Origin of the sequence: Pseudomonas sp. YL2 (genome assembly GCF_023063025.1) — a bacterium.
In the GTDB taxonomy this organism is placed as follows: Bacteria; Pseudomonadota; Gammaproteobacteria; order Pseudomonadales; family Pseudomonadaceae; genus Aquipseudomonas; species Aquipseudomonas putida_A.
On sequence record NZ_JAJSLU010000006.1, the window covers coordinates 46349 to 102722 of the forward strand.

The 56374-nt window shown below is 61.0% G+C and carries 55 protein-coding genes (1 of these 55 only partly in view); 39 read left to right on the top strand and 16 right to left on the bottom strand.

What is annotated here, in order from left to right; all coding sequences use genetic code 11:
• Window positions 1–124 precede the first annotated feature (124 nt).
• The 9 genes from LVD08_RS11220 (at window position 125) to LVD08_RS11260 (ending at window position 10430) form a co-directional block, all read left to right on the top strand.
• Entirely contained in the window at window positions 125–1000 is an 876-nt protein-coding gene (locus LVD08_RS11220; RefSeq protein WP_115989157.1) for an SMP-30/gluconolactonase/LRE family protein, read from the top strand.
• A gap of 270 nt (window positions 1001–1270) precedes the next feature.
• The gene (locus LVD08_RS11225; protein WP_027612368.1) at window positions 1271–2089 is read left to right on the top strand and encodes an SDR family oxidoreductase; all 819 of its coding nucleotides are present in this window, start codon (window positions 1271–1273) and stop codon (window positions 2087–2089) included.
• Window positions 2090–2367: 278 nt separating this feature from the next.
• Window positions 2368–3372 (top strand): substrate-binding domain-containing protein, encoded by a 1005-nt coding sequence (locus tag LVD08_RS11230; protein WP_027612369.1) that lies wholly within the window; start codon window positions 2368–2370, stop codon window positions 3370–3372.
• A 33-nt stretch (window positions 3373–3405) separates the two neighbouring features.
• A complete protein-coding gene (gene araG / locus LVD08_RS11235; protein ID WP_247268149.1) occupies window positions 3406–4950 on the top strand; it encodes an L-arabinose ABC transporter ATP-binding protein AraG in 1545 nt (514 codons plus the stop codon).
• 12 nt (window positions 4951–4962) lie between these two features.
• Window positions 4963–5931, top strand: a complete 969-nt coding sequence (gene araH, locus LVD08_RS11240) for an L-arabinose ABC transporter permease AraH (RefSeq protein ID WP_027612371.1) — start codon at window positions 4963–4965, stop codon at window positions 5929–5931.
• 186 nt (window positions 5932–6117) lie between these two features.
• Window positions 6118–6831: a GntR family transcriptional regulator gene (locus LVD08_RS11245; RefSeq protein WP_247268150.1), complete on the top strand. Its 714-nt coding sequence runs from the start codon at window positions 6118–6120 to the stop codon at window positions 6829–6831.
• Window positions 6828–7826, top strand: coding sequence for an ADP-ribosylglycohydrolase family protein (locus LVD08_RS11250; RefSeq protein WP_247268151.1), 999 nt, complete (start codon window positions 6828–6830; stop codon window positions 7824–7826). The genes LVD08_RS11245 and LVD08_RS11250 overlap by 4 nt, the downstream gene beginning before the upstream one ends.
• 215 nt (window positions 7827–8041) lie before the next feature.
• Entirely contained in the window at window positions 8042–9508 is a 1467-nt protein-coding gene (locus LVD08_RS11255; protein ID WP_247268152.1) for a purine-cytosine permease family protein, read from the top strand.
• Complete coding sequence (locus LVD08_RS11260) at window positions 9501–10430, top strand: PfkB family carbohydrate kinase (protein ID WP_247268153.1); 930 nt, start codon at window positions 9501–9503, stop codon at window positions 10428–10430. The genes LVD08_RS11255 and LVD08_RS11260 overlap by 8 nt, the downstream gene beginning before the upstream one ends.
• Window positions 10431–10546: 116 nt before the next feature.
• On the opposite strand, the gene LVD08_RS11265 is transcribed toward LVD08_RS11260, so the two are convergent.
• From LVD08_RS11265 to LVD08_RS11280, 4 genes are all read right to left on the bottom strand, one after another.
• Window positions 10547–10927, bottom strand: a complete 381-nt coding sequence (locus LVD08_RS11265) for a Rho termination factor N-terminal domain-containing protein (protein ID WP_027612376.1) — start codon at window positions 10925–10927, stop codon at window positions 10547–10549.
• A gap of 63 nt (window positions 10928–10990) precedes the next feature.
• On the bottom strand, window positions 10991–11248 hold the full coding sequence (locus LVD08_RS11270) for a hypothetical protein (protein WP_096794892.1): 258 nt from the start codon (window positions 11246–11248) through the stop codon (window positions 10991–10993).
• Between the two features lie 44 nt (window positions 11249–11292).
• Entirely contained in the window at window positions 11293–11637 is a 345-nt protein-coding gene (locus LVD08_RS11275) for a hypothetical protein (protein WP_247268154.1), read from the bottom strand.
• 97 nt (window positions 11638–11734) lie between these two features.
• On the bottom strand, window positions 11735–12388 hold the full coding sequence (locus LVD08_RS11280) for an HD domain-containing protein (protein ID WP_139054903.1): 654 nt from the start codon (window positions 12386–12388) through the stop codon (window positions 11735–11737).
• A 215-nt stretch (window positions 12389–12603) separates the two neighbouring features.
• Here LVD08_RS11280 and LVD08_RS11285 point away from each other — a divergent pair, with 215 nt between their 5' ends.
• From LVD08_RS11285 to LVD08_RS11295, 3 genes are all read left to right on the top strand, one after another.
• Entirely contained in the window at window positions 12604–13083 is a 480-nt protein-coding gene (locus LVD08_RS11285; RefSeq protein ID WP_007961964.1) for a GNAT family N-acetyltransferase, read from the top strand.
• A 661-nt stretch (window positions 13084–13744) separates the two neighbouring features.
• The gene (locus LVD08_RS11290) at window positions 13745–14035 is read left to right on the top strand and encodes a hypothetical protein (RefSeq protein ID WP_247268155.1); all 291 of its coding nucleotides are present in this window, start codon (window positions 13745–13747) and stop codon (window positions 14033–14035) included.
• A complete protein-coding gene (locus LVD08_RS11295) occupies window positions 14028–14522 on the top strand; it encodes a hypothetical protein (RefSeq protein WP_096794896.1) in 495 nt (164 codons plus the stop codon). The genes LVD08_RS11290 and LVD08_RS11295 overlap by 8 nt, the downstream gene beginning before the upstream one ends.
• Window positions 14523–14565: 43 nt before the next feature.
• On the opposite strand, the gene LVD08_RS11300 is transcribed toward LVD08_RS11295, so the two are convergent.
• Entirely contained in the window at window positions 14566–15012 is a 447-nt protein-coding gene (locus LVD08_RS11300) for a hypothetical protein (protein ID WP_247268156.1), read from the bottom strand.
• Window positions 15013–15202: 190 nt separating this feature from the next.
• On the opposite strand from LVD08_RS11300, the gene LVD08_RS11305 reads away from it, so the two are divergent.
• The 5 genes from LVD08_RS11305 (at window position 15203) to LVD08_RS11325 (ending at window position 20378) form a co-directional block, all read left to right on the top strand.
• Window positions 15203–16192 carry a 2-dehydro-3-deoxygalactonokinase gene (locus tag LVD08_RS11305; RefSeq protein WP_247268157.1) on the top strand — a complete coding sequence of 330 codons (990 nt, stop codon included), beginning with the start codon at window positions 15203–15205 and terminating at the stop codon, window positions 16190–16192.
• 19 nt (window positions 16193–16211) lie between these two features.
• Window positions 16212–16832, top strand: coding sequence for a 2-dehydro-3-deoxy-6-phosphogalactonate aldolase (locus LVD08_RS11310; RefSeq protein ID WP_041069252.1), 621 nt, complete (start codon window positions 16212–16214; stop codon window positions 16830–16832).
• 48 nt (window positions 16833–16880) lie between these two features.
• A complete protein-coding gene (gene dgoD, locus LVD08_RS11315; protein WP_247268158.1) occupies window positions 16881–18029 on the top strand; it encodes a galactonate dehydratase in 1149 nt (382 codons plus the stop codon).
• 180 nt (window positions 18030–18209) lie between these two features.
• Window positions 18210–19514 (top strand): MFS transporter, encoded by a 1305-nt coding sequence (locus LVD08_RS11320; RefSeq protein WP_247268159.1) that lies wholly within the window; start codon window positions 18210–18212, stop codon window positions 19512–19514.
• 60 nt (window positions 19515–19574) lie between these two features.
• On the top strand, window positions 19575–20378 hold the full coding sequence (locus tag LVD08_RS11325) for an IclR family transcriptional regulator (protein ID WP_247268160.1): 804 nt from the start codon (window positions 19575–19577) through the stop codon (window positions 20376–20378).
• On the opposite strand, the gene LVD08_RS11330 is transcribed toward LVD08_RS11325, so the two are convergent.
• Complete coding sequence (locus tag LVD08_RS11330) at window positions 20375–21427, bottom strand: NAD(P)-dependent alcohol dehydrogenase (RefSeq protein WP_027612386.1); 1053 nt, start codon at window positions 21425–21427, stop codon at window positions 20375–20377. The two genes, LVD08_RS11325 and LVD08_RS11330, sit on opposite strands and share 4 nt — an antisense overlap.
• Before the next feature lie 190 nt (window positions 21428–21617).
• Here LVD08_RS11330 and LVD08_RS11335 point away from each other — a divergent pair, with 190 nt between their 5' ends.
• Window positions 21618–22508 (top strand): AraC family transcriptional regulator, encoded by an 891-nt coding sequence (locus LVD08_RS11335; RefSeq protein WP_007961974.1) that lies wholly within the window; start codon window positions 21618–21620, stop codon window positions 22506–22508.
• A 185-nt stretch (window positions 22509–22693) separates the two neighbouring features.
• Here LVD08_RS11335 and LVD08_RS11340 read toward each other — a convergent pair whose 3' ends face one another.
• Complete coding sequence (locus LVD08_RS11340) at window positions 22694–24358, bottom strand: electron transfer flavoprotein-ubiquinone oxidoreductase (protein WP_047598758.1); 1665 nt, start codon at window positions 24356–24358, stop codon at window positions 22694–22696.
• Window positions 24359–24883: 525 nt separating this feature from the next.
• Between LVD08_RS11340 and LVD08_RS11345 the strand changes: the two genes are divergently transcribed.
• The 10 genes from LVD08_RS11345 to LVD08_RS11390 all read left to right on the top strand — a co-directional run bounded on the left by LVD08_RS11345 (window position 24884) and on the right by LVD08_RS11390 (window position 34322).
• Entirely contained in the window at window positions 24884–25633 is a 750-nt protein-coding gene (locus tag LVD08_RS11345) for an electron transfer flavoprotein subunit beta/FixA family protein (RefSeq protein ID WP_247268161.1), read from the top strand.
• Between the two features lie 2 nt (window positions 25634–25635).
• Window positions 25636–26565: an electron transfer flavoprotein subunit alpha/FixB family protein gene (locus LVD08_RS11350; RefSeq protein ID WP_007961977.1), complete on the top strand. Its 930-nt coding sequence runs from the start codon at window positions 25636–25638 to the stop codon at window positions 26563–26565.
• 79 nt (window positions 26566–26644) lie between these two features.
• On the top strand, window positions 26645–27466 hold the full coding sequence (locus tag LVD08_RS11355) for a substrate-binding periplasmic protein (RefSeq protein WP_247268162.1): 822 nt from the start codon (window positions 26645–26647) through the stop codon (window positions 27464–27466).
• 9 nt (window positions 27467–27475) lie between these two features.
• Window positions 27476–27832, top strand: a complete 357-nt coding sequence (locus LVD08_RS11360) for a DUF4398 domain-containing protein (RefSeq protein ID WP_247268163.1) — start codon at window positions 27476–27478, stop codon at window positions 27830–27832.
• Window positions 27829–28641 (top strand): OmpA family protein, encoded by an 813-nt coding sequence (locus LVD08_RS11365; protein WP_247268164.1) that lies wholly within the window; start codon window positions 27829–27831, stop codon window positions 28639–28641. The genes LVD08_RS11360 and LVD08_RS11365 overlap by 4 nt, the downstream gene beginning before the upstream one ends.
• A 201-nt stretch (window positions 28642–28842) precedes the next feature.
• Window positions 28843–30282 carry an aminotransferase-like domain-containing protein gene (locus tag LVD08_RS11370; RefSeq protein WP_003226969.1) on the top strand — a complete coding sequence of 480 codons (1440 nt, stop codon included), beginning with the start codon at window positions 28843–28845 and terminating at the stop codon, window positions 30280–30282.
• 78 nt (window positions 30283–30360) lie between these two features.
• Window positions 30361–30849: a translation initiation factor 2 gene (locus LVD08_RS11375; protein WP_103369250.1), complete on the top strand. Its 489-nt coding sequence runs from the start codon at window positions 30361–30363 to the stop codon at window positions 30847–30849.
• A gap of 165 nt (window positions 30850–31014) precedes the next feature.
• Window positions 31015–31269 (top strand): YkgJ family cysteine cluster protein, encoded by a 255-nt coding sequence (locus LVD08_RS11380; RefSeq protein WP_027612393.1) that lies wholly within the window; start codon window positions 31015–31017, stop codon window positions 31267–31269.
• Between the two features lie 41 nt (window positions 31270–31310).
• The gene (locus LVD08_RS11385) at window positions 31311–31916 is read left to right on the top strand and encodes an START domain-containing protein (RefSeq protein WP_027612394.1); all 606 of its coding nucleotides are present in this window, start codon (window positions 31311–31313) and stop codon (window positions 31914–31916) included.
• Window positions 31917–32228: 312 nt separating this feature from the next.
• On the top strand, window positions 32229–34322 hold the full coding sequence (locus LVD08_RS11390) for an LTA synthase family protein (RefSeq protein ID WP_027612395.1): 2094 nt from the start codon (window positions 32229–32231) through the stop codon (window positions 34320–34322).
• A gap of 55 nt (window positions 34323–34377) precedes the next feature.
• Here the strand turns inward: LVD08_RS11390 and LVD08_RS11395 are convergent, their stop codons facing one another.
• Complete coding sequence (locus LVD08_RS11395) at window positions 34378–34536, bottom strand: DUF3309 family protein (protein WP_169432680.1); 159 nt, start codon at window positions 34534–34536, stop codon at window positions 34378–34380.
• 323 nt (window positions 34537–34859) lie between these two features.
• Here LVD08_RS11395 and LVD08_RS11400 point away from each other — a divergent pair, with 323 nt between their 5' ends.
• The 3 genes from LVD08_RS11400 to csrA all read left to right on the top strand — a co-directional run bounded on the left by LVD08_RS11400 (window position 34860) and on the right by csrA (window position 36403).
• A complete protein-coding gene (locus LVD08_RS11400; RefSeq protein WP_027612396.1) occupies window positions 34860–35675 on the top strand; it encodes an SDR family oxidoreductase in 816 nt (271 codons plus the stop codon).
• A gap of 63 nt (window positions 35676–35738) precedes the next feature.
• Entirely contained in the window at window positions 35739–36071 is a 333-nt protein-coding gene (locus tag LVD08_RS11405) for a YnfA family protein (protein WP_003226957.1), read from the top strand.
• Between the two features lie 146 nt (window positions 36072–36217).
• On the top strand, window positions 36218–36403 hold the full coding sequence (gene csrA / locus LVD08_RS11410) for a carbon storage regulator CsrA (protein WP_027612397.1): 186 nt from the start codon (window positions 36218–36220) through the stop codon (window positions 36401–36403).
• Here csrA and LVD08_RS11415 read toward each other — a convergent pair.
• The 5 genes from LVD08_RS11415 to mnmC all read right to left on the bottom strand — a co-directional run bounded on the left by LVD08_RS11415 (window position 36400) and on the right by mnmC (window position 43806).
• Window positions 36400–36627, bottom strand: coding sequence for a YheU family protein (locus LVD08_RS11415; protein ID WP_003192759.1), 228 nt, complete (start codon window positions 36625–36627; stop codon window positions 36400–36402). The genes csrA and LVD08_RS11415 overlap by 4 nt on opposite strands.
• Window positions 36628–36797: 170 nt before the next feature.
• Window positions 36798–37988, bottom strand: a complete 1191-nt coding sequence (locus tag LVD08_RS11420) for an osmoprotectant NAGGN system M42 family peptidase (protein WP_027612398.1) — start codon at window positions 37986–37988, stop codon at window positions 36798–36800.
• A 164-nt stretch (window positions 37989–38152) separates the two neighbouring features.
• Window positions 38153–39901, bottom strand: a complete 1749-nt coding sequence (gene ngg, locus LVD08_RS11425; protein WP_098964990.1) for an N-acetylglutaminylglutamine synthetase — start codon at window positions 39899–39901, stop codon at window positions 38153–38155.
• A gap of 3 nt (window positions 39902–39904) precedes the next feature.
• Entirely contained in the window at window positions 39905–41677 is a 1773-nt protein-coding gene (locus LVD08_RS11430) for an N-acetylglutaminylglutamine amidotransferase (protein ID WP_247268165.1), read from the bottom strand.
• Window positions 41678–41826: 149 nt separating this feature from the next.
• The gene (gene mnmC, locus LVD08_RS11435) at window positions 41827–43806 is read right to left on the bottom strand and encodes a bifunctional tRNA (5-methylaminomethyl-2-thiouridine)(34)-methyltransferase MnmD/FAD-dependent 5-carboxymethylaminomethyl-2-thiouridine(34) oxidoreductase MnmC (protein WP_247268166.1); all 1980 of its coding nucleotides are present in this window, start codon (window positions 43804–43806) and stop codon (window positions 41827–41829) included.
• A 337-nt stretch (window positions 43807–44143) separates the two neighbouring features.
• Here mnmC and pap point away from each other — a divergent pair, with 337 nt between their 5' ends.
• Together pap and LVD08_RS11445 are read left to right on the top strand one after the other, a co-directional pair.
• Window positions 44144–45658: a polyphosphate:AMP phosphotransferase gene (gene pap / locus LVD08_RS11440; protein ID WP_247268167.1), complete on the top strand. Its 1515-nt coding sequence runs from the start codon at window positions 44144–44146 to the stop codon at window positions 45656–45658.
• A gap of 103 nt (window positions 45659–45761) precedes the next feature.
• Complete coding sequence (locus LVD08_RS11445) at window positions 45762–46946, top strand: thiolase family protein (protein WP_247268168.1); 1185 nt, start codon at window positions 45762–45764, stop codon at window positions 46944–46946.
• A gap of 110 nt (window positions 46947–47056) precedes the next feature.
• On the opposite strand, the gene LVD08_RS11450 is transcribed toward LVD08_RS11445, so the two are convergent.
• Window positions 47057–47251 carry a DUF6316 family protein gene (locus tag LVD08_RS11450; protein ID WP_183785959.1) on the bottom strand — a complete coding sequence of 65 codons (195 nt, stop codon included), beginning with the start codon at window positions 47249–47251 and terminating at the stop codon, window positions 47057–47059.
• A 209-nt stretch (window positions 47252–47460) separates the two neighbouring features.
• On the opposite strand from LVD08_RS11450, the gene LVD08_RS11455 reads away from it, so the two are divergent.
• The gene (locus LVD08_RS11455) at window positions 47461–48420 is read left to right on the top strand and encodes a DMT family transporter (RefSeq protein WP_096794912.1); all 960 of its coding nucleotides are present in this window, start codon (window positions 47461–47463) and stop codon (window positions 48418–48420) included.
• Between the two features lie 113 nt (window positions 48421–48533).
• Here the strand turns inward: LVD08_RS11455 and LVD08_RS11460 are convergent, their stop codons facing one another.
• Entirely contained in the window at window positions 48534–49928 is a 1395-nt protein-coding gene (locus LVD08_RS11460) for a class II fumarate hydratase (protein WP_027612406.1), read from the bottom strand.
• Between the two features lie 193 nt (window positions 49929–50121).
• Between LVD08_RS11460 and LVD08_RS11465 the strand changes: the two genes are divergently transcribed.
• The 5 genes from LVD08_RS11465 (at window position 50122) to LVD08_RS11485 (ending at window position 54635) form a co-directional block, all read left to right on the top strand.
• Window positions 50122–50640 carry a DUF2059 domain-containing protein gene (locus LVD08_RS11465; protein WP_003226938.1) on the top strand — a complete coding sequence of 173 codons (519 nt, stop codon included), beginning with the start codon at window positions 50122–50124 and terminating at the stop codon, window positions 50638–50640.
• 12 nt (window positions 50641–50652) lie between these two features.
• Window positions 50653–50952 carry a BolA family protein gene (locus LVD08_RS11470; protein WP_003226935.1) on the top strand — a complete coding sequence of 100 codons (300 nt, stop codon included), beginning with the start codon at window positions 50653–50655 and terminating at the stop codon, window positions 50950–50952.
• Between the two features lie 293 nt (window positions 50953–51245).
• Window positions 51246–52187, top strand: a complete 942-nt coding sequence (trhO, locus tag LVD08_RS11475) for an oxygen-dependent tRNA uridine(34) hydroxylase TrhO (RefSeq protein ID WP_247268169.1) — start codon at window positions 51246–51248, stop codon at window positions 52185–52187.
• 35 nt (window positions 52188–52222) lie between these two features.
• A complete protein-coding gene (locus LVD08_RS11480; RefSeq protein ID WP_247268254.1) occupies window positions 52223–52825 on the top strand; it encodes a DsbA family protein in 603 nt (200 codons plus the stop codon).
• On the top strand, window positions 52818–54635 hold the full coding sequence (locus tag LVD08_RS11485) for an ABC transporter ATP-binding protein (RefSeq protein ID WP_247268170.1): 1818 nt from the start codon (window positions 52818–52820) through the stop codon (window positions 54633–54635). Before LVD08_RS11480 ends, LVD08_RS11485 begins: the two co-directional genes overlap by 8 nt.
• On the opposite strand, the gene LVD08_RS11490 is transcribed toward LVD08_RS11485, so the two are convergent.
• Window positions 54636–56374 carry the 3' portion of a deaminase domain-containing protein gene (locus tag LVD08_RS11490; protein WP_247268171.1) on the bottom strand. 2878 nt of this gene lie beyond the right edge of the window, so the window shows 1739 of its 4617 coding nt (coding positions 2879–4617); the start codon falls outside the window, past its right edge — the gene reads right to left on this strand; its stop codon occupies window positions 54636–54638.

Sequence of the window (56374 nt, forward strand, 5' to 3'; positions counted from 1 at the left end):
ATCCCCCTGTGGGAGTGGCCCTGCTCGGGAGGGGGGTGGGTCAGCCCCACTCGTCGTCCCTGCCCCCCCGCTCCCGCGACCAGGCTCACTCCTACAGTTAAAACAACAACATGAAGGATTCGATATGCCGTTGACCGCCGTAACCCAACACCGCGCCAGGCTCGGTGAAGGGCCATTCTGGGACGCCCCGACCCAGGCGCTGTACTGGGTCGATATCGCCGGCAAGCAGGCGCTGCGGCTGATCGGCAACAACGTGCAGATCTGGCAGATGCCCGAGCACGTTTCCGCGTTCATACCCTGTGCGAGCGGCGATGCGCTGGTGACCCTGAGCAGCGGCGTGTACCGCCTGGACCTCGATTCCCCGGGCCTCGAACCACGCCTTACGCTGTTCTGCATTGCCGACCCGCAACCGGGCAATCGGCCCAATGAGGCACGCTGCGACGCCCAAGGCCGACTGTGGCTCGGCACCATGCAGAACAACATCGGTGACAACGGCGAAGACCTGCCGATCGAGCGTCGTTCCGGCGGCTTGTTTCGCATTGATCCCGACCAGCGTGTCACGCCATTGCTGCTCGGTCTCGGCATTCCCAACACACTGCTGTGGAGTGATGACGGCACCACGCTGCTGTTCGGCGACAGCCTCGACGGGGCGCTCAATCGCTATTTCATTCACACCGACGGTAATCTCGGCAACGCCGAAATCTGGTACGGCCCCGACCAGAACGGTGGCCCGGATGGTTCGGCAGTCGACGCCGAAGGGTATGTGTGGAACGCGCGTTGGGACGGCAGCTGCCTGTTGCGCCTGACGCCGGACGGCAAGGTCGACCGCAAAATCGATCTGCCTGTCAGCCGTCCAACCAGTTGCGTATTCGGCGGCGAAGACCTGAAAACCCTGTACATCACCAGCGCCCAGAGTCCCCACAACCATCCGCTGGATGGCGCAGTTCTGTCGATGCGGGTCGATGTGCCGGGCAAACTTTGCACGCGCTTTGCTGGCTAAATCCCAAAATATGGGATGCAAAATTATATATTGAGATTATTTGGCAGTCGGGTTTATAGTCGGCTCCAGCAGTAACACGCACTCACACTTAAAAAGAACAAAACAGGTGAAGTGATGCAGCGAACCTCTATCGCACTCCTCAGCGGAGTCAGCGTCTCGCAACGGCCCGGCGTCGCTCGCCGCGCCTGCCTGTTTCGTTTTCACAGTTTTCCAGACCGGACATCGGCAGATGCCCGGTTTTTTTGTGCTGACGAACAGGAGTCCTGATCCATGGCTGAACCTCTTTCCTTGCCGCCGGTGCCCGCGCCGCCGAAGGGTGAGCGTCTGAAAAACAAAGTGGTGCTGCTGACTGGCGCCGCCCAAGGCATCGGCGAAGCCATTGTTGCCACGTTCGCCTCGCAGCAGGCCAGACTGGTGATCAGCGATATTCAGGCAGAGAAGGTCGAGAAGGTTGCCGCCCAGTGGCGCGACAAGGGCTACGACGTGCAGGCGATCAAGGCTGACGTCTCGCGCCAGCAAGACCTGCATGCCATGGCCAGACGGGCGATCGAGCTGCACGGGCGCATCGACGTGCTGGTCAACTGCGCCGGGGTCAACGTGTTCCGCGACCCGCTGCAAATGACCGAAGAAGACTGGCGTCGTTGCTTCGCCATTGATCTGGACGGTGCCTGGTACGGTTGCAAAGCCGTGCTGCCGCAGATGATCGAGCAGGGTGTCGGCAGCATCATCAACATCGCCTCGACCCATTCCAGCCACATCATTCCCGGCTGTTTCCCGTATCCGGTGGCCAAGCACGGCCTGCTTGGGCTGACCCGGGCGCTGGGTATCGAGTACGCGGCGAAGGGCGTTCGGGTCAACGCCATCGCCCCGGGGTACATCGAGACGCAACTCAACGTCGATTACTGGAACGGTTTCGCCGATCCGCACGCCGAGCGTCAGCGAGCATTCGATCTGCACCCGCCGAAGCGCATCGGCCAGCCGCTCGAAGTGGCGATGACCGCGGTGTTTCTGGCCAGTGATGAAGCGCCGTTCATCAACGCCTCGTGCATCACCATCGATGGTGGGCGCTCGGTGATGTACCACGACTGAGTGGATCGGGTTTCAGGCGGTGAACTCCGCGTGAAATCCAATCATCATACGATATGACTATTTTCAACAGGCTTTGCAGCAGTACGTGTCACGCCACCACACCTGTGGCGAGGGAGCTCGCTCCCGCTCGGCTGCGCAGCAGTCGTAAATTCGGGCTGCGCGGTGTGTTTGATTGACCGAGGTAACCGGTTTTAGGGCCGCTTCGCAGCCCAGCGGGAGCAAGCTCCCTCGCCACAAGCTGTTTAATTTGCTCAAAAAAAATAACAAGGAGTCAGCTTATGAAACGTCGTTTCGGGATTCGTACCCTGTGCAGTGCCGCCCTGGCGGTCACCGCGTTCAGTCTGAGCAGTACGCTGCTCGCTGCCGATGCCGTGAAAATCGGTTTCCTGGTCAAACAGGCTGAAGAGCCGTGGTTCCAGACCGAGTGGGCTTTTGCTGAAAAAGCCGCCAAGGACAAGGGCTTCGAACTGATCAAGATCGCCGTGCCAGACGGCGAGAAAACTCTCTCGGCCATCGACAGCCTCGCGGCCAACGGTGCCAAAGGCTTCGTGATCTGCCCGCCGGATGTATCCCTCGGCCCGGCGATCATGGCCAAAGCCAAACTCAACGACCTCAAAGTGATTGCCGTGGACGACCGTTTCGTCGACGCCAACGGCAAGTTCATGGAAGACGTGCCGTACCTCGGCATGGCCGCGTTTGAGGTCGGCCAGAAGCAGGGCAACGCGATGGTTGCCGAAGCGAAGAAACGCAACTGGGACTGGAAAGACACCTACGCGGTGGTCAACACCTACAACGAACTCGACACCGGCAAGAAGCGCACCGACGGTTCGATGAAGGCGCTCGAAGACGCCGGTCTGCCGAAAGACCACATCCTGACCGCCGCACTGAAAACCCTCGACGTGCCGGGCAGCATGGACGCCACCAACTCGGCGCTGGTCAAGCTGCCCAGTGCGGCGAAGAACCTGATCATCGGTGGCATGAACGACAACACCGTACTCGGCGGCGTCCGCGCCACCGAAGCCGCCGGGTTCGCTGCGGCCAATGTGATTGGCATCGGCATCAACGGCACCGACGCCATCGGCGAGCTGAAAAAGCCCAACAGTGGTTTCTTCGGTTCGATGCTGCCAAGCCCGCACATCGAAGGCTACAAGACCGCCGAGATGATGTACGAGTGGGTCACCACCGGCAAAGAACCGCCGAAGTACACGGCGATGGACGACGTCACCCTGATCACCCGCGAGAACTTCAAGCAAGAGCTGGAAAAAATCGGCCTGTGGAATTGATGGCTGCTCGATCGGTGTGAAGAGGTGACTCAGATGCACGCGCAAGTACAGACACACTCAAGCAGCGCCGGCGGCAGCCTGCGCTTCAACGGGATCGGCAAGACCTTCCCCGGGGTCAAGGCGCTGGACGCCATCAGCTTCGTCGCCCATCCAGGGCAGGTGCACGCCTTGATGGGCGAGAACGGCGCCGGCAAATCGACCCTGCTGAAAATCCTCGGTGGCGCCTACATTCCGAGCAGCGGCGAGTTGCAGATCGGCGAGCAGACCATGGCGTTCAAGTCGACCGCCGACAGCATCGGCAGCGGCGTCGCGGTGATTCACCAGGAGCTGCATCTGGTGCCGGAAATGAGCGTGGCCGAGAACCTGTTTCTCGGTCATCTGCCGGCCAGTTTCGGCCTGATCAATCATGGCGTCCTGCGCCAGAATGCCTTGGCCTGCCTCAAGGGCCTGGCCGATGAAATCGATCCGCAGACCAAGGTCGGGCGCCTGTCGCTCGGTCAGCGGCAACTGGTGGAGATCGCCAAGGCGCTGTCCCGTGGCGCGCATGTGATCGCCTTCGATGAGCCGACCAGCAGCCTCTCGGCGCGCGAAATCGACCGTTTGATGGCGATCATCAGTCGCCTGCGGGACGAAGGCAAAGTGGTGCTCTACGTCTCGCATCGCATGGAAGAAGTATTCCGCATTTGCGACGCGGTGACGGTGTTCAAGGACGGCCGTTACGTGCGCACCTTCGATGACATGAGCCAGTTGACCCACGATCAACTGGTGACCTGCATGGTCGGCCGCGACATTCAGGACATCTACGATTACCGCAGCCGTCCACGCGGCGCGGTGGCATTGAAGGTCGACGGTCTGCTTGGCCCGGGGCTGCGTGAGCCGGTGAGTTTCGAGGCGCACAAGGGCGAGATTCTCGGGCTGTTCGGCCTGGTCGGGGCCGGGCGCACCGAGCTGTTCCGCTTGCTCAGCGGGCTTGAACGCAACACCGCCGGACGCCTCGAACTGCGGGGGCATGAATTGAAATTGCGCTCACCGCGCGATGCGATTGCCGCCGGGATCCTGCTGTGCCCCGAGGACCGCAAAAAAGAGGGGATCATCCCGCTGGCCAGCGTTGCCGAGAACATTAACATCAGCGCGCGCGGCGCCAATGCCAGCCTCGGCTGCCTGCTGCGCGGGCTGTGGGAGAAGGGCAACGCCGACAAGCAGATCAAGGCGCTGAAAGTCAAAACCCCGCACGCCGGTCAGCAGATCAAATTCCTGTCCGGCGGCAATCAGCAGAAGGCGATTCTCGGTCGCTGGCTGTCGATGCCGATGAAGGTCCTGCTGCTCGATGAGCCGACTCGCGGCATCGACATCGGCGCCAAGGCCGAGATCTACCAGATCATCCATAACCTGGCCGCCGACGGTATTTCGGTGATCGTGGTGTCCAGCGACCTCATGGAGGTGATGGGCATTTCCGACCGCATTCTGGTGCTCTGCGAAGGCGCGCTGCGCGGCGAAGTCAGCCGCGACCAGGCCAATGAATCCAACCTGCTGCAACTGGCTTTGCCGCGCCATCGCGCTGACGGCGTGGCGAACTGAGAGGTGACTATGATGACCATCCAAAACAAGGCGCTGCCGACTCCCCGCAAACCGCTGGACCTGCGGCGCTTCCTCGACGACTGGGTCATGCTGCTGGCGGCGATCGGTATCTTCGTCGCCTGCACGCTGCTGATCGATAACTTCCTCTCGCCGCTGAACATGCGCGGGCTGGGTCTGGCGATTTCCACTACCGGCATCGCCGCGTGCACCATGCTCTACTGTCTGGCGTCGGGGCACTTCGACTTGTCGGTGGGCTCGGTGATCGCCTGCGCCGGTGTGGTGGCGGCGGTGGTGATGCGCGACACCAACAGCGTGTTCCTCGGCGTCAGCGCGGCGCTGGTGATGGGCCTGATAGTCGGGCTGATCAACGGCATCGTGATCGCCAAGTTGCGGGTCAACGCGTTGATCACCACGCTGGCGACCATGCAGATCGTTCGCGGCCTGGCGTACATTTTTGCCAACGGCAAAGCGGTGGGCGTGTCGCAGGAATCGTTCTTCGTCTTCGGCAACGGTCAGTTGTTCGGCGTGCCGGTGCCGATTCTGATCACCATCGTCTGCTTCCTGTTCTTCGGCTGGCTGCTGAACTACACCACCTACGGGCGCAACACCATGGCCATCGGTGGCAACCAGGAGGCGGCGTTGCTCGCCGGGGTGAACGTTGACCGGACCAAGATCATCATCTTCGCCGTGCACGGCGTGATCGGTGCGCTGGCCGGGGTGATTCTGGCGTCGCGCATGACCTCCGGGCAGCCGATGATTGGCCAGGGTTTCGAGCTGACGGTGATTTCGGCGTGTGTGCTCGGCGGCGTGTCGCTGAGCGGCGGGATCGGCATGATCCGGCATGTGATTGCCGGGGTGCTGATTCTGGCGATCATCGAGAATGCGATGAACCTGAAGAACATTGATACGTTTTATCAGTATGTGATTCGTGGTTCGATTCTGTTGCTGGCCGTCGTCATCGACCGCCTCAAACAACGGTAAACCGCACTCCCATGTAGGAGTGAGCCTGCTCGCGATAGCGTCCTTTCAGTCACATCGTTGCTGGATGTGCCGACGTCATCGCGAGCAGGCTCACTCCTACAGTAGATCGCGCCGTTCTCCCGCCTCTCGTCACCTTCCCCAAATATTCCTTGCCCGTCTGCGCCGGTTTCGGGTATCAATTTGTACATGATTAGACAGGTACGATTTGACAAGAAACAACGGGTGGTCGACGAACTTGTCCGGCGCATTGAAAGCGGCCTCATGGAGGACGGCTTTCTGTTGCCCGGCGAGCATCAGTTGGCTCAGGAATTCAATGTCAGCCGTGGCACGTTGCGCGAAGCGCTGGCCGAACTGAAGCGGCGCAATTACATCGCCACGCAAAGCGGGGTCGGCTCAATCGTCACCTTCGACGGTGTGGCGCTCGATCAGCGTAGCGGCTGGGCGCAGGCCTTGGCCGACAGCGGGGCGCTGATCAACACCGAAGTGCTGCGCCTGGAAGCCGTGACGCGGCCTGATCTGCTTTCGCGCTTCGGCACCGACCAATTCATCACCCTCGACCGCCGTCGCCGCGCCAACGATGGCACGCTGGTCTCCCTCGAACGCTCTTTGATGCCGGCCACCGGCGGCCTGGAAAGCCTGCCGCGCGTCGGTCTGATCGACAACTCCCTGACCATCACCCTCGCTGCCTACGGCTACATCGGCGAGCGCGGCGATCAGTGGATCGGCGCCGAACCACTCAATGCCAAAGACGCCGAACTGCTCGGGCGCCCGGTCGGCACTGTGTTCCTCAAGGCCCTGCGTACCACCTACGACCGGCAGAACCGTTTCATGGAGCAGGTCGAAAGCCTGCTCGACCCGGTGCATTTCCGCCTGCACCTGCAATTTGGAGAATCGAAATGACCGCGCTCAACCGTGCCCTCGGTGCGTTTTATGGCCTGGCCCTCGGTGACGCGCTGGGCATGCCGACGCAGTCGCTGAATCGCGAAACGATCAAGACCCGCTTCGGCCACATCACCGATCTGCAGGACGCCGGTCCTCTGCAACCGATTGCCGCCAACATGCCCAAAGGTTCGATCACCGATGACACCGAACAGGCGATTCTGGTCGGTCAGTTGCTGGTCGAAGGCAAGGGTCAGATCGAGCCGGCAGTCCTCGCCCAACGGCTCATCGAATGGGAAGCCGAGATGCAGGCCAAGGGTTCACAGGACCTGCTCGGCCCATCGACCAAACGCGCCATTGAAATGATCCTCGCCGGCCACTCGCCGGAGGAGGCCGGGCGTTACGGCACCACCAACGGCGCGGCGATGCGCATCACTCCGGTGGGCATTGCGGCAGACGTCGCTGATCCCGAGCGTTTCATCGCAGCCGTGGTGCAGGCCTGTCAGGTCACCCACAACACCACGCTGGGGATTTCCAGCGCGGCGGCGGTGGCGGCGGTGGTCTCGGCCGGGATCAACGGCATGGATCTGGGCGAGGCATTGAACCTTGGCCAGCAGATTGCGCAACAGGCCGAGGCACATGGTTACTGGGTGGCCGGCGGGCGCATCGCTTCGCGCATCAGTTGGGCGAGAACCATCAGCGTCGACAGCGACAAGGCGCTGCTGGCGGATCTGCTGTACGACGTGATCGGCACTTCGGTGGCCTCGCAGGAATCGGTCGTGGTGTCGTTCGCCCTGGCGCAGCAAGTGGCCGTTGGCGAGATGAGCGCATTCGATGCGTTGTGCATGGCCGCCAGTCTTGGCGGCGACACTGACACCATCGCGGCGATTCTTGGCGCCATGCTCGGGGCCTGCCTGGGCCTTGAGAGCTGGCCGGCGCCGATGATTGCCACGGTCAAAGCGGTCAATCATCTGGAGCTTGAACCGTTGGTGCAGGGGCTGTTGACCCTGCGTTGACTGAGCTGACGCCTTCGCGAGCAAGCCCGCTCCCACAGGGGATTTGAGCCGTTCACAAATCTCCTGTGGGAGCGGGCTTGCTCGCGGATGGCGCGCTGCGGGTTACGGATTTTTCCCCCGCAATGGGTCGCACAGACAGGCCGAGGATGGCCGGGATGTCTTGTCGTTTTGCGTCATTGCCACAACCACAATAAAGGCAAACAGGAGCACTGTTCATGAGTTCAACAAACGCCGGGCAAAGCGCCGGGCAACTGGAAACCCGCGGCATTGAGCCGGTGCCGGAAGCCGAGTGCAACGGTCATCCGCTGCAACTGTTCTGGGTCTGGTTCGCCGCCAACATTTCCATTCTCGGCCTGCCATTGGGCGCCACGCTGGTGGCGTTTCGCGGGCTGGCAATCTGGCAGGCGTTCATCGTTGCCATCGTCGGCGCCGCCGGTTCGTTCGCCGTGGTCGGGATCATCTCGATTGCCGGCCGCCGTGGCCGCGCGCCGAGTCTGACCCTGTCGCGGGCGATCTTCGGCGTGCGTGGCAATATCGGCCCGACGCTGGTCTCGCTGATGTCGCGGCTGGGTTGGGAAACGGTCAACACCACCACCGCGGCGTTCGTGCTGCTGTCGCTGTGTTCGATCCTGTTCGGCTCGCCGGTTGAAGCGAAAAGTGCGCCAGTGCTGACGCTGATCTTCATTGCCATTTTCGTCCTGCTGACTCTGTCGGTTTCCGGCCTCGGTCACGCCACCTTGCTGGTGATCCAGAAGTGGGCGACCTACGTGTTCGGCGCGCTGAACATTCTGGTCGGCGGCTTCCTCTGCGCGACCATCGACTGGAGCGCGGTGTTCAACGCCACGCCAGCGCCGCTGAGCGCGATGATCATCGGCATCGGCACCATGGCCGCCGGCACCGGGATCGGCTGGGCTAACGCCGGTGCGGACATGTCGCGCTATCAGCACCGCAGCGTCAAGGCTGTACGGCTGGTCGCTTCGGCGGCGTTCGGTGCGGGGATTCCGCTGGTGCTGCTGATCACCCTTGGCGGCCTGCTGTCGGTGGGCAACAACGATCTGGCATCGGCGACTGACCCGATCGTGGCGATCCGCGACATGCTGCCGACCTGGATGGCCGTGCCGTACCTGATCACCGCGTTCGGTGGCTTGCTGCTGTCGAACAACCTGTCTGTGTACTCCGCCGGTCTGACCACGCTGACCCTCGGTCTGAAGGTCAAACGCGTGTACGCGGTGGTGGTCGACATCGTGGCGATCTTCGCCGGCTCGATCTACTTTATGCTGATCGCCGACAGCTTCTATGGCCCGTTCATTACCTTCATTTCGCTGCTGGCGGTGCCGATCACTGCGTGGGTCGGGATCTTTGTCGTCGACCTGCTTCATCGCCACTACTACAGCCCCAAAGACCTGCTCGATGTCAGCCCGAGCAGCGCCTATTGGTATCGCGGCGGCATCGAGTGGCGCGCGTTCGGCGCGTGGGCGATTGCCATCGTGCTCGGCTTCAGTTTCACCACCATCGGCACCACCGCCGAGAACGTCTGGTTCAAGGGCTTTTTGTCCGACTCGTGGCTGGGCCACAACGGCCTCGGCTGGATCGTGACCTTCGTGGTGGCCGGTGGCATTTACTTCGTCCTTGGCGGGGCGAAAGATCGTCGCGCCGCGCAAGTCGAGAACGCACATGCCTAAGATGTTGCACACCGGCCAGGTCATCATCGACCTGGTCATGGCCGTGGATCAGTTGCCGCAAGTCGGCGGCGATGTGCTGGCGCAGTCTGCCGCTTTCGAGGCTGGCGGCGGCTTCAACGTGATGGCCGCAGCCGTACGCAATGGTTTGCCGGTGGTTTATCTCGGTCGCCATGGCTCCGGACGTTTTGGTGACTTGGCGCGTCAGGCGATGAAGGATGAAGGCATACACATCGGCATCCAGATGCCTGCACAACGCGATACCGGGATATGCGTGGCGCTGACCGATGCGTCGGCCGAGCGCAGTTTCATTTCCTACATCGGCGCTGAAGGTGAGGTGACGCAGGACGACCTGAACAGTGTGGCCGCCGAGGCGGGCGATTATGTGTACGTCAGCGGCTACAGCTTGCTGCATACCGGCAAGGCCCAGGCCCTGCTGGACTGGACGCTGGCGCTGCCGGAAGCGATCAACGTGGTGTTCGATCCGGGGCCGTTGGTCGAGTCGCCGGACTCGGTGTTGATGCAGGCGCTGCTGCCGCGCATCGACGTGTGGACCAGCAACAGCGTCGAGGCGTTGCGCTTTACCGGGGCTGCGGACATTGGCGCGGCACTGGATCGACTCGCCGAACACTTACCGCCAGATGTGCTGTTGGTGGTACGCGACGGGCCGCAGGGTTGCTGGATTCAGCAGGCCGGTGAACGTCGGCATGTGCCGGGGTTCGCCGTGAAAGCGGTCGACAGCAACGGGGCGGGTGATGCCCATGCCGGGGTGTTCGTCGCCGGGTTGGCGCAGGGTGTGCCCGCCCATGAGGCGGCGCGGCGGGCGAATGCGGCGGCGGCTTTGGCAGTGACACGATGGGGGCCGGCGACTTCGCCGGGAGTTGCTGAGGTGGATGCGTTTATCCACGAGTCCTGCGGCGACTGATCAACCGCCTTCGCGAGCAAGCCCGCTCCCACAGGGAGATTTGCGTCGTTCACAGTTCCCTTTGTGGGAGCGGGCTTGCTCGCGAAGGGGCCATACGGCTCAGCACAAAATATGGATCAGCCGGCCTTGCGCAACGCCGCAATCAACTCATCCTTGCGCATCGAAGAGCGCCCGGCGATGTTCTTCGCCCGCGCCTCCTTGCGCAGACTGTCTACGGTCTGAGTATCCCGGGAGGCCTTGCTGTCACGCGCATGTCCCTCGCGACTGGCCACTGCGCGTCGTGACGACTCCTTGCGGTCTTCGGACTTGGCACTCGCCGGTTTCTTGCGTCCGGAACCGCCAGCCTTTTCGCCGCCGCCCGACTGTTTGTTGACCGTCGCCCAGGCACGCGCTTCGGCTGCATCCTTCGACAAGCCTTTTTTCTCATAGCTGTCTTCGATGTGTTCGGCTTTGCGCTTCTGTTCGGCGGTGTATTTGTCTTTGCTTCCACGAGGCATGGGATTTCTCCTCTTGTGTGCAGATTCGACCGCTCGCCGCACCGGCAGCGAGCGGCCTGAGGACTACTGCAGATCCAGCTTGCGCGCCGCTTCGACGCCAGCCGCACTGAGCTTGATCGGCAGATTCAACGAGTGTTCGCCGGCCTCGTTGCAAGTCACATGACCATGGTGGATCAAACCGCGATCCTGCAGGGAGGCGAGGGCGCTGGCCACCACTTTCTCGCCGCGATAATTGTCCAGCACCTCTTTGCCCAGTCCGCTCGGATGGGCATGCAGCAGGCGGGTGAGGACTTCTTTTTCCAGGTTTTTATCGACGTTCATGGTTACCTCTTCATGGATGTGAATAGGACGCTCGCGTCGGCGAACTACTGGCTGCCGCCCTCGGAGCCCGAGCCACCGGTGGTGGTTTTCGAGCCGATGCCGGGGCCGGCGTTATCGGGTGTGGCGGGGGAGTCAGGGGTGTTCATGCCACCCTGGCGACCGGGGTCACTGCCTTGGGTGCGTGGGTCGGTGCCAGTGGCAGGTGGCTGGTTGATCAAGGGTACGCCGGAGCCATCGGTGTTCATGCCTGGGGCACTGTTAATGGCAGGGGCGCGCGGTGATGGAACCGGATCGGTGGGGCCTGTGCCCGCTGCGGTGGTAGAAGCGGCGAAAACCGCAGGGCTCAGCAGGGCGGTGAAAACGAGGGCAGTCAACCTTGACGGGATCATAGGGCTTCTCCAGTGATTGAATTCCTTACCTGTGTTTGGTCTGCCCTTGAATCGGATTGGTGCCTGATGAGCGACGAACGGTCGAGACACAGGATTATCAGTCGAGGCCGATTTCTTCCTTGAACTGCTCCATGAAACCCTTCAGGCGTTGATGGCGGATCTGCGCCAGACGCTGACCGGCGCCAGTCTGGAAACCATCGGCGAGGTGCAGCAGCTTGGTCTGAAAGTGATCGAGGCAGAAGCGGGTGTCGTCGTAGTCGCGCTCCTTGGCTTCAGGGTCGAGCGGGTCATACAGCGCACTGCCCATGCGCCCGGCGACGTAGAAGGTGCGGGCAACGCCGAGCATGCCCAGCGAGTCGAGCCGGTCGGCGTCCTGGACCAGTTTCGCTTCGAGGGTCAGCGGGGTGATGTTGGCGGAAAAACTGTGGGCTTCGATGGCGTGGGTGACGCCACTGATTTTGCTTTCGGGCCAGTCCAGATCGGCCAGCACGCTGGCGGCTTTTTCTGCGGCGAGACGCGAAGCCTGCGAGCGCAGCGGCGAGTTTTTTTCCACGGACACGCAGTCGTGCAGCAGCACGGCAGCGAGCAACACTTCCAGGTCGCCACCTTCCTCGGCCTGCAAGGTGCGCGCGTTGTGCCAGACCCGTTGCAGGTGGGCGAGGTCGTGGGCACCGTCGTCGCCGGGTTCGAGGGCGTGGGGCAGCAGTGCTGCTGCAAGCGACTCCACGGGCATAAAAATCTCAGTGTTCATGAGCATCCTTTCAGACTGGCGAAGTTCCTTTGGGAGCGGGCTTGCTTGCGAAGGCGTCAATCCAGTCACCATCATTGTTGTCTGTCAGACCGCTTTCGCGAGCAAGCCCGCTCCCACATTGCAATATCGGCGCAGGATATTCTCTGCGCTGCCATGTGACGAGCGCCGCATCCGGCCTTAGTATGGCGCTTTCCCTTTTCCGACAAGGCCCGTTCATGACGATCGAAATCCGCCCGGCGACCCCCAGCGATGCGCCGCAAATCCTCGCCTTCATCACCGAACTGGCAGATTTCGAAAAGGCCCGCCATGAAGTCATTGCGAGTGTCACCGACATCGAGCGCAGCCTGTTCAGCGAAGGCGCGACCGCCCACGGCCTGATCTGCCTGCGTGACGGTGTGCCTATCGGTTTTGCAGTGTTCTTCTTCAGCTATTCGACGTGGCTCGGCAGCAACTGCCTGTACCTCGAAGACCTCTACATCACCCCCGAACAACGCGGCGGCGGTGCCGGCAAAACCCTGTTGCGGCATCTGGCGAAAATCGCCTGCGACAACGACTGCGGGCGCTTCGAATGGAGCGTGCTGGACTGGAACACCCCGGCCATCGAATTCTACAAATCCCTCGGCGCGCAACCGCAAGAAGAGTGGGTGCGCTATCGCATGGATGGCAAGGTGTTGCGCGAATTTGCCGAAGGCTGAGGAGATGATGGCAATCCGATGCTGAAGTGATTGCCGCCACCGGGATGGCGGTGTTGTTGTCGATCATTGAGATCAACCAGTTGGTGCAGTAGCTGATTCCGAGGTCGTCTGGTCTGGCCTCTTCGCGAGCAAGCCCGCTCCCACAGGGGACAGAGTTGTTAATGCAATATATGTCACACCGCAAGAACCTGTGGGAGCGGGCTTGCTCGCGAAGGCGCCCGTCAGAACAACAAATAATTCAGACTTTTTTACCAGGACTTCAGCATCACCCGACCCTCAAAAGCACCATCCTCGGGTTCTCCTTTCTGTCATCTGCAACCACCCCGCAACGGCTGCAGCCGTGACATCCGTTCGGTCGCGCCCTCCGCCAACTGCCTATGACGTAACAGCAGGTTTTTGCAGGCCTGCGGCATCTTTGGCAACCAAAGTGTGGCAAGCAATAACCTCGATATCAACAACCCCAGCGTTTGCAACGGCATTGGCCGTCCTCTGAACTAAAAATCTTGAAACTCAATGGCGGGCTCTTTATGGGACCGCCATTTCAAAAAGGATCTCGTAGTGACTGCGCACTGCCCGCCACCAGACACAACGCCACCGTGTGTGCCAACGGCTTGAGCAGCCAAAGCGACGGCTCGACGGTTTCACGCTTGGAGGACAGAACGTGTGTACGACGACGGGATGGGCGAGCGAGCATCAAAAAGAGCCCGCGCCTAAGGCTGAATATTGGGTGAATGTGAGAGCCGATGCCAAGGACTGGAATTTTTCCGACCTGGTGGCTGATTTCGGAGAACAGTGGGATATGAAGAGCGGTCCGAACATGAATGGCAGGGTTGACGTTAACCACGCTGATGCATGGGCCATTTATATTGCCGATCTTGGCGCCGGGCTGTCAGCCAGAGATGTTCTGATGGAATCGGTGGTGTTGCATTTTAAAGGAAGGAAATGTGCGTAAGTTAATTCTGATTTTGATGTTTTCGATGTGTGCTTCATGTGCGATCAGCCACGGAAAACCTACTGCAAAAATCGAGTATTTGGGGGTGGAGCGCTACTTGGATCGAAACATTTACCAAGTCAGTTTTTCGTCCGACGTCGATGTCGACAAACTCTTCAAGTCCAAGATAAGTCAGTCGCTGCTTTGTGCTTTGGGGGAGAGTAGAGATTTTTCGCAGTCGCGCAATCTGAATGAATATGGTGAAGGATGGATTGAGCCTCTGAAGCCTGCAGACGGATCCACTTTCAAAGCGGATCTCATGTTTTATCGTGTGAAAGACTCAACGAGTGAAACGCTGATGAGCAGCAAGGACTTAAGCACTGTATTAGCGGGGCGAAAAACAATCGCATGCAAAGTCAGAATCAACTCCTACTCCTACAAAATCTACTATTCAGAAACGATGAATATTCCTGTTGCTGAGCTGCTAAAGGAAATTGACAAGTACTGAGATCGGGCTTCTTGCCTGATCACAGGAAGCCTTGTTCTGATGCTCATTTCTCTGCGGATTCCCAATGACCGCTGAGCAACCCATCAAGTGTCTTTCGCACGGAAATCTTGAAAGCCCCGGCCTTCTCTTCATCGAAGGCCGCTTTCCAGTAGGTGTAGCCCTGACTGAAATCCGGAATCTGCGCCGTCTCTCCCACGCGACGAGTCAGGCTGCGCTGCAAAGCCTCGGCCTGGAAAGGCAGGTGGGGCATTGCGGTGAACTCGCCTCCGGTGACCGGGTTGATCATCCGAATGCCATCAACGCGGATATGCACGACGCTGCCGTAGTGCGGATAGCTTTCGATTTTGAGGATGGTCAAGGTCGAGGCTTCTTCACCCGGCCGGGTGTTGTAAGCCCAGATATCACCCTCCTTGATAGCGGGCAAGGCGCGGGCAATCGCCGCGAAGCAGAGTGCGCTGCAGAGGAGTAACGCCTTTAAAGCGGTTTTCATTTTTTCTTCCTTGAACCTGTCGAGAGCGGTCGTCGCGTGAATGGGATCGGCATTTTAGAGATTTGGCGAAGAAACGGCTGTTACACTTGTAAATCCCATAATATGGGAATGATATTTATATATTGAGATTTTCCTGCACCAAGGTTTATAGTCCGTCGCACTCACTGCCAAAAACAAAACAGGTGAAGCGATGCAGGCGCAATTGATCGCGCTCGACTGGGGGACGACCTCATTACGTGCTTACAAACTCGCGGCGGGCGGGGTGGTGCTGGAGCAGCGTGCGCTGTCGTCCGGGATCATGCAGTTACCGAAGACGCCGCGAGTCATCCACGGTGGTGAATGCGCCGACGGCTTTGAACTGGCCTTCGAAGAGGCGTGTGGCGACTGGCTCGAGGCGCAGCCGGATCTGCCGGTGATCGCCTGCGGTATGGTCGGCAGCGCGCAAGGCTGGCGCGAAGCGGCTTACTGCGAGACGCCGGCGAATGTCGCCAATCTCGGAAATTCCCTACAAATATTGGTCAGTCTGCGCGGCACCCGGGTGCACATCGTGCCTGGCGTGATCCAGCGTTCACGCCTGCCCAACGTGATGCGCGGCGAAGAAACTCAGGTCCTCGGCGTACTGCAGAACCTGCCGGCCGAGGCGGGCGGCGATCTGTTGATCGGTCTGCCGGGTAGCCACTCCAAGTGGGTGGAGGTGATCGAGGGCCGCATCACTCATTTCGACACCTTCATGACCGGCGAAGTGTTCGCTGTGCTCAGTGAGCACAGCATTCTCGGGCGTACCCAGCAACAGGGTGCGGCGTTCGACGGGTTGGCGTTCGACCGTGGCGTGCAAGTGGCGCTGTCGGCGGACGGCGAACTGGGCGTGCTTTCCACATTATTCAGTGCCCGCACCCTGGGCCTGACCGGCGAACTGGCGCCGACGGCGCAAGCGGATTACCTCTCTGGCCTGATGATTGGCCATGAACTGGTGGCGCTTGCCGCAGCCCAGCGGCGCCGACGCAATAGTGCGCATCTGCCGTCGATCATCCTCATCGGCAATGCGCAACTCTGCGCCCGTTACGGCCGTGCCCTCGATGCCTGCGGTTTCGCGCGCGTCACGCTGGCCGAGCAGGCCACCGAGCGTGGCCTGTGGCAACTGGCGCTGGCCGCCGGGCTGCTCGATTCCTCATCCCGTTAACCCTGACTGGAGGCCTGACATGCTCAAGCAAGCATTGGCACAAAACGGTCTGATCGCAATCCTGCGTGGCCTGCATCCGCAGGAAGCCGCTGCTGTCGGAGAAGTCCTGTATGCCGCCGGATTTCGCGTCATCGAAGTACCGCTCAATTCCCCGTCGCCGTACGAAAGTATCCGCATCCTGCGTCAGACCTTGCCCGCCGATTGCCTGATCGGTGCTGGCACGGTGTTGACGCCGGAGCAGGTCGAGTTGGTGAAAGAGGCCGGCGGCCAAGTGATCGTGATGCCACACAGCGACGCCAAAGTGCTGCGCGCAGCGAAAGCGGCGGGGCTGTACCTGTCGCCGGGAGTAGCGACGCCGACTGAAGCGTTCGCGGCGCTGGAGGAGGGCGCGGACATTCTCAAGCTGTTCCCGGCCGAGCAGATGGGCCCGGCGGTGGTCAAGGCGTGGCTCGCGGTGTTGCCCTCCGGGACGGTGCTGGCGCCGGTCGGCGGGATCACCCCGGACAACATGCAAGCGTTCATCGACGCTGGTGTGAAAGGTTTCGGCCTCGGTTCCGGCCTGTTCAAACCGGGCATGACGGTTGAGCAAGTGGCGGCCAATGCCAAGGCCTACGTGGCTGCCTGGAAGGCCCTTCGCTGAGATTTATCCGGCGCTGCGTGCGCTGCATCTAACAAGAGAGACAAACAGATGAAAATCACCAAACTCACCACCTTCATCGTCCCGCCGCGCTGGTGCTTCCTCAAGGTCGAAACCGATGAGGGTGTGACCGGTTGGGGCGAGCCTGTGGTCGAAGGCCGCGCACACACCGTCGCCGCTGCCGTTGAAGAATTGTCCGACTACCTGATCGGCAAAGACCCACGCAACATCGAGGACATCTGGACTGTGTTGTACCGCGGTGGCTTCTACCGTGGTGGCGCGATCCACATGAGTGCACTGGCCGGTATCGATCAGGCGCTGTGGGACATCAAGGGCAAAGCCCTCGGCGTGTCGGTCAGCGATCTGCTCGGCGGTCAGGTGCGCGACAAGATTCGTGTGTATTCGTGGATCGGTGGCGATCGTCCGGCCGACACCGCACGCGCCGCGAAAGAGGCGGTGAGCCGGGGTTTTACTGCGGTGAAAATGAATGGCACTGAAGAGCTGCAGTTCCTCGACTCCTTTGAGAAAGTCGATCTGGCCCTGGCCAACGTTGCCGCCGTGCGCGATGCCGTCGGGCCGAGCGTCGGTATCGGCGTCGACTTCCACGGTCGGGTGCACAAGCCGATGGCCAAGGTGCTGATGAAGGAGCTCGACCCGTACAAACTGATGTTCATCGAAGAGCCGGTGCTCAGTGAAAACTACGAAGCGCTGAAAGAGCTGGCACCGTTGACCAGCACGCCGATCGCCCTTGGCGAGCGGCTGTTCTCGCGCTGGGATTTCAAGCGGGTGCTGAGCGAAGGCTACGTCGACATCATCCAGCCGGATGCCTCGCATGCCGGCGGTATCACCGAGACCCGCAAGATCGCCAACATGGCCGAAGCCTACGACGTGGCGCTGGCGCTGCATTGTCCGCTGGGGCCGATTGCGCTGGCGGCGTGCCTGCAACTGGACGCGGCTTGTTACAACGCGTTTATCCAGGAGCAGAGTCTGGGGATCCATTACAACGAGAGCAATGATCTGCTCGACTACGTGAAGGATCCGCGAGTGTTCGACTACGACCAGGGCTTCGTGAAGATTCCAAACGGGCCAGGGCTGGGCATCGAGATCAACGAGGAATACGTGATCGAACGTGCGGCGGTCGGCCACCGCTGGCGCAACCCGATCTGGCGCCATGCCGATGGCAGTTTTGCCGAGTGGTGAGTCCCTTCTGACCCACCACAAATCCTTGTGGGAGGGGGCTTGCTCCCGAATGCGGCATGTCAGCTAAAGAGATGTCGACTGACACTCCGCATTCGGGAGCAAGCTCCCTCCCACAATTGATCTCCATGGATGGGAGATGGCGTCAATGACCTCAAATAATCATAAGAAGAGGCACCCCCCATGCCAACGCAAACCCTCACCGGGCAGGCGTCTTTAGTCACGCCCAGCCGCAAGCGGTTTTTCATCATGGTGCTGTTGTTCATCACCGTGGTCATCAACTACCTCGACCGCAGCAACCTTTCGATTGCCGCGCCCGCGCTGACCAGTGAACTGGGCATCGACCCGGTTCACGTCGGGCTGATTTTCTCCGCATTCGGCTGGACCTACGCCGCGATGCAGATTCCCGGCGGCTGGCTGGTGGATCGGGTGCCGCCGCGCATTCTCTACAGCGTCGCGCTGCTGCTGTGGTCGTTGGCCACGGTGTTGCTCGGTTTCGCCGCGAGCTTCATTGCCCTGTTCGTCTTACGCATGGCGGTCGGCGCGCTGGAAGCACCGGCCTATCCGATCAACAGCCGCGTGGTGACCACCTGGTTTCCCGAGCGCGAGCGGGCCACGGCGATTGGTTTCTACACCTCCGGGCAGTTTGTCGGCCTGGCGTTTCTGACGCCGGTGCTGGCCTGGCTGCAACATGAGTTCGGCTGGCACATGGTGTTCGTCGCGACCGGTGCGGCGGGCATTATCTGGGCGGCGATCTGGTACGCGGTGTACCGCGAACCGCGAAACTTCAAGGGCGCCAACGACGCGGAGATCGACCTGATCCGCGAGGGTGGCGGACTCGTAGACATTCAAGCGCAAACGGCCAAGGCCTCGTTCAGTTGGACTGACCTCGGTATCGTCCTGAGCAAACGCAAATTGTGGGGCATCTACCTTGGCCAGTTCTGTCTGAACTCGACGCTGTGGTTCTTCCTGACGTGGTTCCCGACCTACCTGGTGAAATATCGCGGCATGGACTTCATCAAGTCCGGCCTGTTGGCATCGCTGCCGTTTCTCGCGGCGTTTGTGGGCGTGCTGTGCTCGGGGTTCTTTTCCGACCTGTTGATCCGGCGTGGCTGCAGCGTGGGTTTTGCGCGCAAGTTGCCGATCATTGGCGGGCTGCTGATTTCAACCTCGATCATCGGCGCCAATTTCGTTGAATCGACACCGCTGGTGATTGCCTTCCTGGCGTTGGCCTTTTTCGGCAACGGTCTGGCCTCGATCACCTGGTCGCTGGTCTCGACCCTCGCTCCGGCGCGGTTGCTGGGGCTGACCGGCGGGGTGTTCAACTTCATCGGCAACCTGTCGGCGATTGCCACGCCGATTGTCATCGGTTTCCTCGCCAGTGGTGATTCGTTCGCCCCGGCGATCACCTACATCGCGGTGCTGGCGCTGATCGGTGCATTGTCCTACGTGCTGCTGGTGGGCAAGGTCGAACGTATCGAGTTGTAGTCGTCTGCGTCGGGCGACCATAATGCCGCCCGTTCCCTCGCTCAACGGTAAAGGCTGGATATGCAGGAAGACGCCCCGGAAAAAACCAAGGACGCCACACCCACCGGCACCCAGACGCTACTTCGCGGACTGGGTGTGGTGCAGGCGGTGGCCAGTGGCGCCCGCGATCTGAAAGAGATCGCCCGGCTGATCGGCACCACGCGCAGCACCACCCATCGCCTGGCCAGTTGCCTGGTCGATGAGCGCTACCTGCGCGTGGTGCCGCAAATCGGCTATTTGCTGGGGCCTAAGCTGATCGAACTGGGGTTTCAGGCGCGCGAGGAGTTGCCGCTGGTGAGTCTGGCCGGGCCATATCTGGACGAGTTATCGGCGCTGACCGGCGACACCGTGCATCTGGGCATTCGTGAGGGCGACGAAGTCTTGTATCTGCTGAAGAATCCGGGGCGTAACGGCCCGGAAATGCGCTCGCGGGTCGGCCACCGGATGCCATTGGCGCGCACCGGGATCGGCAAGGCGTTGATGCTCGATGATGCGCCGCAGGATTGGCAGCGCCTGTACGACATCAGCCTGCCGGCGGGTGGGAAAAGTCAGTTTTGGCCGCAGCATCCGCAGCAGTCGTGGGAACAGCTTGAGCAGCGCATGACCGAGTACGTAGCCGGTGGCTACGCCTTCGATCTGGAAGACAACGAACCGTCGATCCGCTGCGTGGCGGCGCCGATTCGTGATGCGAGCAAGCGCATTGTGGCGGCGATCAGTATCGCCAGCACCGTGCCGTACATGCCGCTGGAAAAAATGGCCGAGCTGATTCCCCTGATCAAAGGGGTCACAGCCCGGCTCTCGGCAGAACTCGGTCTGAAGGTTTAAAGCTTCAACGTCGCCATGTCGATCACGAAGCGGTACTTCACATCACCGGCGATCATCCGCGCGTAAGCCTCGTTGATCTGGCGGATGTCGAGCATTTCGATGTCGCAGGTGATGTTGTGCTCGGCGCAGAAATCCAGCACTTCCTGGGTCTCGGCGATGCCGCCGATCAGCGAACCGGCCAGCACGCGGCGGCCCAGCACCAGGTTGGCAGCATGCACCGGCGGGTCGATCGGTTCGATCAGGCCGACCAGGATATGCACGCCATCAAAGCGCAGGGTTTGCAGGTACGGGTTGAGATCATGCTGCACCGGAATGGTGTCCAGCAGGAAATCGAAACGGCCTGCGGCGGCGGCCATCTGCTCGGCATCGGTGGAGACGATCACGTGATCGGCGCCCTGACGACGACCTTCTTCGGCCTTGCTCGCCGAACGGGTGAACAGCGTGACTTCCGCGCCCATCGCCTTGGCGAATTTGATGCCCATGTGGCCGAGGCCGCCCATGCCGAGAATCCCGACCTTGTCGCCGGCCTTGACCCCATAGTGCTTGAGCGGCGAGTAGGTGGTGATGCCGGCACAGAGGATCGGCGCGGCGCTGGCCAAGTCGAGTTTCTCCGGGATGCGCACCACGAAGTGCTCGCTGACCACGATGCTGTCGGAGTAGCCGCCCATGGTGTTGCTGCCATCGACCCGGTCCGGGGTGGCGTAAGTCATGGTCGGGCCTTCGAGGCAGTATTGCTCGAGGTTCTGCTGGCAGGCGGCGCAGGTGCGGCAGGAGTCGACCATGCAGCCGACACCGACCAGATCGCCGACTTTATGTTGGGTGACGTTCGCACCAACGGCGGTGACTTTACCGACGATCTCGTGGCCGGGCATCAACGGATAAACCGCGATGCCCCATTCGTTGCGCGCCTGGTGGATGTCGGAGTGGCAGACGCCGCAGTAGAGGATCTCGATCGCCACGTCGTCAGCGCGTGGGCTGCGGCGTTCGAATTTCATCGGGGCGAGGGGAGTGGTGGCCGATTGGGCGGCATAACCGATAGCGGTGTACATGAGGAACCTCGCAGAAGCAGTGACAGGTGAGGTGGCGCATTTTGGGCGCCGTCTGCCGCTGCGGCCATGACGATTCCTCCGGGTCTCATGCCTAATCCTCCGGCATGCAGGTCTGGGCAAGCGCATTGGCAAAAGGATCTGCGATGATGCTTGCATGCCTTTTTCCGTGACTTTTTTGAAGACCCCTCCGATGCAGTTGACCCGTCACCTTGATGCCAATGCCACACTGGTTTCGCTGATCGAGCCGCTGGCGCTCTGCGATGGTTACAGCCAGACCGGGTTGCCCGGCGTGCAGGTGTTGCGCGCCAGTTGCGACGTGGCGCGTGGCCCGCACATTTATGAACCGAGCCTGATGATCATCGCTCAGGGCAGCAAACTGGCGTTCCTCGGCCCGCGCACCATGGAGTACGGCGCCGGGCACTACCTGATTCAGGCGCTGCCGGTGCCGTTCGAGTGCGAAACCTTTGCCTTGCCGGATGCGCCGTTGCTGGGGGTATCGGTAGCGATCGATCGGGTGCTGCTCGGCGAGCTGGTGCTGGCCATGGGGCTGGCGCCGGGGCGGCACATTCCGGCGCAAACGCCGGAGTCGATGACCTCGGTGGTGCTCGACGATGACATGCGCGGCTGCGTCGAACGCTTGTTACGCTGCCTGCACGATCCGCTGGAGCGGCAGATTCTCGGGCCGGCGCGGGTGCGTGAATTGTTGTTCACCGCGCTGCGCGGGCCACAGGCCGATGTGTTGCGCGCGCTGGTGGAACAGCAGGGGCAGTTCGCCCGGGTGGCGGCGTCGATCAGTCACCTGCATGCGCATTACACCGAGCCGCTGAATGTCGAGACTCTGGCCAGTTGCGCGAATATGAGCGTGTCGTCCTTCCACGAGCACTTCAAGCGCAGCACGCTGTTGTCGCCGGTGCAGTATCTGAAACGTTTACGCTTGCTCAAGGCGCAGACCTTACTGGTCGCCGAGGGGCTGGGCGTGGCGCAGGTGGCGCATCGGGTGGGGTATCAGAGTACGTCGCAGTTCAGTCGTGAGTACAAGCGCTACTTCGAGCGTAGTCCTGGCGACGAACGCGTTGCCTGAGTCTGCGCAAATCCTTTGTAGGAGTGAGGCTGGTCGCGAGAGAGGGGTGTGAGTGAACGATGGTGGTGGCTGGGACACCCCTCTCGCGGGCAGGGGCACACCCTCACAGGGTTTGTGGTGCAACAAGGAATCCTGGGCAACAAAAAGGCCCCCGTTTCGGGAGCCTCGTTGTTCAGCGATACGGCTTACATGTTCGGGTAAGTCGGGCCGCCAGCGCCTTCCGGCGTGACCCAGGTGATGTTCTGCGAAGGGTCCTTGATGTCACAGGTCTTGCAGTGCACGCAGTTCTGGGCGTTGATCTGGAAGCGTTTTTCGCCGTCTTCCTTGGTGATCACTTCGTAGACGCCGGCCGGGCAGTAGCGCTGCGCCGGTTCGTCGTACAGTGGCAGGTTCTTGCTGATCGGGATGCTCGGGTCGGTCAGCTTCAAGTGGCACGGTTGCTCTTCTTCGTGGTTGGTACCGGAGATGAACACCGAGCTCAGTTTGTCGAAGCTGAGTTTGCCGTCCGGCTTCGGATAGTCGATCTTCTTGCAGTCGGCCGCCAGTTTCAGGCAAGCGTAGTCCGGCTTGGTGTCGTGCAGGGTGAACGGCAGTTTGCCGCCGAAGATGTTCTGGTCCAGCCAGTTGAAACCACCGCCGACGATCGCGCCGAACTTGTGGATCGCCGGGCCGAAGTTACGGCTGGCGAACAGTTCGTCGTAGAGCCAGCTCTTCTTGAACGCGTCGACGTAGGAGGTCAGCTCTTCAGTGCCATCCTTCTCGGCGAACAGTGCGTCGGCCACCGATTCAGCGGCGAGCATGCCGGACTTCATCGCGGTGTGGCTGCCTTTGATCTTGGCGAAGTTCAGGGTGCCGAGGTCGCAGCCGATCAGCGCGCCGCCCTTGAAGACCATTTTCGGCAGCGAGTTCAGGCCACCTTTGCAGATCGCACGGGCGCCGTAGCTGACGCGCTTGCCGCCTTCCAGGTACTGAGCCAGCACCGGGTGATGCTTGAGGCGCTGGAACTCGTCGAACGGCGACAGGTAAGTGTTGCTGTAAGACAGGTCAACGATCAGACCGACCACTACCTGGTTGTTTTCCAGGTGATAGAGGAACGAGCCGCCGGTGTTTTCGGTGCCCATGATGTCCAGCGGCCAACCGGCGGTATGCACCACCAGGCCTGGCTGGTGTTTGGCCGGGTCGATTTCCCAGATTTCCTTCAGGCCGATGCCGTAGTGCTGGGCGTCGGCATCGCTGTCGAGGTTGTAACGCTTGATCAGTTGCTTGCCGATGTGGCCACGGCAGCCCTCGGCGAACAGCGTGTACTTGCCACGCAGTTCCATGCCCGGGGTATACAGGCCTTCTTTCGGATTGCCTTCGCGGTCGACGCCCAGATCACCGGTGATGATCCCGCGCACGATGCCGTTTTCGTCGATCAGCGCTTCCTGAGCGGCGAAGCCCGGGTAAATTTCCACGCCGAGGTTCTCGGCCTGCTGGGCCAGCCAGCGGCACAGGTTGCCGAGGGAAATAATATAGTTGCCTTCGTTGTGCATGGTCTTGGGCACAAAGAAGTCAGGAATTTTCTGCGCACTGTCGGCGTTTTTCAGCACGAAAATGTCATCGCGGGTGACCGGAGTGTTCAGCGGGGCGCCGAGTTCTTTCCAGTCCGGGAACAGTTCGTTCAGAGCGCGTGGTTCGAACACGGCACCGGAAAGGATGTGCGCGCCGACTTCGGAGCCTTTTTCGACCACGCAGACGCTGATTTCCTTACCGGCTTCGGCGGCCTTCTGCTTCAGACGGCAGGCGGCGGACAGGCCAGCGGGGCCGGCACCGACGATGACCACGTCGAATTCCATGTATTCGCGTTCCACAGGCTATCTCCTACTCAAGGCTCAACAGTTTTTTTTCTAATTTGGAGGTTCGGTGTCGCATCCGTTATTGCCTTTACGTTAACGTCAAGGGTAATAATGGGCAAACCACCTTTCTCTCTAGGCGGCGCATTATATCTACACCACTCCGAGCGTCCAATACAAACGTTTGTTTGAATCGGCTCCAGCCCAGAGAAATCAAAGAAGCGCGGCTTATGAACGGCCATTTTGCCGTATTGACCGGAATAGGCGTTCCGGTCAAGATACGGGCGGTTTTGCGCTCGCCGTAGGCAGACTGGCGGTTTCAAGAGCACCTCTAAAGACAAGGCACAGGCAGTACAGGGTGATGCGCAGCGCAAGTCCGGCGCGCAGTTTACACACCGTGCGATTCAATGACCCGTTGGTCACCACTGACGAACGGTCATCGCCCCCAGCCGGCGTTTTTAGAGGTGCCCTTGTGCCCGATGAGCATCAACCGCCAGGTTCGCCTAGGCGACTTTCTTTTCACCGGAGAGTAACGAGGAATCCATGAAGGTTCTTGTAGCTGTCAAACGCGTTGTGGATTACAACGTCAAGGTCCGCGTCAAGGCGGACAATTCCGGCGTAGACCTCGCCAACGTCAAGATGTCGATGAACCCTTTCTGCGAAATCGCAGTGGAAGAAGCCGTACGCCTGAAAGAGAAAGGTGTTGCGACTGAAATCGTCGTCGTCTCCATCGGCCCGTCCACCGCTCAGGAACAGCTGCGTACCGCACTGGCTCTGGGTGCCGACCGCGCCATCCTCGTCGAATCCGCTGAAGACCTGACTTCGCTGGCCGTGGCCAAGCTGCTCAAGGCTGTGGTCGACAAGGAACAGCCTCAACTGGTGATCCTGGGCAAACAGGCCATCGACAGCGACAACAACCAGACCGGCCAGATGCTCGCTGCACTGAGCGGCTACGGTCAGGGCACTTTCGCCTCGAAAGTCGAAGTCTCCGGCGACAACGTTGCCGTGACCCGTGAAATCGACGGCGGCGCGCAGACCGTTTCCCTGAAACTGCCAGCGATCGTCACCACCGACCTGCGTTTGAACGAGCCGCGCTACGCGTCTCTGCCAAACATCATGAAAGCCAAGAAGAAGCCTCTCGAAGTGCTGACTCCGGACGCTTTGGGCGTTTCCACCGCCTCCACCAACAAGACCCTGAAAGTCGAAGCGCCGGCTGCACGCAGCGCAGGCATCAAGGTCAAGTCGGTGGCTGAACTGGTCGAGAAACTGAAAAACGAAGCGAAGGTAATCTAAAAATGACTATCTTGGTAATCGCTGAACACGACAACAAAGTGCTGGCCCCGGCCACACTGAACACCGTGGCCGCTGCTGCCAAAATCGGCGGCGACATTCACGTGCTGGTTGCCGGTCAGGGCGCTGGCGCCGTGGCCGAGGCCGCTGCGAAAATCGCTGGCGTGAGCAAAGTCCTGAACGCTGACAATGCCGCTTACGCGCATCAGCTGCCGGAAAACGTCGCTCCTCTGGTTGCAGAGCTGGGCAAGGGCTACAGCCACATCCTGGCTGCCGCCACGTCCAACGGCAAAAACATCCTGCCGCGCGTTGCCGCTGCACTGGACGTTGACCAGATCTCCGAGATCATCTCGGTAGAAAGCGCCGATACTTTCAAGCGTCCGATCTACGCCGGTAACGCCATCGCTACCGTGCAATCGACCGCTGCGATCAAAGTGATCACCGTGCGTGCCACCGGTTTCGACCCGGTTGCCGCTGAAGGTGGTTCGGCGGCTGTTGAAGCGGTTGCTGCTGCGCACGACGCCGGCACTTCCAGCTTCGTCAGTGAAGAACTGGCCAAGTCCGATCGTCCTGAGCTGACCGCTGCCAAGATCGTCGTTTCCGGCGGCCGCGGCATGCAGAACGGTGACAACTTCAAACACCTGTACGCCCTGGCCGACAAGCTGGGCGCAGCCGTCGGTGCTTCGCGCGCCGCGGTCGACGCAGGTTTCGTACCGAACGACATGCAGGTCGGTCAGACCGGCAAGATCGTTGCGCCACAGCTGTACATCGCGGTCGGTATCTCCGGCGCGATCCAGCATTTGGCCGGCATGAAAGACTCCAAAGTGATCGTCGCGATCAACAAGGACGAAGAAGCGCCGATCTTCCAGGTGGCCGATTACGGTCTGGTGGCGGATCTGTTCGAAGCGGTACCTGAGTTGGAGAAGCTGGTCTAATCCGGCAGCTTCACTTATAAAGAGCCCGGCCTTATGGTCGGGCTTTTTTTGTCTCGAATTTGCGTGGGAGTGTTTTGCCATGGATCTGCGCCGCGGGTTGTTATTGGGATTGATCCTGTTACCGGGGATGGCGGCGGCCGCCGGCAAATGCGAGCGCCTTGTCGTCACCGGCAGCCCGGATGCGCCGCCGTACCTGTGGCAGGATCCACAGAATCCCAAGCACTTGATCGGCGCCAGTGCCGACCTGTTGCAGCAAGTGGCCAAGGATCTGGGGATCAAGGTCGAGTTGATCTACGCCGGCAAACGCGCGCAGGCCCTTGATGAAGTACGCAGCGGGCGCATGGACATGCTGGCCGACACGCCTCTGATGTTCAACGAGCTGGAAAACCTCGACTACATCTATCCGCCGTTGCTGGAAAACGACTATCTGGTGTGGACGCGCAAAGGCTCGACGCTGGTCTACAGCGAAGCCAGGGACCTGCACGGGCACACCGGCGGGCTGTCGGAAAAGTCTCGAATAACCCAGGCATTCGGCACTTTTGCCGAGCAGAATCTGACCCTGACCCGGACGGCAAACCTCACTCAGGCCTTTCAGAAACTTCTGCTGGGTGAAGTCGAATATGTGCTCGCCGGGCGCTACTCGGGCATGGCCGCCGCGCAGGCATTGGGCATGGCCAATGATCTGCTGGCGTTCGAGCAACCGATTGACCGACCGGGGCTGTTCCTCGCGGTTTCGCACAACTCGGCCTGCAACGATCCGTGGTTGCGCGGACAGCTCGCTAAAAAGATGACAGAATTGCCCGCGTCCGGACTGACCGAAGCCGCGCTGCAACGCAACATCGAGCGCTGGAAGGCTCAGCAGCAACAGCCGCAGCCACCTGTCAGTGCCCCAAAACAGTAGGGATTCTTAGTGAGTATTCGACCTCTTTTCGCGGCCATGGCCGTTCTGGCCCTGGCCGGCTGCGCCAACGATCCGGCACCCAATGAGCAAATACGCCTGACCGAGCAGGCCATCACCCAGGCCAAGGCTGTCGGTGCGACCGCCGATGAAATGCCGGAAATGAAACTGGCCGAAGACAAGTTCAACCGGGCCAAGGGCAACATGACCGACGAGTCCTTCAAGAACGCCCGCATGCGCGCCGAACAGGCCGAGCTGGATGCACGTCTGGCCGAAGCCAAGGTGCTGACGCAAAAGAGCGAAGAGCAACTGAACGTGCTCAACACCCGCATCATCCGTCTGCGCAAGCAACTGGGAGATGCCCAATGAGCCTCAAGTCCAAAGCCCTCGGCGGGTTGATTCTGGCCGGTTGTGCAAGCCTCTACGGTTGCGCCGGTCAGCACAGTGAAAGCGCATTGCAACAAGCCAGCAGCGACTTCCAGAAGGTCAAGGAAGACTCCAACGTGCTGCGCATCGCTCCCAAGGACGTGATCCGTGCCGGTGAGTCCCTGGCCCGTGCCGATCGCCTGTCGACCTATTGGGGCAGTGGCTCGGACGTGGCGCATTACGCCTACCTGAGTCAGCGCTACAGCGAAATCGCCCGCGAACACACCAATCTGGTGCTCAACGAAGAGCGCGCGGCTAAGCTTGAGCTGGAGCGTCAACGCCTGCAACTGGCCCTGCGCGAGTCCAAACTGCTGAGCGTGCAGCAGCAGGGCAAGTGGCTTGAGGAGCAGATCGTTGCGCTGGCCACCACGCAAACCGATCGCGGCCTGGTCATGACCTTGGGCGACGTGCTGTTCGACACCGGCGAAGCGGAGCTGAAGAACTCGGCCAACCGTGTAGTGCTGAAGATCGTGCAGTTTCTGCAGCTCAACCCGAAACGCGTGGTGCGCATCGAGGGCTACACCGACAGCACCGGCGGCAAGCAGGAAAACCTCAAGCTGTCGCGTGATCGTGCGCAGGCGGTGGCCGATGTGCTGATGGACCTCGGGATTGAGGACAAGCGGATTCATGTCGAAGGTTACGGCGATGAGTACCCGGTGGACGCCAACGCTTCCGAGCGCGGGCGGGCACAGAATCGTCGGGTGGAAATTGTGTTCTCCGACGAAAAAGGCCAGCTCGGCGCCGCCCGCTGAGGGCTGCGTCTCTGGAAAGCCCGGCCTGTCATGCAGCGCCGGGCTTTTTTACGTCTGTCGAATAGCACGCAAATCCGTACAGTTGTAGCTGACACTGCACTGTACGGTCGACTATGGTGGCAACTGTCCCAGTACACTTCTAAACTGTTCCGGTATTGTTTCACACAAGAATAAAATGCCCGTGAAATCGAGTGCTGCGTCATGACCAACCTCTTGCTCTACCAACGTATTGCTCAACAATTGGCGGAAGACATCCGGCGCGGTGTCTATCAGCCCGGAGAACGCGTGCCGTCGGTGCGCAAGATGAGTTCGCAGCTCAATGTCAGCCATGCAACGGTGTTGCAGGCCTACGCCAATCTCGAAGATCAGGGCCTGATCCGTGCACGGCCGCAGTCCGGTTACTACGTGCACCAGACCCCGGCACTGACAGCGCCGACCCCGGACATCGCACGGGTCGAGCGGCCAGGGCTGGTCACCCGCGCCAGCATCATTCAGCAAGTGCTGGTCGAATCGCGGCGCGAAGGGGTGTTCCCGTTGGGCGCTGCGGTGCCGAGTGTCGATTACCTCCCGGTGCGCGCGCTGCATCAACAACTGGCCAAGGTCACCCGATTCCATAGTCCGCGCGCGTTCAGTTACATGTTCAGCCCGGGTTTCGAACCGCTGCGTCGGCAAGTGGCGATCCGCATGCGCGATGCCGGGGTCGTCGTCGATCCGTCAGAAGTGGTGATCACCCACGGCTGTGTCGATGCGCTGCAGATGTCGCTGCGGGTGCTGACTCGTCCGGGCGACCTGATCGCCGCCGAATCGCCAACCTATTACGGTCTGCTGCAACTGGCCGACCTGCTGGGCCTGAAAGTGATCGAGATCCCCAGCGATCCGGCCACCGGCATGAGCCTCGAAGCCTTGCAGCTGGCGGCCAACCAATGGTCGATCAAAGCCTTGGTTCTGACCACTCGCCTGAGCAATCCCCTGGGCGGCACCATGCCGGAAGAGCGGCAGAAGCAACTGCTGCGCCTGGCTTCGGACTTCGATATCCAGATCGTCGAAGACGACATCTATGGCGAGTTGATGTTCGAACAGGGCCGCACCAAAGCCCTCAAGGCCTACGATCGGCTGGATCGGGTGATCTACTGCTCGAGCTTTTCCAAGACGTTGTCGCCGGGTGTGCGCGTCGGCTGGATGATCGCCGGCAAGTATCAGCAGGAAATCCAGCGTCTGCAGACCTTCACCACGCATTCGGCGTGCAGCGTCACGCAAATGGCGATTGCCGCTTATCTGGAAAATGGCGGTTATGACCGGCATTTACGGTACATCCGTCAGGAATACCGAAAAAACCTCAGCGCATTTCAGCTGGCGGTGCAGCAGTACTTCCCCGAAGGCACGCAAATGACCCGGCCCACGGGCGGTTTTATCCTCTGGGTGAGTCTGCCGGGCAGGGTCAATACCCAGGAATTGCACGTCCGCGCCTTGCAGCAGGGCATCAGTATTGCGCCGGGGCTGATCTTCAGTAATACCGAGCAGTTCAACCACTGCATCCGCCTGAACTGCGGCACGCCGTGGAATCGCGAGGCGGAAAGGGCGCTGATGACCCTCGGTTTGCTGGCGACTCAACTGTGTCAGGAAACCGCAGGCGGTTTCTGAACGAGTGGCGCACCGCGCTTGTCTTGTGACGCTCAACAGGCGAGCATATGGCCCTCTGCCGTTAGTGTTGTGGGGCTCATGAAAGCGATTTTGCCTGCTGCCTGGATTTTGCTTGGTGTGTTGACGATGGGCCATGCGCCCGGTGTCATGGCAGCCGCCGTTCAGGAAAAGCCTGCGGCGTCAGCTCCGGCGAGTAAAACGGCCAGCAAAGCCGTTGCGGACAAGAAAGCTCAGACGAAGAAAGCCCCGCAGAAGAAAGCGGCCCCGGTGAAGAAGCGGCCCCCGATTGCCTCCAAGTCAAAACCGGCCAGTGAAGTGGCTAAAACCAGGCTGCCGCCGGCCAAACTGGACCTGAGCCTGCCCAAAGACATGGTCCAGCAGCTCAAACCTGCCGGTACCGTGCCGATGCCCAAACACGAGGCGATCCTGCCGCAGATGTTTGGCGAGAAGAACAGCGGCTTCCAGCTCAATGGCCGCCTGCTCAGCAATGAAATGCAGTTGCAGCTGCGCAACGAAGAGCGCCGCGAAGTCGAAGGCGCAGCGCTGGATTTCGAGTTCAAGCAATAAATTCAATCGACCCGTGACCCGCAGACCAGACGCTTTGTCGGAGACTGGTCAGTCACATTCAGTTATCGGTAAAAACCCCGGTGCAGGGAATTTGAAACAACCGTTTTAGCGGTTACTCTGTCCGTGTATCTTTAACACATTGCCCGTCGCGAGGACTTGCTCGTCATGAAATGCCGTGAAGGCTGTGGCGCTTGCTGCATTGCCCCGTCCATCAGCTCTGCCATTCCGGGCATGCCCAACGGCAAACCTGCGGGCGAACGTTGCGTGCAGCTCTCGGTCGAAAACCTGTGCAGCATTTTCGGCCAGCCGGAGCGTCCGGCGGTCTGTTCAGGATTCGCCGCCGATGTCGAAGTCTGCGGCAGCAGCTCGGAAGAAGCGATCAGGTTGATCGGTTGGTGGGAGCAGATGACGGCGGCGTGATGTGTCAAACGAACGGAACTTCAACAATAAGGAATAAGACTATGGGTTCGCTGCATCGTATCGCTGTGTTGTGTGGTTTGACCGCTGTGCTGGCTACTTCGATGGCTCAGGCCGAAGACTGGAAGGTCGCCAAGGAACAGGACGGGATCAAGGTCTCGCTGGCCGAAGTGCCGGGTTCCGATTACAAGTCCTATCAGGGTGTTGCCCTGATGAAGACCACCGTTGCCAAACTGCGTGCCTTGCAGGAAGACGTGGCCGGAGCCTGCGCCTGGATTCACGAATGCAAAACCCAGAAACTGCTCAAGCACGAGGGCGATCAGAGCTGGACCTACACCCAGTTCAATACGCCGTGGCCAGTGACCCCACGTGATTCGGTGTTGCACATCACCACCGTTGAGGGCGCCGATGGCAGCCTGACCCGCAACCTCGAAGGCGTGCCGAAGTACCTTCCCGAAGAGAAAGGCTTTGTCCGTGTCGCTCAGGTCAAAGGGTTCTGGAAGTTCGTACCCAAAGGTGATCAAGTCGAAGTGACCTATCAGGTGCACACCGAGCCCGGCGGCAGCGTGCCGAGCATGATTGCCAACAAGTTCGTGGTCGATGCGCCGTTCAATACGCTGAAAGCCCTGAAAGAACGCGCCGAGAAGTAATTCTTCGCGCTGACAGCAAAACGCCCCGACCGAATCGGGGCGTTTTGTTTTGTCGTTATATTGTGTTTCCAGATATGCGTTGGACGAAATTTTCACAAAGTGTTCCAGACAATTCGCCCGCGCAACTCGGTTTGTCCCCCGTCCGAATGCTTGTATGAAAGAGTCGGGCAATGGGGCAGTAATCAATGGCAATGCAGCCGTTGATCGTGCAACATTTGCGCACCGCGCACGCCCCGGGGCCTGGAATGGCCAAAAGAGGGCATGGCGCCGCTGTATTTTGCAACTTCAACTTCCAATGGGTCCTAAAACGACATGGCAAACCCGGACGCCCTGAATCAGCAGCGATCTTCCACTCGCCTGCTGCAACCGACCGTCAAATCGCATCTGGCCTACACGCTGCTGTGTGCCCTGGTCATGATGGTGATGTTTTCCGTGCTGCGCCTCGCGCTGCTGGTCTACAACCGCGAGATGATCCTCGATACCCCGGCTTCGACCTTCCTCGAAGCCTTCGCCAACGGCCTGCGTTTCGACCTGCGCCTGGTGGTCTACGTCTGCGTTCCGCTGGTGCTGGCACTGTTCAGCGCCCGTGCAATGGCTGCGCGTGGCTTCTTCCGTCTATGGCTGACCGTGGCGTCCAGCATCGCGCTGTTCCTCGGCCTGATGGAAATGGACTTTTACCGCGAGTTCCACCAGCGCCTCAATGGTCTGGTGTTCCAGTACGTGAAGGAAGACCCGAAAACCGTGATGAGCATGCTCTGGTACGGTTTCCCGGTAGTGCGTTACCTGCTGGCGTGGGTCATCGGCACCGTGATCCTGACCCTGGCCTTCAAGGGCGCCGACCGTGCGACCCGTCCACGCGGCCCGTTCAGCGGCGGCAACGTCGGCACCCGTCAGGTGGCGCCGTGGTACACCCGCCTGGCGGTGTTCGTGGTCTGCCTGCTGATCTGCGTCGTGGCCGCCCGTGGCACCCTGCGTCAGGGCCCGCCGCTGCGTTGGGGTGACGTGTACACCACCGAATCGAACTTCGCCAACCAGCTCGGCCTCAACGGCACGCTGTCGCTGATCGCCGCCGCCAAGGACCGCATGGGCGAGGACCGCGATAACATCTGGAAAGCCACCCTGCCGCAGGAACAGGCGCAGAAAGTGGTGCGCGAGATGCTGGTGATGCCGGACGACAAACTGGTCGATGCCGACATCGCTGCCGTGCGTCGTGACTACACGCCGCCGGCCGACAAGACCCTGCCGATCAAGAACGTAGTCGTGATCCTGATGGAAAGCATGGCCGGTCACTCGGTCGGCGCCCTGGGCGCACCGGGCAACATCACACCTTACCTCGACAAACTGTCGAAGGAAGGCCTGCTGTTCGACCGCTTCTTCTCCAACGGCACCCATACCCACCAGGGCATGTTTGCGACCATGGCGTGCTTCCCGAACCTGCCAGGTTTCGAATACCTGATGCAGACCCCGGAAGGCAGCCACAAGCTGTCCGGTCTGCCGCAGCTGCTCAGCGCGCGCAAGTATGACGACGTGTATGTCTACAACGGCGACTTCGCCTGGGACAACCAGTCGGGCTTCTTCAGTAACCAGGGCATGACCAACTTCGTTGGCCGTAACGACTTCGTCAATCCGGTGTTCTCCGATCCGACCTGGGGCGTGTCCGACCAGGACATGTTCGACCGTGGTCTGCAGGAGCTGAAGGCGCGGGAAAACGGCAAGCCGTTCTACGCGCTGCTGCAAACCCTGTCCAACCACACGCCGTACGCCTTGCCGACGCCATTGCCGGTCGAGCGCGTGACCGATCGTGGCAGCCTCAACGAACACCTGACCGCCATGCGTTACGCCGACTGGGCGCTGGGTCAGTTCTTCGAGAAGGCACGCAAAGAGCCGTACTTCAAGGAAACCCTGTTCGTCATTGTCGGTGACCACGGTTTCGGCAACGAACGCCAGATCACCGAAATGGACCTGGGCCGCTTCAACGTGCCGATGCTGATGATCGCCCCGGGCATTCAGGAAAAATTCGGCACCCGTGACCACACCGTGGGTACGCAGATCGACATCGTGCCGACCATCATGGGTCGTCTGGGTGGCGAAGTGCGTCATCAGTGCTGGGGTCGCGACCTGCTGAATCTCCCGGCCGGCGACACCGGTTTCGGTGTGATCAAGCCGTCGGGCAGCGAGCAGACCACCGCCATCGTCACTGCCGACCAGATCCTGGTGCTGCCGAAAGAGAAGGAAATGGCGCCGAAGATCTACCAGTACCAACTGGGCGCGAACCCTTCTGCCGAGATCATTCCGGACGCACCGCGTACCGCCGAACTGAAGCTAAAGCTGGAAGCGTTCCTGCAAACGGCGACCAAGAGTCTGATGGACAACACTGCCGGTGTGATCAACGGCAAGCCGGACTGAAAAACCGCTGCATAAAAAAGAGGCCCCTTAGGGCCTCTTTTTTTGTCTTGGGGTTTTATATCCTGCCAAGTAACAGCAAGACCAGCAGCACCACCAACACCACGCCAATAATGCCCGAAGGACCGTAACCCCAACTTCTGGAGTGCGGGAAGACCGGCAGACCACCGATCAGCAACAGGATCAGGATAATGATAAGAATTGTGCCCATGTCGATTTCCTTGTTTATAGCGTTCGAGAAGACTTGGTGTTCAAGGGCGACTGGAGGCTAACTAATTCCAGACGGCTTACAAATTCCGACTGGTGCGAATGAAAGAAAATTCAATGTTTTTTTAATGTATTTGGATTACTCGTTTATTTCCTTTAAAGCGCGAGATCAAAAGATCGCAGCCTTCGGCAGCTCCTACAGGGAACTGATGTAGGCGCTGCCGAAGGCTGCGATCTTTTGATCCTGTATTCAGCAATCTGATGGAGCGTGGGTGGCCAGTGTTCCTTCGCTACACTCCGCGCATCTCCTACGGAACAACAAGGCTGTCTGCTATGCAAAATCGCATGATGATCACGGGTGCGGGCTCAGGTTTGGGTCGCGAAATCGCGCTGCGCTGGGCGCGTGAAGGCTGGCAGCTGGCCTTGTCCGACGTCAGCGAACCTGGCCTGCAGGAAACCCTGAAGCGGGTGCGCGAGGCCGGTGGTGACGGTTTCACCCAACGTTGCGACGTGCGTGACTACAGCCAGCTCACCGCGTTTGCCCAGGCTTGCGAAGTGAAGCTCGGCGGTATCGATGTCATCGTCAACAACGCCGGTGTGGCGTCCGGCGGGTTCTTCAGCGAACTGTCGCTGGAGGATTGGGACTGGCAGATCGCGATCAACCTGATGGGGGTGGTCAAGGGCTGCAAGGCGTTCCTGCCGCTGCTGGAGCAGAGCAGAGGCAAGATCATCAACATCGCTTCGATGGCTGCACTGATGCAGGGCCCGGCGATGAGCAACTACAACGTGGCCAAGGCCGGTGTAGTGGCGCTGTCGGAAAGTTTGCTGATCGAACTGGCGCAGCAGGAAGTCAGCGTGCATGTGGTCTGCCCGTCGTTCTTCCAGACCAACTTGCTCGACTCGTTCCGTGGTCCGACCCCGGCCATGAAAGCCCAGGTCGGCAAGTTGCTGGAAAGTTCGCCGATTACGGCTGCCGACATTGCAGACTATATCTACCAGCAAGTGGCCGCCGGCGAATTCATGATCCTGCCGCACGAGCAGGGGCGCATGGCCTGGGCGATCAAACAGAAGAACCCGCAACTGATCTACAACGAAATGACCACCATGGCCGATAAAATGCGCGCCAAGGCCAGACAAACCAACGGCTGAACTTGCCCCGAGGATGTTGCGTCGTTAGGGTGGCCGCAATGGTCACCCTGTCGAGACGCATCAATGCTCAATTACCTGTGGTTCTTCCTCGCGGCGCTGTTTGAAATCGCCGGTTGTTTCGCCTTTTTCATGTGGCTGCGTCAGGGCAAAAGTGCCTTGTGGGTGATCCCGGCGCTGCTCAGCCTGACCCTGTTCGCGCTGTTGTTGACCCGCGTCGAAGCGGCTTATGCCGGGCGCGCCTATGCCGCCTATGGCGGGATCTACATCGTCGCGTCGATCGGCTGGCTGGCGGTGGTCGAGCGCGTTCGCCCTTTGGGTTCGGACTGGATCGGCGTGGCGCTGTGCGTGATCGGCGCGAGCGTGATTCTGTTCGGGCCGCGATTTTCCGCGGCGTGAGGCGAGGCTGTTTAGCGATTTGCAGGAAACGTCTGACGGGCGCGGCGCTTGTGGGTGTAGGGCAAGACTGAATTGCTCTGCGTGCATTGTCGAGCGCGCGCCCACCGCGCATCTTCAGGGCTGGCTAACCCTGAAGGATAAATTCCATGCTTGTACTCAGCCGTGTAGTGGGCGAGTTGATTTCCATCGGTGACGACATATCCGTGCGCGTGTTGTCAGTCAACGGCTCCAGTGTGCGCTTTGGTGTCGAGGCGCCGCAGAAGGTCAATGTGCACCGTTCTGAAGTCTATCAGCGGATCCAGCGCAAACAGGTCACCGAAAAGGTCCGCTAGTCGAACAGATGCTTGGGCACATCGTGTTTGAGCATCAACTGGCATTGTTCGCTTTCCGGGTCGAAGACGATCAGCGCCTGGCCTTTGGTCAGCGCCTGGCGCACGCGCAGCACGCGGGTTTCCAGCGGTGTGTCATCACCGTTGTCGGTGCCGTCGCGGGTGACGAAGTCCTCGATCAGGCGGGTGAGGGTGTCGACTTCAAGAGCGTCGTAGGGAATCAGCATGGGCACCTCGGCTAAATCAATGACGGGATGCTACGGCGATTGGTGGCTGGCTGCCAGTTTTGTGTGGGCAGTATCGGCCTCATCGCGAGCAGGCTCACTCCTACAGGGAAATGCATTTCAACTGTAGGAGTGAGCCTGCTCGCGATAGCCATAGTTCAGACAACAAGGATTCAACTGTCGGAACGCTGCCCCACCAGACTGTCCACTGACGGTACTCGCGTATCGCTCTCCATCTGTGTCTCATGTTCGATCTGGTGACTGAAGCGATCCAGCGAAGCATTGGCCGGCGCCGCATCGCTGGCAAATACCGGCGGACTCAAAATGTACGCCCCGAGCAAACGACTGAGCGCCGCCAGACTGTCGATGTGCGTACGTTCATAACCATGGGTCGCGTCGCAGCCAAAGGCGAGCAGGGCGGTGCGGATATCGTGCCCGGCAGTGACTGCCGAATGCGCGTCGCTGAAGTAATAGCGGAACAGGTCGCGCCGCACCGGCAGTTCGTTTTCACCGGCCAGACGCAGCAAATGCCGCGACAGGTGATAGTCGTAAGGGCCACCGGAGTCCTGCATCGCCACGCTCACCGCGTGTTCGCTGGAGTGCTGGCCCGGCGCGACCGGCGCGATGTCGATGCCGACGAACTCGCTGACATCCCACGGCAAGGCTGCCGCCGCACCGCTGCCGGTTTCCTCGGTGATGGTGAACAGCGGGTGACAGTCGATCATCAATTCCTGACCGCTCTCGACGATGGCTTTGAGCGCAGCGAGCAATGCCGCAACCCCGGCCTTATCGTCGAGGTGACGGGCGCTGATGTGACCGCTGTCGGTGAACTCCGGCAGCGGGTCGAACGCCACCACGTCGCCGACGCTGATGCCCAGCGAGTCGCAATCGGCCTTGGTCGCGCAGTAGGCATCCAGACGCAGCTCGACGTGATCCCAGCTGATCGGCATCTCGTCTACGGCAGTGTTAAACGCGTGCCCGGAGGCCATCAGCGGCAACACGCTGCCGCGTATAACGCCATTGTCGGTGAACAGGCTGACCCTGCTGCCCTCGGCAAAGCGGCTCGACCAGCAACCGACCGGGGCCAGGGTCAGACGGCCGTTGTCTTTCACTGCACGCACGGCGGCGCCGATGGTATCCAGGTGCGCGGAGACAGCGCGGTCAGGGCTGTTTTTCTTGCCCTTGAGGGTGGCGCGAATGGTGCCGCGACGGGTCATTTCGAAAGGGATGCCAAGTTCTTCCAGACGCTCGGCGACGTAGCGCACGATGGTGTCGGTGAACCCGGTAGGGCTGGGAATGGCGAGCATTTCCAGCAGGACTTTTTGCAGGTAGTTCAGATCCGGTTCGGGGATTTGAGTGGTCATGGAAACTCCTGATGAGTTGAGGCGCATCGATGGTTTCGATGAGGGGAAGGATTTGTAGTGCCTGATCCGGCCCCTTCGCGAGCAAGCCCGCTCCCACATTTGGAATGCGTTCAACCTGTGGGAGCGGGCTTGCTCGCGAAGGCGTCAGTCCAGACGCCTCGGAATCAAGAAACAGCCGGCTGACTGTGCGGAAACAACAAATCGACAAACCGCTCCGCCGTCGGCTGCGGCTCATGGTTGGCCAGACCGGCACGTTCATTGGCCTCGATAAACACGTACTCGGGCTGATCCGCCGCCGGCACCATCAGGTCGAGGCCGACCATCGGAATGTCCAGCGCCCGCGCCGCCCGTACCGCTGCATCGACCAGCGTCGGGTGCAGAATTGCCGTGACATCCTCCAGCGTGCCACCGGTGTGCAGATTGGCCGTGCGACGGACGAACAGGTGCTCGCCCGCCGGCAGGATGCTGCTGTAGTCATACCCGGCCGCGTGCAGGGTGCGTTGGGTTTCGTGATCCAGCGGGATCTTGCTCTCGCCACTGGTAGCGGCTTGCCGACGCCGGCTCTGCGCCTCGATCAATGCACCGATCGAATGATGGCCGTCACCGACCACCTCGGCGGGACGACGAATCGCTGCCGCCACCACTTCAAAACCGATCACCAGAATCCGCAGGTCGAGGCCTTCGTGGAAGCTTTCCAGCAGTACGCGGCTGTCGAAACGCTTGGCGGCTTCGATGGCCTGCTGCACCTCTTCGATGCTCTGTAGATCCACCGCCACGCCTTGGCCTTGTTCACCGTCGAGCGGCTTGACCACCACACGCTGATGCTCGTCAAGAAACGCCAGGTTGTCGTCGGCGTTGCCCGCCAGTTGCTGCGAAGGCAGCTTCAGGCCGGCGCCTTTCAACACTTTGTGGGTCAGGCTTTTGTCCTGACACAGACTCATGCTGATCGCGCTGGTCAGGTCGCTCAGCGATTCGCGGCAACGCACCCGACGTCCGCCATGGCTGAGGGTGAACAGCCCGGCTTCGGCATCGTCCACTTGCACGTCGATGCCGCGCCGGTGCGCTTCCTCGACGATGATCCGCGCATAAGGGTTGAAGTTGGCTTCCGGCCCGGGCCCGAGGAACAGCGTCTGATTGATGCCGTTCTTGCGCTTGATGGCGAAGGTCGAGAGGTTGCGAAAACCGAGTTTGGCGTAAAGATTTTTGGCCTGACGGTTGTCATGCAGCACCGACAGATCCAGATAACTCAGACCACGACTCATGAAGTGCTCGATCAAATGCCGCACCAGCACTTCACCGACACCGGGCCGCGAGCACTGCGGATCCACCGCCAGGCACCACAGGCTGCTGCCATGTTCCGGATCGTTGAAGGCTTTCTGGTGATTGAGGCCCATGACGCTGCCGATCACCGCGCCGCTGTCTTCATCTTCGGCCAGCCAGTACACCGGACCGCCCTGATGATGCGGGGTCAGGCGCGTGGCATCGATCGGCAACATGCCGCGTGCCTGATACAGCAGATTGATCGCTTGCCAGTCCGCTTCGCTTTGCGCGCGTCGAATGCGGAAGCCGCGAAACACGCGGGTGGCCTGGCGGTAATCGCTGAACCACAGGCGCAAAGTATCGGATGGGTCGAGAAACAGTTGCGTCGGTTCCAGCCCGAGAATCTGCTGCGGTGCGGCGACATAAAGGGCGATATCGCGTTCGCCGGGCTGCTCGTTGAGCAGTTCCTGCGCCAGCGTCGCCGGGTCAGGGAAAGTGTGGCCGATCAGCAGCCGACCCCAACCGCAATGTACGGCGATGGGGTCGGCGCCGAGTTCGCTGCCGTCTTCGGCCAGACGCGCCTGCAAGCGTTCATACGACGGTGTCTGACCGCGTATCAGGCGCTGATTGATCGCTGTGGCGTGAGGTTTCATCAATCAGATTCCTTGTTCACTGAGCCACAGGTTCAGGGCCGCCAGTTGCCACAGTTTCGAGCCGCGCAATGGCGTCAGTTGGCCTTGCGGATCAGTCAGCAATTTGTCGAGCATGGCCGGGTTGAACAGGCCACGATCCTGGCTCGGATCCAGCAGCAGTTCACGCACCCAGTTCAGGGTGTCGCCTTGCAAGTGCTTGAGGCCCGGCACCGGGAAATAGCCTTTCTTGCGGTCGATCACTTCGCTTGGAATCACCAGACGTGCGGCTTCTTTCAACACCTGTTTGCCGCCGTCGGGCAGCTTGAACTCGCCGGGAATCCGCGCTGACAGTTCAACCAGTCGATAGTCGAGAAACGGCGTGCGCGCTTCCAGGCCCCAGGCCATGGTCATGTTGTCGACGCGTTTGACCGGGTCGTCCACCAGCATCACCGTGCTGTCCAGACGTAGGGCTTTATCCACTGCCGCATCAGCTCCGGGTTGAGCGAAATGCTCCTTCACGAAGTCGCCGGCCGCGTCATTCGCGGTCAGCCATTTCGGCTGTACGGTGGCCGCGTAGTCTTCGTAGCTGCGGTCGAAAAACGCCGCGCGATAGGCTGCGTATGGATCCGCCGCACCGTCGACTTGCGGGTACCAGTGATAACCGGCGAACAACTCGTCCGCACCCTGGCCGCTTTGCACCACTTTGCAGTGCTTGGCCACTTCGCGCGACAGCAGGTAGAAGGCGATGCAGTCGTGGCTGACCATCGGCTCGCTCATCGCACGGAACGCAGCGGGCAGTTGCTCGATGATCTCTTTTTCGTCGATGCGCAATTGATGATGTTGAGTGCCGTAGTGCTTGGCGATCAGATCGGAATACTGGAATTCATCACCACGCTCGCCGCCAGCATCCTGGAAACCGATGGAAAAGGTCGATAGGTTCTCGACGCCGACTTCACGCAGCAAGCCAACCAACATGCTCGAATCGACACCGCCGGAAAGCAGCACGCCGACATCCACCGCTGCGCGTTGACGGATTGCCACCGCCTCACGGGTGCTGTCGAGCACACGGTCGCGCCAGTCTTCGAGGGTCAGGTTTTTCTCGTCGTCGTGTGGGCCGTAGGGCAGGGTCCACCAGGTTTTCTGCTCGGTGCGGCCATCGGCTTCGACGCGCATCCAGGTCGCTGGCGGCAGCTTTTCGATGCCCGCGAGCAAGGTGCGTGGAGCCGGCACCACCGCATGGAAATTCAGGTAGTGATTGAGCGCCACCGGATCGAGGATCGGGTTGATGTCGCCGCCCTTGAGCAGTGCCGGCAGGGCCGAGGCAAAGCGCAAACGCTGGCCGGTGCGCGACAGGTACAAAGGCTTCACGCCGAGACGGTCGCGAGCGATGAACAGGCGCTGGGCATCACGCTCCCAGATAGCGAACGCGAACATGCCGTTGAGCTTGGGCAGCAGCGCTTCGCCCCAGGCGTGGTAGCCCTTGAGCAGCACTTCGGTGTCGCCACCGGAATAGAAGGCGTAGCCCAGCGCTTCGAGTTCGGTACGCAGTTCCGGGAAGTTGTAGATCGCGCCATTGAAGGCCAGGGACAAGCCCAGTTGGCTGTCGATCATCGGCTGCGCCGAGCCGTCCGACAGGTCCATGATTTTCAGGCGACGATGGCCGAGGGCAATCGGCCCTTGGGCATGGAAGCCCCACGCGTCGGGGCCGCGAGGGGCCAAGTGATGGGTGATTCGCTCTACCGCTGCAAGGTCTGCAGGTTGATGATCAAAACGTAACTCGCCAGCTAATCCGCACATAAAGTCCTTACCGGTTTTTCCGTTGGGGAGGGGTGATTCAAGTCAGGCCAAAATGGCCGGTACTCAGAAACTGACCCGCTGCAGATGTGGGAGTTTTAGAACGATGAGTTATAAGAGGGGGCGACTGACCAGCGGCCAGTCGCGATTTTTCATTTGCCGCGAATCAACGTGCGCAGTGCAAAACGATTGGGGTGGCAGGCCTCGGCGACGCTTCTGGGCAGCGGCAGCGGCTCGTTGTCCAGCCACGCCGCGAGCAGTTCGCCCGACAGCGGCGCGGTGATCAGCCCGCGTGAACCGTGGCCACTGTTGACGTACAGGCCATCGAGCCACGGGCAGGTGATGTCCGGCACTTGTCGCGCGTCCTTGCTCAACGCCGCGTAGGCCTGAGCGAAGGCTGTGCGGTCGGCGAGGGGGCCGACGATCGGCAGATAGTCGGGACTGGTGCAGCGGAACGCGGCGCGTCCCTCCAGAGTTTCCGGGGGCAGTTGATTGATGTGCAGGCGCGCCACCAGATCGCTGGAGATTTCTTCGAGCATCGCCAGATTGCCCAGGTGTTCGGCGGTGGTCGGGGTCAGGTCGTCGCTGTTGAAGTCAAAACTCGCACCCAGCGTGTGTTCACCCAGACGTGCCGGGGCGACATAACCTTCGGCGCAGACCACGGTGCGCAGTGTCTGGCTCTCGGTGGTTTGCGGCAGGCGCGTGATTTGCCCGCGAATGCGCTTGAGCGGCAACTCGGCACTTTGCGCAAAGCGTTTGATCTCCGCCGCGCCGGCCAATATCACCACCGGCGCGCTGGCGAGCACGCGCTCGCCGTCGAGGGCTTGCCACTGACCTTCGACCTTGCGCAGTTCCAGCGCATCGTGATGCTTGAGCAGTTCGATGTTCGCTTGCGCGGCTTGCGCCTGACACAGCGCGGGTGGATGCACCCAGCCCCCTTCGGGGTAGAACAGCCCGCCGTGTGCCAGCGCAATCCCGGCTTGGATTTCGGCTTGCGGCTGATCAAGCCAGTGCACCAGATCTTCCGGGAATGCCGCGGCCAGTTGCGCCTGACGCTCGGCTTCCTTGGCATTGAAAGCCAGTTGCAGCACGCCGCAATCGTCCCAGTCGGTGCCGCGTTGCAGGGTTTCCAGCAGGCGGCGGGTGTAGCCGAAGCCGCTGACGATCAGTTGCGACAACGCGGTGCCGTGGGCTGATAACTTCAGGTACAGCACGCCCTGCGGATTGCCCGACGCCTCCTGCGCCACCGCCTCGTGACGCTCCAGCAGACTGACGTGCCAACCGCGCGCGGCGAGGCTGGCAGCGGTCGCACAACCGGCCAGCCCGGCGCCGATCACCAGCGCGCGCCGCTCGCCAGTCAGCGGGGCAGGGCGGGCGAACCACGGTTTGTCCGGCAGCGGTGGCGCGACGTCCTGCGGCCAGCCGAGAAACTCGCCGCGCAGGATCTCCCACTTGTGGCCGATGCCCGGCGTGCGTTTCATCTTGAACCCGGCCGCGTTGAGCAGACGCCGCACCCAGCCGGTGCTGGTGAAGGTGCTGATGGTCGAGCCGGGCGCCGCCAGTCGAGCCAGTTCGACGAACAGTTCGGCGGTCCACATGTCGGGGTTTTTCGCCGGGGCGAAACCGTCGAGAAACCACGCGTCGATCTGCGCATCGAGTTGCGGCAGTTGCTCCAGCGCATCGCCGATCAACAGGGTCAGCGTGACCCGACCGTTGCCGAGAATGATCCGCTGAAAGCCCTGATGGATCGCCACGTACTGCGTCAGCAGTTGATCGGCCAGTGGCTTGAGCTCCGGCCACAAGGCCAGCGCCCGTTGCAGATCGGCCGGACTCAGCGGGTACTTTTCGACGCTGACAAAATGCAGCCGCGCACCGGCCACCGCATGCTGCTCGAACAACTGCCAGGCGCAGAGAAAATTCAGCCCGGTGCCGAAGCCGGTTTCGCCGATTACCAGTCGCCCATTGGCCGGCAGCGCGGCAAAACGCTCGGCCAGACGGTTCTGTTCGAGGAACACGTAACGGGTTTCATCCAGCCCCGACTGGTCGGAAAAATACACATCATCGAACACCCGCGAGCGCGGACGTCCGTGGTCATCCCAGTCGAGTTGGGCGTGGGGCAATACAGGTTTCATGGCAGGCTCGGCAACGACAAGGCGGCCATTCTAGCCGATCGGGCGGAGGGTGCTTGATCCATGGCAAGTGACCCTTGTGTCGAATGCACGATCATCACCGGCTTTTGTGGCGAGGGAGCTTGCTCCCGCCGGGGTGCGCAGCAGCCCCAAAACCTGCGACCACAATTTGTCTGGAGGATGGTGGTTGCAGATCTTGCGACTGCTGCGCAGCCGAGCGGGAGCAAGCTCCCTCGCCACAGTTTGTTCATTCATCCCACTTGCCATAGTGAGCGGAATTTCTCCGCCGCGCCCATGCCCAATCCGCTAGTCTTGCTGAATCCTGGAAGGAGCCGTCCCCATGTTTGAATCCGCCGAAATCGGCCATGCCATCGACAAAGAGACTTACGACGCGGCTGTACCTGCCTTGCGTGAAGCACTGCTGGAAGCTCAGTTCGAGTTGCAACAGCAGAAGCGTTTTCCGGTGATCATTCTGATCAACGGCATCGAGGGCGCAGGCAAGGGCGAGACCGTCAAGTTGCTCAACGAGTGGATGGATCCGCGCCTGATCGAGGTGCGCACCTTCGATCAGCAGACCGATGAAGAGCTGGCGCATCCACCGGCCTGGCGTTACTGGCGGATGCTCCCGGCCAAGGGGCGGATGGGCGTGTTCTTCGGCAACTGGTACAGCCAGATGCTTCAAGGGCGGGTCCACGGTCTGTTCAAGGATCCACGCCTGGACCAGGCGATCAACGCCGCCGAGCGTCTGGAAAAAATGCTCTGCGATGAAGGCGCGCTGATCTTCAAGTTCTGGTTTCACCTGTCCAAGAAGCAGATGAAGGCCCGCCTCAAGGCGCTGGCCGATGACCCGTTGCACAGCTGGCGCATCAGTCCGCTGGACTGGCAGCAATCGCAGACCTACGACAAGTTCGTCAAATACGGCGAGCGCGTGTTGCGCCGCACCAGCCGCGACTACGCGCCGTGGCATGTCATCGAAGGCATGGACGCCAATTACCGCAGTCTGGCGGTCGGCAAGATCCTGCTCGAAGGCCTGCAGAATGCGCTCAAGCGCCCCGAGGTGCATACCGAAGAGGTCAACGCGGCGCCGTTGGGCACGGCGGTCGATCAACTCAACCTGCTCGACAGCCTCGACCTGAACCAGCGGCTGGAAAAGAAAGACTACGAAGAACAACTGATCACCGAGCAGGCGCGGCTGTCCGGGCTGATGCGCGATAAACGCATGCGCCGCCACGCACTGGTGGCGGTGTTCGAAGGCAACGATGCGGCGGGCAAGGGCGGGGCGATTCGCCGGGTGGCGGCGGCGCTCGATCCGCGTCAGTACAGCATCGTGCCGATTGCCGCGCCCACTGAAGAGGAGCGCGCGCAGCCGTATCTGTGGCGCTTCTGGCGGCATTTGCCGGCGCGGGGCAAGTTCACCGTGTTCGACCGCTCCTGGTACGGCCGGGTGCTGGTGGAACGGGTCGAGGGCTTTTGCAGCCCGGCCGACTGGCTGCGGGCTTACAGCGAGATCAACGATTTCGAAGAGCAGATCGCCGACGCCGGGGTCATCGTCGTCAAGTTCTGGCTGGCGATCGACAAGGACACGCAGATGGAGCGTTTCCAGGCCCGCGAGCAGATTCCATTCAAGCGCTTCAAGATCACCGAGGACGACTGGCGCAACCGCGACAAGTGGGACGCCTACCGCGCGGCCGTGGGCGACATGGTCGACCGCACCAGCACCGAGATTTCGCCGTGGACGCTGGTCGAGGCCAATGACAAACGCTGGGCCCGGGTCAAGGTGCTGCGTACGATCAACCGTGCCCTCGAAGAGGCGTTCGCGAAGTCCGACAAACGCGCGAAAAAACACAAGGACTGAGCCAATGGACCCGCATACGCGAGGTGAATGATTGTCGCGGTCGGCGGCAGGGTGGACTTATGCTCGGTACACTCTCCTCCGACAACAACAATTGAGGTATGCCATGCGTGAAGTGGTGATCGTCGACAGCGTGCGGACCGGCCTGGCCAAGTCCTTTCGCGGCAAGTTCAACCAGACCCGTCCCGACGACATGGCGGCCCATTGCGTCAACGCGCTGCTGTCGCGCAATGACATCGACCCGGCCAGCGTCGAGGACTGCATTGTCGGCGCCGGATCCAACGAGGGCGCGCAGGGTTACAACATCGGCCGCAACGTGGCGGTGCTCTCGCGGCTGGGCACCGGCGTGGCCGGCATGACCCTCAACCGTTTCTGCTCGTCGGGGTTGCAGGCGATTGCGATTGCCGCCAACCAGATCGCCTCCGGTTGCAGCGACATCATTGTCGCTGGCGGCGTCGAATCAATCAGCCTGACCCTGAAAAGCGTCAACACCGATCACCTGATCAACCCGTTGCTCAAGCAGCAGGTGCCGGGCATCTACTACACCATGGGCCAGACCGCCGAAGTGGTTGCGCGGCGTTATGACGTGAGCCGCGAGGCCCAGGATCGTTACGCGCTGCAAAGCCAGCTGCGCACTGCCCAGGCGCAGGCGGCCGGGCTGTTCAATGATGAAATTGTGCCGATGGCGGTCAAGTACCGTGTCGAAGACAAGAACAGTGGCGAAGTGCAGATCCTCGACGGCCTTGTCGATCACGACGACTGCAACCGCCCGGACACCACTTACGAAAGTCTCGCCGGACTGAAACCGGTGTTTGCCGAGGACGGTTCGGTCACCGCCGGCAACTCGTCGCAGCTGTCCGACGGCGCCTCGATGACGCTGGTGATGAGCCTGGAAAAAGCCCTGCAACTGGGGCTCAAGCCGAAGGCGTTTTTCCGCGGTTTCACCGTCGCCGGTTGCGAGCCGGACGAAATGGGCATCGGCCCGGTGTTCTCGGTGCCGAAACTGCTCAAGGCCAAAGGCTTGCAGGTGGCGGATATCGATCTGTGGGAGCTCAACGAGGCTTTTGCCTCGCAATGCCTGTATGCCCGCGATCGGCTGGAGATCGACAACGACAAATACAACGTCAACGGCGGCTCGATTTCCATCGGCCACCCGTTCGGCATGACCGGTTCGCGGCAGGTCGGGCATCTGGTGCGCGAGTTGCAGCGGCGTAATTTGCGTTACGGCATCGTGACCATGTGCGTGGGAGGCGGGATGGGGGCGGCGGGGTTGTTTGAGGCGGTGCGCTGAACCCTGGAAGGTGGGGTGGTTGATCTACCGCTTTCGCGAGCAGGCTCGCTCCCACATTGGAATGCATTAACCTGTGGGAGCGAGCCTGCTCGCGATGAGATCCACCGGATTTACCGGTTGGAATCCAGAAGCTGCATCCGCGCGATATACGCCTGAATTTCCTGCTCTGCCTTCTCCGGGGAGTCGAACGGCCCCTCAAGGGTGTTCTCCCGCGTGCTGAAAAACAGTTCGCCATTGACCCGACACAACCGGTCGCTGCGAAAGTGCGTGGCGGGGGCGCTGTCATCGGCGCGCATTCCGTACATGATCCGGCTCCTTGATTAATCCGTTGCAGGGATCCAATCAGCTTATGCCTGAAGCACTTGGCGCGCCTCGTCAGCCGATCAACGGCAAAGCGTCAATTTAATGCTGCGACCTGCACAGTTTCATTCGCGGCCTGGCCCGAACTGTCCCTGTGTTGCGTCTGTCGGCGGGCCTAGAATGACCGCTCTTGTCAGCAGGCATTGGGGTTCGCATGCACATTTCATCCGGTCGCTGGGTTTACGGTCTGTTCCTGGCGCTGCTGACGGCGTTTTTGTGGGGCATCCTGCCAATCAAACTCAAGCAGGTGCTGCAGGTGATGGACCCGATCACTGTGACTTGGTTTCGCCTGTTGGTCTCCGGCGGCTGCCTGTTCATCTACCTGGCAGCCACGCGACGCCTGCCGAGCCGCAAGGTGCTCGGCCCCAGGGGTGGCTGGCTGGTGCTGATGGCGGTGCTCGGGCTGGTGGGCAACTACGTGCTGTACCTGATGGGTCTTAACCTGCTCAGCCCCGGCACCGCGCAGTTGGTGGTGCAGATGGGGCCGATCATGTTGCTGATCGCCAGCCTGTTTGTGTTCAAGGAGCGCTTCAGCATCGGTCAGGGCATTGGCCTGGCGGTGCTGCTGATCGGCTTTGTGCTGTTCTTCAATCAGCGTCTGGCTGAACTGCTCACCTCATTGTCGGACTACACCGCCGGCGTGTTGCTGGTGCTGCTGGCCTCGACGGTCTGGACCTTCTACGCACTGGGGCAGAAGCAATTGCTCACGGTGTGGAATTCGTTGCAGGTGATGATGGTGATCTACCTGTTCTGCGCGCTGTTGCTGACACCGTGGGTGCATCCGCTCGAAGCACTGGAACTGAGCCCGGTGCAGGGTTGGCTGTTGCTGGCGTGCTGCATGAACACGCTGATTGCCTACGGTGCCTTTGCTGAAGCACTGGCGCACTGGGAGGCCTCGCGGGTCAGTGCGACGCTGGCGATCACGCCGTTGGTGACCTTTGGCGCGGTGGCGATTGCCGCCGGGGTGTGGCCGGAATATGTGCATGCCGAGCAGATCAATGGGCTGGGTTATGGCGGGGCGGTGCTGGTGGTGCTGGGGTCGGCGCTGGTGGCGTTGGGGCCGTCGTTGATTGCCGGGCTGAAGGCGCGGCGGATGCGCATTGCAGCCAGTTAGACCGCGTTATCGTTCTTCGCGAGCAAGCCCGCTCCCACATGGGTACGGCGTACACCGATCAAAATGTGGGAGCGGGCTTGCTCGCGAAGGCGGCCTGTCAGGCGCTACAGTAATCAGCCCTTGGCGCCAGCCTCAATCATGTTCTCCGGCCGCACCCAGGCATCGAACTCTTCATCAGTCAGATAGCCCAGTTGCAGCGCCGCCTCACGCAAGGTCAAGCCTTCGCCGTAAGCCTTCTTGGCGATTTCCGCCGACTTGTCGTAACCGATGTGCGGATTCAGCGCGGTCACCAGCATCAGCCCACGCTCCAGGTGTTTGGCCATGACTTCGGCGTCGGGTTCAAGACCGGCAATGCAGTGCTGCTGGAAGTTGCTGCAACCATCGGCAAGCAGGCGGATCGATTGCAGCACATTGTGGATGATCACCGGTTTGTAGACGTTCAGTTGCAGGTGACCCTGACTCGCCGCAATGCCGATGGTGACGTCGTTGCCCAACACCTGGCAGGCCAGCATCGACAGCGCTTCGCACTGAGTCGGGTTGACCTTGCCGGGCATGATCGAGCTGCCCGGTTCGTTGGCCGGCAGCTTGACTTCGGCAAAGCCTGCGCGAGGGCCGGAGCCGAGCAGGCGCAGGTCGTTGGCGATTTTCATCAGCGCCACGGCGAGCGTCTTCAGGGCGCCGGACAGGCTGGTCAGCGGCTCATGCCCGGCCAGTGCGGCAAACTTGTTCGGCGCGGTGACGAAGGGCAGGCCGGACAGGGCAGCGAGTTCGGCGGCAATCGCTTCGCCAAAGCCGTGCGGCGAATTCAGACCGGTGCCCACCGCGGTGCCGCCCTGCGCCAGCTCACACACCGCCGGCAGCGCGGCGCGGATCGCTCGTTCGGCGTAATCCAGCTGCGCTATAAAGCCCGACAGCTCCTGACCGAAGGTGATCGGCGTCGCGTCCATCATGTGCGTGCGACCGGTCTTCACCAGTTTCATATGGCGTGCGGCCAGTTCGGCCAGACCGCCGGACAACTCGGCGATCGCCGGCAGCAATTGCTCCTGCACGGCTTTGGCAGTGGCGATGCTCATGGCGGTGGGGAAGCAGTCGTTGGAGCTTTGCGAGCGGTTGACGTGATCGTTGGGGTGCACCGGCGTCTTGCCGCCGCGCGGGTTGCCGGCCAGTTCGTTGGCGCGACCGGCGATCACTTCGTTGACGTTCATGTTGCTCTGGGTGCCGCTGCCGGTCTGCCAGACCACCAGCGGAAACTGGTCGTCGTGCTGGCCGTCGAGGACTTCGTCGGCGGCCTGTTCGATCAGGCGAGCAATGTCGGCGGGCAGGTCGCCGTTGCGGTCGTTGACCCGGGCGGCGGCTTTCTTGATCAGGGCCAGGGCGTGCAGTACCGGCAGCGGCATGCGTTCCTGGCCAATGGCGAAGTTGATCAGCGAGCGTTGCGTCTGAGCACCCCAGTAGGCGTCGTCCGGGACTTCGATCTGGCCCAGGCTGTCGGTTTCGATACGGCTCATCGTGCACACTCCTGTTGGTCTGTTTGCGCAGTTTAGGCCCGGTCAGGCCCAGGTGGTTCCCTCGAACCGATTGTTGACCGGTAAAACCCGGGCAATCAAGCGCGGCAAGGCTCGGGGGTTGAGCCACGAGGTTTTTTAGGCGCAGAATGGTCGCCCTTGGGGTTTTACCTCGCCTAGCTGAAAAGGAAACTCGATGACTCGTCTTCGTGCCATCTGCACCGCGGTTGCACTGGTTTGCGCCAGCGGCCAGGTGCTTGCCGATACCGCCAGCCACAACGCCAGTGCTGAAGCTTTCCTGACCCTGGCGCACGCTGACAAGCTGGGCACTCCGGTGTACATGCAAGTGCAGCAAATGTTCGCTCAGCGTTTTGAACAGACCAAAGCCCCGGAATCCAAGAAAGCCGTACTGGAAACCTACCAGGCCAAGGCCAACGCCGCCCTGGACCAGGCCATCGGCTGGAACAAGCTCAAGCCTGACATGGTCAAGCTCTACACCAGCAACTTCAGCGAATCGGAGCTCAAAGACCTGGTCGCGTTCTACCAGTCGCCACTGGGCAAGAAAGTCCTGGAGAAAATGCCGCAGCTGACCCAGCAATCGGCCCAGATGACTCAGGCCAAGCTGGAAAGCGCCGTGCCTGTCGTCAACAAACTGCTCGACGACATGACCAACGAGCTGGCACCGAAAGGCGCTGCGCCGGCCAAGAAGAAGTAAGCGGAGTTCGTGATGACCATGCAACAACGCATCGAATCGACGCTGGGCCTGCTGCAGCCTGAGCATCTGCAAGTGCTGGACGAAAGCCACATGCACAGTCGCGGGTTACAGACGCACTTCAAGGCGGTGGTGGTCAGCGCGCAGTTCGAAGGCCTGAACCGGGTCAAGCGCCACCAGAAAGTCTACGGCACGCTTGGCGAGCTGATGGGCGAGTTCCATGCGTTGGCGCTGCACACCTACACCCCGCAGGAATGGGCAGAAGTGGGCGCCGCCCCGGCGTCGCCGACCTGTGCCGGCGGTAGCAAACACTGATCCTGGATGAGGCGGGATTTTTGTGGCGAGGGGATTTATCCCCGATGGGCTGCGAAGCAGCCCTAAAACCACAGAACTCGATATACCAGGAAAAACGCATTCTCAGGGTTTGGGGCCGCTTCGCAGCCCATCGGGGATAAATCCCCTCACCACAGGTTTTGTGTTGTCACAGAAACTCGGTAAATCCTAAATCCACCGTGTTTTTGCTAGAATCCGCAACGCGCCGCTCACCCGGCGCGTTTTTTTTGAATCCGGTTCACCCTTTGCGAGGGTAGCCACCTGGAGAAATACCCATGACACAACCGATTGTCGTGGCGGCACTGTATAAGTTCGTCACCCTCGAAGATTACGTTGACCTGCGCGAGCCCCTGCTGCAAGCGATGGTCGACAATGGCATCAAAGGCACTCTGCTGATCGCCGAAGAAGGCATCAACGGCACCGTGTCCGGCAGTCGCGAAGGCATCGACGGCCTGCTCGCCTGGCTGAAGAACGACCCGCGCATGATCGACATCGACCACAAAGAGTCGTACTGCGACGAGCAGCCGTTCTACCGCACCAAGGTCAAACTGAAAAAAGAGATCGTCACCCTCGGCGTCGAAGGCGTGGACCCGAACAAAAAGGTCGGCACCTACGTTGAGCCGCAGGACTGGAACGCGCTGATCAGCGACCCGGAAGTGCTGCTGATCGACACCCGCAACGACTACGAAGTGGCGATCGGCACCTTCGAAGGCGCCATCGATCCGAAAACCACCAGTTTTCGCGAATTCCCCGACTACATCAAAGAACACTTCGACCCGGCCGTGCACAAAAAGGTCGCGATGTTCTGCACCGGCGGCATTCGCTGCGAGAAAGCCTCCAGCTACATGCTGGGCGAGGGTTTCGAAGAGGTTTACCACCTCAAGGGCGGCATCCTGAAGTACCTCGAAGAAGTGCCGCAGGACGAAACCAAGTGGCAGGGCGACTGCTTCGTGTTCGACAACCGGGTGACCGTGCGTCACGACCTCAGCGAAGGCGACTACGATCAATGTCATGCCTGTCGCACACCGGTCAGCGTTGAAGATCGCGCCTCCGAGCACTACGTGGCCGGCATCAGCTGCCCGCATTGCTGGGACAAGCTGAGCGAGAAAACCCGCCGCAGCGCCATCGATCGGCAGAAGCAGATCGAACTGGCCAAGGCGCGCAACATGCCGCACCCGATCGGCTACAACTATAAACAAGCATCCACCGAGGCCTGATCATGACTGCGCGCCTGCTCTATGTGATGGATCCGATGTGTTCCTGGTGCTGGGGGTTCGCTCCAGTCGCCAAGGCCTTGGTCGAGCAGGCGCAGGCAGCCGGAGTGGAGCTGCATCTGGTGGTCGGGGGCTTGCGCACCGGCAGCGGTGCGGCGCTGGAACCGACCACGCGGCGCTACATCCTTGAGCATTGGCAGGCGGTCACCGAGGCCACCGGTCAGCCATTCAGGTTCGAAGGCGCGCTACCCGATGGTTTCGTCTACGACACCGAGCCGGCCTGCCGGGCAATTGTCACCGCGCGCAGTCTGGCGCCGGATTGCGCCTGGAAACTGGTCGGCCTGATCCAGCAGGCGTTTTACGCTGAGGGCCGCGATGTCACCCAGGCCAGCGTGTTGGTCGAGCTGGCCGAGCAGGCCGGCGTGCCACGTATCGAGTTTGCCGCGCTGTTCGATCATGCCGATCAGCACAAGGCGACTCAGGCTGATTTCAGCTGGGTACAGGATCTGGGCATCGCCGGGTTTCCGACCCTGCTCGCCGAGCGCAACGGCCAACTGGCGCTGTTGACCAACGGCTATCAACCGCTCAGTGAACTCTCGCCATTGCTCGGCCGCTGGCTGGAGCGCGCAGCCTGTGCCTGACCGAGCCGATGACACGCCAGCCGTAAAGCGTGTCGACCGGCTGAGCTGGGCAGAAGTCCGGCGCCTGGCACTGCATCACAAAAAATCCCTGTGGATCGCCAACGGCGTGGCCGTGCTGGCGACGCTGTGCAGCGTGCCGATTCCGTTGCTGCTGCCCTTGCTGGTGGACGAGGTCCTGCTCGGGCATGGCGATGCCGCGCTGAAAGTCATGAATCACGTGCTGCCGTCGATGTGGCAACAAGCGGCGGGTTACATCGGCCTGATGCTGCTGGTCACCCTGACCCTGCGTTGCAGCGCCCTGTGTTTTGGCGTGTTGCAGGCGCGGCTGTTTGCGCGGCTGGCGAAAGACATCGTTTACCGTATCCGTGTGCGCCTGATCGAACGCCTGAAAAGGATTTCCCTCGGCGAATACGAAAGCCTCGGCAGCGGCACTGTGACCACGCACCTGGTCACCGATCTGGACACTCTCGACAAATTTGTCGGCGAAACCCTGAGCCGGTTTCTGGTGGCGATGCTGACCCTGGTCGGCACCGCCAGCATCCTGATGTGGATGCACTGGAAACTGGCGCTGCTGATCCTGCTGTTCAACCCGCTGGTGATCTACGCCACGGTGCAATTGGGCAAGCGGGTCAAGCACCTGAAGAAACTGGAGAACGACAGCACCTCGCGTTTCACTCAGGCCTTGAGTGAAACCCTCGATGCCATTCAGGAAGTGCGCGCCGGCAACCGCCAGGGCTTCTTCCTTGGCCGGCTTGGCTTGCGTGCGCAGGAAGTGCGCAATTACGCGGTCAACTCGCAGTGGAAGACCGATGCCTCGAACCGCGCCAGTGGTCTGCTGTTTCAGTTCGGCATCGACATCTTCCGCGCGGCGGCGATGCTCACGGTACTGTTCTCCGACCTGTCGATCGGGCAGATGCTCGCGGTGTTCAGCTACCTGTGGTTCATGATCGGCCCGGTCGAACAACTGCTCAATCTGCAATACGCCTACTACGCGGCGGGCGGCGCGCTGGCGCGGATCAACGAACTGTTGGCGCGGGCCGACGAGCCGCAGTACCCCGGTGGCGTCGATCCGTTCAAAGGCCGGGAAACCGTGGGTATCGAGGTGCAGGGGCTGAGCTTCGGTTACGGCGATGAGTTGGTGGTGGATCAGATGAACCTGTCGATCGCCCCCGGAGAGAAAGTCGCGATTGTCGGTGCCAGTGGCGGCGGCAAAAGTACTTTGGTGCAGTTGCTGCTGGGGCTTTACACGCCGTCGGCGGGGACCATTCGTTTCGGCGGTTCGACCCAGCAGGAAATCGGTCTGGAGCTGATTCGTGAAAACGTCGCGGTGGTGCTGCAGCATCCGGCGCTGTTCAACGACAGCGTGCGCGCCAACCTGACCATGGGCCGCACCCGCAGCGACGAAGCCTGCTGGCAGGCACTGGAAATCGCCCAGCTGGAGGCGACCATTCGCGCGCTGCCGGACGGTCTCGACAGTATCGTCGGACGCTCCGGCGTGCGCCTGTCCGGCGGTCAGCGCCAGCGTCTGTCGATTGCGCGGATGATCCTCGCCGAGCCGAAAGTGGTAATTCTCGACGAGGCCACCTCGGCCCTCGATGCCGCCACCGAATACAACCTGCATCAGGCCATGGCGCGTTTTCTCAGCGGCCGCACCACGCTGATCATTGCCCATCGCCTGTCGGCGGTGAAGCAGGCGGATCGGGTGCTGGTGTTCGATGGCGGGCAAGTGGCCGAGGACGGCGACCACCAGCAACTGATCGCCGATGGCGGCCTCTACGCCAAGCTCTACGGCCACCTGCAGCGCCTGTAATCAGCCCCACAGCACCTGCAACGCCGCCTCGCCGCCGTCGTGTCCGAACTGCTTCATCACCACCGAACAGGATTCGCACGGGCGCATGGTCGTGGCGATGTCGACCGCGCGGATCTCGTTCGGATCGGGGTATTTCTCGCGGATCACTCTGATCAGTTTGCTTTCGCTGTCCAGCGAGGTCGGGCGGAGGGTGTCCGCCGGTTTGTATTTTTGCAGATCCTTGATGGTTAGCGGCACGGCCAGAATCTTGCCCTGCTCGGTGACTTCCAGAGAGGTTCGCGGGAAGGCCGGGTTGTAGTCGACATTGATATAGGTGGTGTCGCTGATCCGCACTTGATTGGCGTCAATGTCGCGAAACAACGGCAGGCGCTGGGTGCTGTCCTGGGAGCCGGAGACACTGACGTAGATCTCCCGTTTACCGCTGGCCGTGGTGACTTCGGCAAAGGCAATGTTGCGCGGATTGACTGGCCGCTCACGCACGGGCAACAGTTTGTGCAGTTTCTGCATGGCACTGTCGATGCGCAGGGCCGCGTTAGTGTTGGCCGGGTTGATTGTTGGTGACAGAAACAACGTGTCGAAAATCTCTGCGGTTTTTTGCCGAAAGGCTTCGGGCGCTTCCTTGCTGCGCGTCCAGGTGGCGGCGCCTTCGGGCAGGCGGGTGACGATCATCCGTGTCGAGTGATCGAACATCAGTGCTTCGCCCGGGCTGGTGTCGACCTTCAGCCATTTCATGTTTTTTGCAGGAATGGCCGTGGTGCCGATGGGGATCGCGATCTGTTCCATGGTCTGCATCGCGCGCTGCACCGATTCCAGGCCATGGATGCGCACCATGTTGTTGGCATGCAGCGAGCCGGTGTAGACGGTCAGCAGTTCAGCACCGAGGGTGCCGTCGGCCAGTTCGGCGGGGGCCAGGCGCTTGAACGTCAGCTGTTTGCCGGGGATTTCGCCTTTGGCGAAGGTTGCCAGGTAGTACTCGTGGTTGTTGACCCGGAAAAACACATGGGTGGCCGAGTCGTCGATGGCCGGCATCAGCACTGCACCGACCTGATGTGAATCGTTGATTCCGTCATAGGTACCGCCGGTTTTTATCCGCGCATAAATGCCTTTGCGAAACTGCAACGTGGCTTGAATCTGCTGCCTCGGCACCAGCATGCCCTGATGGAAGCCCAGCCGACGCAGATCGCCGGTGAACAGCCTCGGGCGGTTGGCGATGATCTGATAAAGCGTGGCATCGACCGCCAGAAACGTTCCGCGCTGCCGGGGAAGGGTGGCCGGCTCCGAAACCCGCTCGCCAAACCACGGTGCGTAACCCTTTTCCCTGTCGATGGTGCCGAGGGCGGGGGTCGGAGCGGGTTCGGCACTGATGTAGCTGACGCGGCAGTCGCCCGCGCCCGGTGCACGACGTATCCGGCACGGCAGCAGCGTCCAGTGCTGGCTGTCATCGAGCAGATCGACCCGGCGCAGTTCATCGCCGTCGAGTCGATAAGGTACGTCATCGATCATTACCGTGTTGCGTCCGCCAGCCTCGGGCATGAGTTCGACGCGCCTGTCGGGCATCAGCTCTATATCGATCTGATCGTCGGTTTTTTTTACGGCGCGGTAGTGCGAACGCCCCAGCGAAAAGTCATGTTCGTGTGCGAGCAACTGTGGCCCGTAAGGGCGGTCGGACAGCGGATCGAGCAAGTGATACCGCGAGCCGCCGATGTTGCGCACCGGCACATCGTCAATGCCCCTCACCA

Excerpts from the sequence above, each read along its gene's own strand:
- LVD08_RS11220 (WP_115989157.1), top strand. The coding sequence starts at position 125 with ATGCCGTTGACCGCCGTAACCCAACACCGCGCCAGGCTCGGTGAAGGG.
- LVD08_RS11225 (WP_027612368.1), top strand. The coding sequence starts at position 1,271 with ATGGCTGAACCTCTTTCCTTGCCGCCGGTGCCCGCGCCGCCGAAGGGT.
- LVD08_RS11230 (WP_027612369.1), top strand. The coding sequence starts at position 2,368 with ATGAAACGTCGTTTCGGGATTCGTACCCTGTGCAGTGCCGCCCTGGCG.
- araG (WP_247268149.1), top strand. The coding sequence starts at position 3,406 with ATGCACGCGCAAGTACAGACACACTCAAGCAGCGCCGGCGGCAGCCTG.
- araH (WP_027612371.1), top strand. The coding sequence starts at position 4,963 with ATGACCATCCAAAACAAGGCGCTGCCGACTCCCCGCAAACCGCTGGAC.
- LVD08_RS11245 (WP_247268150.1), top strand. The coding sequence starts at position 6,118 with ATGATTAGACAGGTACGATTTGACAAGAAACAACGGGTGGTCGACGAA.
- LVD08_RS11250 (WP_247268151.1), top strand. The coding sequence starts at position 6,828 with ATGACCGCGCTCAACCGTGCCCTCGGTGCGTTTTATGGCCTGGCCCTC.
- LVD08_RS11255 (WP_247268152.1), top strand. The coding sequence starts at position 8,042 with ATGAGTTCAACAAACGCCGGGCAAAGCGCCGGGCAACTGGAAACCCGC.
- LVD08_RS11260 (WP_247268153.1), top strand. The coding sequence starts at position 9,501 with ATGCCTAAGATGTTGCACACCGGCCAGGTCATCATCGACCTGGTCATG.
- LVD08_RS11265 (WP_027612376.1), bottom strand. The coding sequence starts at position 10,927 with ATGCCTCGTGGAAGCAAAGACAAATACACCGCCGAACAGAAGCGCAAA.
- LVD08_RS11270 (WP_096794892.1), bottom strand. The coding sequence starts at position 11,248 with ATGAACGTCGATAAAAACCTGGAAAAAGAAGTCCTCACCCGCCTGCTG.
- LVD08_RS11275 (WP_247268154.1), bottom strand. The coding sequence starts at position 11,637 with ATGATCCCGTCAAGGTTGACTGCCCTCGTTTTCACCGCCCTGCTGAGC.
- LVD08_RS11280 (WP_139054903.1), bottom strand. The coding sequence starts at position 12,388 with ATGAACACTGAGATTTTTATGCCCGTGGAGTCGCTTGCAGCAGCACTG.
- LVD08_RS11285 (WP_007961964.1), top strand. The coding sequence starts at position 12,604 with ATGACGATCGAAATCCGCCCGGCGACCCCCAGCGATGCGCCGCAAATC.
- LVD08_RS11300 (WP_247268156.1), bottom strand. The coding sequence starts at position 15,012 with ATGAAAACCGCTTTAAAGGCGTTACTCCTCTGCAGCGCACTCTGCTTC.
- LVD08_RS11305 (WP_247268157.1), top strand. The coding sequence starts at position 15,203 with ATGCAGGCGCAATTGATCGCGCTCGACTGGGGGACGACCTCATTACGT.
- LVD08_RS11310 (WP_041069252.1), top strand. The coding sequence starts at position 16,212 with ATGCTCAAGCAAGCATTGGCACAAAACGGTCTGATCGCAATCCTGCGT.
- dgoD (WP_247268158.1), top strand. The coding sequence starts at position 16,881 with ATGAAAATCACCAAACTCACCACCTTCATCGTCCCGCCGCGCTGGTGC.
- LVD08_RS11320 (WP_247268159.1), top strand. The coding sequence starts at position 18,210 with ATGCCAACGCAAACCCTCACCGGGCAGGCGTCTTTAGTCACGCCCAGC.
- LVD08_RS11325 (WP_247268160.1), top strand. The coding sequence starts at position 19,575 with ATGCAGGAAGACGCCCCGGAAAAAACCAAGGACGCCACACCCACCGGC.
- LVD08_RS11330 (WP_027612386.1), bottom strand. The coding sequence starts at position 21,427 with ATGTACACCGCTATCGGTTATGCCGCCCAATCGGCCACCACTCCCCTC.
- LVD08_RS11335 (WP_007961974.1), top strand. The coding sequence starts at position 21,618 with ATGCAGTTGACCCGTCACCTTGATGCCAATGCCACACTGGTTTCGCTG.
- LVD08_RS11345 (WP_247268161.1), top strand. The coding sequence starts at position 24,884 with ATGAAGGTTCTTGTAGCTGTCAAACGCGTTGTGGATTACAACGTCAAG.
- LVD08_RS11350 (WP_007961977.1), top strand. The coding sequence starts at position 25,636 with ATGACTATCTTGGTAATCGCTGAACACGACAACAAAGTGCTGGCCCCG.
- LVD08_RS11355 (WP_247268162.1), top strand. The coding sequence starts at position 26,645 with ATGGATCTGCGCCGCGGGTTGTTATTGGGATTGATCCTGTTACCGGGG.
- LVD08_RS11365 (WP_247268164.1), top strand. The coding sequence starts at position 27,829 with ATGAGCCTCAAGTCCAAAGCCCTCGGCGGGTTGATTCTGGCCGGTTGT.
- LVD08_RS11370 (WP_003226969.1), top strand. The coding sequence starts at position 28,843 with ATGACCAACCTCTTGCTCTACCAACGTATTGCTCAACAATTGGCGGAA.
- LVD08_RS11375 (WP_103369250.1), top strand. The coding sequence starts at position 30,361 with ATGAAAGCGATTTTGCCTGCTGCCTGGATTTTGCTTGGTGTGTTGACG.
- LVD08_RS11380 (WP_027612393.1), top strand. The coding sequence starts at position 31,015 with ATGAAATGCCGTGAAGGCTGTGGCGCTTGCTGCATTGCCCCGTCCATC.
- LVD08_RS11385 (WP_027612394.1), top strand. The coding sequence starts at position 31,311 with ATGGGTTCGCTGCATCGTATCGCTGTGTTGTGTGGTTTGACCGCTGTG.
- LVD08_RS11390 (WP_027612395.1), top strand. The coding sequence starts at position 32,229 with ATGGCAAACCCGGACGCCCTGAATCAGCAGCGATCTTCCACTCGCCTG.
- LVD08_RS11400 (WP_027612396.1), top strand. The coding sequence starts at position 34,860 with ATGCAAAATCGCATGATGATCACGGGTGCGGGCTCAGGTTTGGGTCGC.
- LVD08_RS11405 (WP_003226957.1), top strand. The coding sequence starts at position 35,739 with ATGCTCAATTACCTGTGGTTCTTCCTCGCGGCGCTGTTTGAAATCGCC.
- csrA (WP_027612397.1), top strand. The coding sequence starts at position 36,218 with ATGCTTGTACTCAGCCGTGTAGTGGGCGAGTTGATTTCCATCGGTGAC.
- LVD08_RS11415 (WP_003192759.1), bottom strand. The coding sequence starts at position 36,627 with ATGCTGATTCCCTACGACGCTCTTGAAGTCGACACCCTCACCCGCCTG.
- LVD08_RS11420 (WP_027612398.1), bottom strand. The coding sequence starts at position 37,988 with ATGACCACTCAAATCCCCGAACCGGATCTGAACTACCTGCAAAAAGTC.
- ngg (WP_098964990.1), bottom strand. The coding sequence starts at position 39,901 with ATGAAACCTCACGCCACAGCGATCAATCAGCGCCTGATACGCGGTCAG.
- LVD08_RS11430 (WP_247268165.1), bottom strand. The coding sequence starts at position 41,677 with ATGTGCGGATTAGCTGGCGAGTTACGTTTTGATCATCAACCTGCAGAC.
- mnmC (WP_247268166.1), bottom strand. The coding sequence starts at position 43,806 with ATGAAACCTGTATTGCCCCACGCCCAACTCGACTGGGATGACCACGGA.
- pap (WP_247268167.1), top strand. The coding sequence starts at position 44,144 with ATGTTTGAATCCGCCGAAATCGGCCATGCCATCGACAAAGAGACTTAC.
- LVD08_RS11445 (WP_247268168.1), top strand. The coding sequence starts at position 45,762 with ATGCGTGAAGTGGTGATCGTCGACAGCGTGCGGACCGGCCTGGCCAAG.
- LVD08_RS11450 (WP_183785959.1), bottom strand. The coding sequence starts at position 47,251 with ATGTACGGAATGCGCGCCGATGACAGCGCCCCCGCCACGCACTTTCGC.
- LVD08_RS11455 (WP_096794912.1), top strand. The coding sequence starts at position 47,461 with ATGCACATTTCATCCGGTCGCTGGGTTTACGGTCTGTTCCTGGCGCTG.
- LVD08_RS11460 (WP_027612406.1), bottom strand. The coding sequence starts at position 49,928 with ATGAGCCGTATCGAAACCGACAGCCTGGGCCAGATCGAAGTCCCGGAC.
- LVD08_RS11465 (WP_003226938.1), top strand. The coding sequence starts at position 50,122 with ATGACTCGTCTTCGTGCCATCTGCACCGCGGTTGCACTGGTTTGCGCC.
- LVD08_RS11470 (WP_003226935.1), top strand. The coding sequence starts at position 50,653 with ATGACCATGCAACAACGCATCGAATCGACGCTGGGCCTGCTGCAGCCT.
- trhO (WP_247268169.1), top strand. The coding sequence starts at position 51,246 with ATGACACAACCGATTGTCGTGGCGGCACTGTATAAGTTCGTCACCCTC.
- LVD08_RS11480 (WP_247268254.1), top strand. The coding sequence starts at position 52,223 with ATGTGTTCCTGGTGCTGGGGGTTCGCTCCAGTCGCCAAGGCCTTGGTC.